Here is a 56,008-nt window from a genome sequence, read left to right as displayed (position 1 = left end):
TCCAGCATGTCGGCGCGAATCCCGGCGTACAGCGTCGCAAACAAACCTTTCTCACCCAGCCGCTTGGCCTTCACATAACCCCGTGAGCTGTATTCATGCAGCGCCCAATGGGGCATGCCGCACACGCCGCGACCGCTAGCCACCAATTGCATCATCATCACCGTCAGTTCCGACGTGCGGACCTGAGCCGGTTCGATATCGGCCGGTTCGAGGAAACGGGTAAAGATGTCCAGCCGATCACGCTCCACCGGGTAGGTGATCAGCGTTTCCGTGAGCAAATCTTCCGGAACGATGTAGGCCTTGCTCGCCAAACGGTGCTGATTGGCGACCGCGAGCATCGCTTCATAGGTGAACAACGGCACGTAGGTGATCCCGGCCAGTTCCAGCGGGTCAGAGGTCACCACCAAATCCAGATCGCCACGGGCGAGCGCAGGCAGCGGGGCGAAGGAGAACCCGGAGGCCAGGTCCAGTTCGACTTCCGGCCAGGCATCGCGGAACTGGTCGATGGTCGGCATCAGCCACTGAAAGCAACTGTGACACTCGATCGCCATGTGCAAACGCCCGGCGGTGCCACCGGCCAGCCGCGCGATATCGCGCTCGGCACCTCGCAGCAATGGCAGGGTGGCGTCGGCCAGTTGCAACAGGCGCAAACCGGCGCTGGTGAAGCGAACCGGTTTGGTCTTGCGCACGAACAGCGGCATGCCCATGCGCTCCTCCAGTTCCTTGAACTGGTGGGACAGGGCGGACTGCGTCAGGTGCAGGCGGTCGGCGGCATCGACCAGGCTGTCGGCTTCGCGCAAGGCGTGCAGGGTCTTCAGGTGACGGATTTCAAGCACCGGATGGCTCCATGAGAAAAACTTGTGATCAACACGAAAAGGTTGAGTTTGTCTCATGTTGGGTTGGCTGTCGACAATAGCGCCACGTTTTACGGCATCTAATTACAGGGAGAAGCTCACCATGGCTCTGGCACACACACTTGGTTTTCCACGCATCGGCGCGGACCGCGAACTGAAAAAAGCCCTCGAATCCTACTGGAAGGGTGATCTGGATCAGGACGCGCTGAAAAGCGTCGGCCGCCAATTGCGCGCCACCCACTGGCAATTGCAGAAAGACGCCGGCATCGACCTGCTGCCCGTGGGCGACTTCGCCTGGTACGACCAGGTCCTGACCCATTCCTTGACCTTCGGTGTGATCCCCGAGCGTTTCGACAGCGTCAAGGACTCGCGCGGCCTGCCGACCCTCGACACCCTGTTCGCCATGGCCCGTGGCGCCACGGCTGCTTGCTGCGGCGGCGAACACAGCCAAGCGCAATACGCCCAGGAACTGACCAAGTGGTTCGACACCAACTACCACTACCTGGTCCCGGAATTCAGCGCTGACCAGCAGTTCAAGTTGAGCTGGGAACAGCTGTTCGACGAAGTCGACGAAGCCAGGGCCCTCGGCCATAACGTCAAACCGGTGATCATCGGCCCACTGACTTACCTGTGGCTGGGCAAAGCCAAAGGCAACGATTTCGACAAACTCGACCTGCTGGAATGCCTGCTGCCGATCTACGGCGAAATCCTCGGTCGCCTCGCCGCCCAAGGCGTGGAGTGGGTGCAGATCGACGAACCGATCCTGACCCTCGACCTGCCTCAGGCCTGGAAAAACGCCTTCGAACGCGCCTATCACATCCTTCAATACTCGCCGCTGAAAAAACTGGTGGCGACCTACTTCAGTGGTCTGGAAGACAACCTCGGCCTGGCGGTCAGCCTGCCGGTGCAAGGCTTGCACATCGACGCCGTGCGCGCCCCGGATCAACTCGGCCAGGTGCTGGACCGTCTGCCGACCTACAAGATTCTCTCGGTGGGCCTGGTGAACGGACGCAACGTCTGGCGCTGCGAACTGGAGCAAGTGCTCGCTCAACTGCAACCGGCCCAGGAACGCTTTGGCGACAACCTGTGGGTCAGCAGTTCCTGCTCGTTGCTGCACAGCCCGGTGGACCTGGATCGCGAAGACAAACTCGACCCGGAACTGAAAAGCTGGCTGGCATTTGCCGTGCAGAAGTGCGGCGAAATCGCCGTGCTGCGCGATGCCCTGAACGACCCGCAATCTACCAAGGTGCAAGCCGCCCTCGCCGAGAGCCGTGCGATTCAGGCCAGTCGCGCCGAGTCACCGCGTATCCACAAAGCCGAGGTGCAGGCACGGATAAACGCCATCAGTGACAAGGACAGTCAACGTCACTCGCCGTTTGCCAAACGCATCGAGCAGCAACGTGCGCGATTGAAATTGCCGGCCTTCCCGACCACCACCATCGGCTCGTTCCCGCAGACCGGTTCGATCCGTCTGGCACGCCAGGCCTTCAAGCAAGGCAAGCTGTCGGCCAACGACTACATCGACGCCATGCACAGCGAAATCCGCCACGCCGTGCAAGTCCAGGAACGCCTGGGGCTGGACGTGCTGGTTCACGGTGAAGCCGAACGCAACGACATGGTCGAGTACTTCGCCGAGCAACTGGACGGCTATCTGTTCACCCGGTTCGGTTGGGTGCAGAGCTACGGTTCGCGCTGCGTGAAGCCGGCGATCATCTACGGTGACCTGAGCCGCCCGAACGCCATGACCGTCGACTGGATCACCTACGCCCAGAGCCTGACCGACAAGGTCATGAAAGGCATGCTCACCGGTCCCGTGACCATGCTGATGTGGTCGTTCCCGCGTGAAGACGTCTCGCGCAAAATTCAGGCGCAGCAACTGGCCTTGGCTTTGCGTGACGAAGTGGTGGACCTGGAAAGCGCCGGTATCAAGATCGTGCAGATAGACGAAGCCGCCTTCCGCGAAGGCTTGCCGCTACGCCGGGCGCAATGGCAGGAATACCTCGACTGGGCGGTGGAAGCTTTCCGCTTGAGCGCCTGCGGTGTGCGTGATGAAACCCAGATCCACACCCACATGTGCTACAGCGAATTCAACGACGTGATCCAGTCCATCGCGGCCATGGACGCCGATGTGATCACCATCGAAACCTCACGTTCGGACATGGAATTGCTGGAGGCTTTCGAAGCGTTCGACTACCCGAACGACATCGGCCCGGGCGTCTACGACATCCACTCGCCACGGGTGCCGGACACGGCCGAAATGGTCAAGTTGATGAGCAAAGCGGTGAAGCGTATTCCGGCCGAGCGGTTGTGGGTCAATCCGGATTGCGGGTTGAAGACCCGGGCGTGGCCGGAGACTGAGGCGGCGTTGGTGAATATGGTGGCGGCGGCGCGGCAATTGCGGAGTCAGTTGGCTTAAAGTCCTGCGGCGCTCATTCTGGTGCCTTCGCGAGCAGGCTCGCTCCCACATTGGATTTATGTCGATCAAAGATGTTGTGTACGACATCAATCCTGTGGGAGCGAGCCTGCTCGCGAAGAACGATAACGCGGTCCTGAAAATGACCGTTCAGCACTCTTCATCAAACTGTCACGTAACTGTGGCAGCGCGCTTGAACAAACTTCATCAGACTCGCGCTCTACTGGAGTTCTGCGTTTCGGTGTTTTTCATGCGTGCACGATATTTATCCACAGCGGTCTTTCTGGCCGCTTTTTTGTTCGGCTTCCCGTCTTTTGCGGCGTCTCGTTGTGATGTCAATGTTGCGACCCAGCATGTCGATCTGGCACAGGTGAGCCTCGCGTACCAGAGCATCGGCCGTGCGTCGGACCCTGCGTTGTTGCTGGTGATGGGCCTTGGCGGGCAGTTGATTCACTGGCCGGACGAGGTGGTGATTGCGCTGTGTGAGCAAGGCTTTCGGGTGATTCGTTATGACAATCGCGATGTCGGGCTCTCGACCTGGCGGCAAGCACCTGTCGACGCCAACCTGACGTTCGAAGTGCTGCGTTACAAACTCGGTTTGCCGGTATCGGCGCCGTACACCCTGACCGATATGGCAGACGATGCTTTTGACTTGATGGATGCGTTGCACGTCGAGCAATTCCACGTGTTGGGCGCGAGCATGGGCGGGATGATTGCCCAGCACATGGCGGCGATGGCGCCGCAACGGGTCGAGAGCCTGACCCTGATCATGACCAGTTCCGGGGCCGAAGGCTTGCCGGCGCCGAGTGCGGCGTTGGTACAACTGTTGTCGCGTCGTGGGGCGCCCAATCGCGAAGTGGCGCTGGAGCAGCAAGCCGATTTGCTGGCGGCGCTGGGCAGCCCGGCGGTGAGCGATGATCGGCAAGCGCTACTGCATCAGGCGGCGCAGTCCTATGACCGGGCGTTCAACCCCGAAGGCGTGAAGCGCCAGATCATGGCAATCCTCGCCGAGCGCAGTCGTGTGGCGCTGCTCAATCAACTGCGCGTTCCGACGCTGGTGGTCCACGGCACCGCTGATCCGCTATTGCCGGTGATGCACGGTGTACACCTGGCGGCGCATATCCGCGGCAGCCAGTTGACGCTGATTCCGGGATTGGCCCATCGTTTCCAGGAGGCGTTCAAGGCGCCGTTGCTGGCTGCGGTGTTGCCATACTTGCAGGCCCACCGCGAAGAGTCCTCGCATTGGGCGCAGATTGATCCGGTGTCCGACCACAACCTCCTGTAACCCGAGCCCGGGACGAGTCGGCAATCGTATGGCTAAATCAGCTTGTCATGGCCCGTCCCTTGCCATCCATCTCTACATAGACACGCGTCAAGAGTTGTTCTGATAAACGCCATCCAGCCGACGTAAGAACATATTTGTCGTGATAGTGCCCAAACCCTCGGAAATGTCGCTTGACCCCAAAGACATTAGGTCTCTCAGTCGGCCAAAAAATGTTGTCTTCCAAGGCCCAAACGCCGACGGCTTCATGATCGTTCAAGAGCGTTATCTCTGCTCCGTGCACATGATGTGCTGTCGCGGCTCCCTCCATAACGTTGCGGACCCATTCGATAATTGCATCCACACCAACCGGCATTGCGCGGTCCGTAACCTCTGGAGCCAGGATTTTCGCGTCAGGAGTGAATACACGGCGCCACTCTTCGAATTTCTTCTCATCGAGGGATCGGCAATAAAGTGGTCTCAGCTTCTTGATTTCTTCAATAGCCAATAGTTTTTTTACATTATCCATAGGTGCTCCGCTGTTGATGAGACCTCGTCTCTGAGTTGAAATCCTGCGGCGATACTTGATCCCCGTACGAAGAATCAGGACCAATGAGCTGACGCGCTAGTCATATCCCGTTTACTCATTACGTTCAATAGCATCGGGAGACCCTCTCAAAGAGTTCGAGCGGCACCCATCCGGCGATGTAATAGTTTTTGGTCTTGGCCAGGGCGGCGAGGATCAACACCACGGCCGCGCCCAGGGTTGCTTTGAGGATCAGGTCCATCAGTGGCTCAGCCCGTACTTCTTCACTTTGTCGAACAGCGTGGTCTTGGCCATGCCCAGTTCCAGGCTGGCCTGGGTCAGGTTGCCGCCACTGCGCTGCAAAGCGTCGCTCAGCAGGTTGCGTTCAAACGCTTCTACGGCTTCGGCGAAGGCCAGGCCTTGATTGCTGCCGCTGGTGCCGGACTTTTTGAAGGCCGGCAGGCCGAGGGCAAAGCGCTCGGCGACGTTGCGCAGTTCGCGTACGTTGCCCGGCCAGTCGTGGCTCATCAGGTTCGACAGGGTCTGGTTGTCCAGGTCCGGCACGGCGCGGTCGAAGCGCAGGGACGACTGCTGCAGGAAATGCTCAAACAATTGCAGGATGTCTTCACGGCGTTCGCGCAACGGCGGTAACTCGAGGGTCACCACGTTCAAGCGGTAATACAGGTCGCTGCGAAACTCGCCAGCCTTGCTCGACTGATCCAGATCGGACTTGGTCGCCGCGATCACCCGGCAATCCACCGCCACGCTCTGGTTCGAGCCGAGCCGTTCCAAGGTGCGTTCCTGCAATACCCGCAGCAGTTTGATTTGCAGCGGCAGCGGCATGCTTTCCACTTCGTCGAGGAACAGCGTGCCGCCATCGGCGTGTTCGATCTTGCCGATCCGCCGTTTGCCGGCGCCGGTGAAGGCGTTGGCTTCATGGCCGAAGATTTCGCTTTCGAACAGGTTTTCCGGCAGACCGCCGCAGTTCAGCGCGACGAACTGCTTGGTGTGCCGTCGACTGAAGTCGTGCAGGCAACGCGCAACCAGTTCTTTACCGGTGCCGGTCTCGCCTTCGATCAGCACGTTGGCCGACGTATCGGCCACGTTGGCGATCAATTCCCGCAGGTTCTGCATGGCGGGCGAGCGGCCGATGATCCGGCCTTCGAGGGAATCCCGCTCCGCCAGTTGCCGACGCAACGAAGAGACTTCCCGCGCGAGGCTGCGTTGCTCCAGCGCACGGCGCGCCACGTCGACCAGACGTTCAGGGGAGAAAGGTTTCTCCATGAAGTCGTAGGCGCCTTTCTGCATCGCGCCGACAGCCATGGAAATGTCGCCGTGACCGGTGATCAGCACCACCGGCAGGCTACGGTCGCGAGCCTTGAGGCGGGTCAGCAGTTCCAGGCCATCGATGCCCGGCAGGCGGATGTCGCTGATGACGATCCCGGCGAAGTTGTCGCCGACCCGCTCCAGGGCTTCTTCGGCGCTGCCGACGCCCACGCAGGGAATGTCTTCCAGGGTCAGCGCCTGTTGGCAACCGAGCAGCACATGGGGGTCGTCTTCGACGATCAGCACACTAAGGTCGTTGTTCATATTGGCTCGGCGTGAGTGGGGCTTACCAACGGTAAACTGAGGACGAAGGTGGTACCACCGCTGGCCGGGTGCTCGACACCCAAGTGCCCGCCAGTGGCGGCGGCCAGGCTGGCGGAAAGGGTCAGGCCCAGGCCGAGGCCCTGTTCGCCGGGTTTGGTGGTGAAGAACGGTTCGAATAGATGTTTACGTGCTTCGGCGTCAATGCCATGGCCGTTGTCGCGTACACGAAGGCGATATTTGCCATCGAACTCTTCGCCTTCGAGCCACAATTCCGGCAGCGGCTGTGCCTGCATGGCGTCGAGGGCGTTGCCGATCAGGTTGACCAGAATTTGCTCCAGACGGGTCTGGTCAATCTGCACCTGCAGATCGGCGAAGTCTCGGTGCAGTTGCAGATGCGCGCTTTCCACGCGACCACCGAGCAGTTGCAAGGCTGCATCCACTGCTTTGCCGAGGCTGGCCTGACCTTTGTCGTCGCCACGGCGAGCGAACGACCGCAGGCTGGCGGTGATCCGGCCCATGCGGTCGATCAGTTCGTTGATGGTCTTGAGGTTGGTACTGGCAACGTCCAGTTGACCGCGTTCCAGAAACCGCACGGTGTTGCCGGACAAGGTTCGCAGTGCCGCCAGTGGCTGGTTCAATTCGTGGGCGATGCTGGTGGACATCTGGCCGATGGCCGCGAGTTTACCCGCCTGCACCAGTTCATCCTGGGCGCGGCGTAGCGTCTCTTCGGCCAGACGCCGTTCTCGGATCTGGCCCTTGAGCCGTTCGTTGCTGGCGCGCAGATCAGTGGTGCGTTCGGTAATCCGACGCTCCAGTTGATTGTTGGCTTCCTGCAAGGCTTCCCGGGCGGCGAGGCGGGTGGCAATGACCTTGCGCCGCTCGTTCCAGGCGATCAGCAGGAACGCCACCAGGGCAAACGCCACCGCCACCAGAATCCCCTGACTGATCGCTTCGCGGCGCAAATCCTGCAACGGTGTCAGCAGGGTGAAATTCCATGGCGTGTCGCTCAGCGGGCGGGTTTGCGAGAGGTAGCTGATGTCCTCTTCATCGGATTCCACTTCGCTGTTGGCGGGGAAGGTCAGTTTTTCCTCGCCTTCGGCCAGTTTTTCCCGGGCCAGCGGTTGCAGTTCGTTCAGCGGGAACCAGTAGTACTGAAGGCTGCGAGCGAGTTTTTCTTTTGTTTCGTCGCTCAGCGGAACAACCGATTTCAGGCGCCGTGCCGGATCGCTGGAAAGAATGATGATGCCGTTTTCATCGCTGACGAAAGCTTCCAGCCGCGCGCGCTGCCAGCGTTCTTCCATGGCTTCGAGGCGGACCTTGACCACCGCGACGCCGATAATCTTGCCGTGTTCTTCCAGGCCATGGGCCAGGTAGTAACCGGGTTCGCCGCTGGTGCTGCCGATGCCATAGAAGCGCCCCGGCTGACCGCGAACGGCATTCTGGAAATAGGCGCGAAAGGACAGGTCTTCGCCCAGGTAACTGTCGACATCGCGCCAGTTACTGGTGGCCATGACACGGCCGGTGGTGTCCATCACATAGATAGCCCGACTGCGGCTGCGCCGGTTCAGGCCTTCGAGGTATTCATTGACCGTCTGCCGGTGCTCTGGCGCCGGGTCGGCCAACAGCTTTGAAACGCTGGATTCGAGTTCCAGCAGGCTGGGCAGGTAGGTGTACTTGCTGATCTCGCTCTCGACGGCGCGGGCGTGCAGTTCCAGCTGACGCTGGCCGTTCTCGCTGAGGCTGCGAATCCCGTAATGTTCACTGACCCAGAAGCCGAGGTAACCCAATCCGATCATCAGGGCGATGATCAGCGGCGGCAGGAACAGATGGCGAATCAGACGGGGTTTCACGGCGAGTGATGGCGGCGCGGCGCGATAGAGATTGGGGTCGCATTTCATCACAGATGCCTTGGGTCAACCACAACACTTACTTGTGAATCGCCGCCGGCCCCTTGTGGGAGCGAGCCTGCTCGCGAAAGCGGTGGGTCAGTCAATGTCGATGTTGACTGTTAAGCCGTCTTCGCGAGCAGGCTCGCTCCCACAGGGGTGGAAGCGGTGGCAGGACTTAGTGCTGCAGAATCTTGGCGAGGAAGTGCTGCGTGCGCTCGGCGCGGGCATTGATGTCGCCGAAGAACTCCTCTTTCTTGCAGTCTTCGATGATCTTGCCCTGGTCCATGAAGATCACCCGGTCCGCCACTTTACGGGCGAAGCCCATTTCGTGGGTCACGCACATCATGGTCATGCCCTCGTGAGCCAGTTGCACCATCACGTCGAGTACTTCGTTGACCATTTCAGGGTCCAGCGCCGAGGTCGGTTCGTCGAACAGCATGACGATCGGGTCCATCGCCAGCGCACGGGCAATTGCCACACGCTGTTGCTGACCACCAGAGAGTTGGCCCGGATGCTTATGCGCATGGGCAGACAGCCCGACGCGCTCAAGCAGTTGCAGGCCTTTCTTGGTGGCTTCTTCCTTGCTGCGGCCCAACACCTTGATCTGCGCGATGGTCAGGTTTTCGGTGATGGTCAGGTGCGGGAACAGTTCGAAATGCTGGAACACCATGCCAACGCGCGAACGCAGTTTTGGCAGGTCGGTCTTCGGGTTGGCGATGGACGTGCCATCGACCACCACGTCGCCTTTCTGGAACGGTTCCAGGGCATTGACGCATTTGATCAGGGTGGATTTGCCGGAACCGGACGGCCCGCACACCACAATCACTTCGCCTTTTTTGACCTCGGTGCTGCAGTCAGTCAGTACCTGGAAGTCGCCATACCACTTGTTGACATTCTTGATAGAGATCATACGGCAAACCTTTTTTGCAGACGCTTGACCAGCAGCGAGGCGGCAAAGCTGATTGTGAAGTACGTGAGACCTGCAAAGATCAGGAACTCGTTGGAGCGACCGATGATGTCGCCACTGGCACGCGAGGCATTGAGGAAGTCCACCAGGCCAACCGCGTAGACCAGCGAGGTGTCCTGAAACAGGATGATGCTCTGTTGCAGCAGCAGCGGGGTCATCTTGCGGAACGCTTGCGGCAGGATGATCAACCGCATCATCTGGCCATACGTCATGCCCAAGGCTTGGGCTGCACCCATCTGGCCCTTGGAGATCGACTGCACACCGGCCCGGACGATTTCGCAGAAGTACGCCGCTTCGAACATCATGAACGCCACGATGCACGAGGCAAACGCGCCGATCGGGGTGTCTTCGCCGGTGATCCAGCGCAGTACGAACGGCACCGCCAGGTAGAACCAAGTGATGACCAGCAGCAACGGAATCGAGCGGAAGTAGTTAACGTAGGCGCCGGCAATGTTCGACAGCAATTTGCTGTGGGACAGGCGCATCAGCGCCAGGATCGTGCCGAGGATGATCCCGCCGACAACGCCCAGCGCCATCAGTTGCAGGGTCATGACCATGCCGTTCCACAATCCCGGCAGGGACGGGATGATGCCCGAGAAGTCGAATTCCATCATTTACCCCCTACGGAGATCAGGCCCGGTACGGCCACTTTCTTCTCGACACCGCGCATCAGCAGCATCAGGCCCATGTTCAGCGTGAAGTAGATCAGTGTTGCCAGGGTGAAGGCTTCGAACAAATTGGCGGAGAACTCGGCGGTCTGTTTGGTCTGCGCGAGCAACTCCATCAGGCCGATCAGCGACGCAACCGAAGAGTTCTTGAACACGTTCAGGAATTCCGAGGTGAGCGGCGGAATGATGATCCGGTAAGCCTGGGGCAGCAGCACGTTCCAGTAGATTTGCGGCAGCTTGAAGCCCATGGCGCGAGCGGCGGATTCCTGGCCGCGAGGCAGCGCCTGGATGCCGGTGCGCACTTGTTCGCAAACGCGAGCAGCGGTAAACAGGCCAAGGCAGACGACAACGCTAAGGTAAGCCGAGGTGGTCGGGTTCAGGTCCTGCTTGTACCAGTCCTGCAGGTTCTGCGGCAGCAGATCGGGTACCAGGAAGTACCAGATGAACAGCTGAACCAGCAGCGGCACGTTACGGAAGAGTTCCACGTAGCAGGTCGCGATGCCCGATACGATGCGGTTCGGTACGGTGCGCATGACGCCCAGAATCGAGCCCAGCAGCAGGGCAATGATCCAGGCCACGACGGCGATGGCGATGGTCCAGCCCAAACCGGCGACGTACCAGTCGAGATACGTCTCGCTGCCCACGCCGGTGGACTTGAAGAACACGCCCCAGTCCCAGTTGTAATTCATTAGGGTCTCCCCTCAGATCGTTCGATGTACAAGTGCCCGCCTGGGGAAGCTCCGTTCCCGCCCGTTCCGAAGATCAGGCACACGCGAACGGCTCGACAGCCACCGGTTCGAGTGTTTCCAGAAATGCCAGCAGGGAGTGACTATCTCCTGGAAGGGCAGCGGCCCTCTCAGGAGATAAGGTTAGTCAGAAATCAGGACTTCTTGTCGTCAGCCGCTTTATCGGTCGGATTGGCGATCAGGGCCTTGAGCTCGTCGCTCATCGGGAACATCAGGTTCAGGCCTTTTGGCGGGATTGGCGCCATGAACCATTTTTCGTAGATCTTGTTGATCTCGCCCGACTTGTAGGTCGCGATGATCGCGTCATCCACGGCCTTCTTGAACGGTGCGTCGCCCTTGCGGACCATGCAGCCGTAGATTTCGTAGGACTGTGCAGTACCGGTCACGGACCAATCGGTTGGCTTCTTGGCCTTGGCCATTTCACCGGCCAGCAAGGCGTCGTCCATCATGAAAGCCACCGCGCGGCCGCTTTCCAGCATGTTGAAGGATTCGCCGTGGTCTTTGGCGGAGATGACGTTCATGCCCATCTGCTTGTCGGCGTTCATCGACTTGAGGATGCGCTCGGACGTGGTGCCGGCGGTGGTCACGACGTTCTTGCCTTTGAGGTCGGCGAAGTCTTTGTAAGGCGAATCTTTCTTGGCCAGCAGCTTGGTGCCGATTTCGAAGATGCCGACGGAGAAGTCAACTTGCTGCTGACGTTCGACGTTGTTGGTGGTGGAGCCGCACTCGACGTCCACGGTGCCGTTTTGCACCAGCGGGATACGGGTTTGCGAGGTCACCAGGTTGTATTTGACCTGGAGGTTGGGCATGTCCAGGTCTTTCTTGATGGCTTCAACGATTTTCAGCTGGATATCGTGGGAGTAGCCAACCGGTTTGCCGGAAGCGTCCGCGATATAGGAAAACGGAATGGAAGCGTCACGATGCCCGAGGGTGATAACGCCGGACTCTTTGATCTTCTTCAGGGTGCCGGTGAGTTCGGCGGCGAAAACTGGAGTGCTGATCAGAGCGGCAGCAATGGCTGCGCCCAGGAGATGGGGAACGATGCGCATCAAATTTTCCTCGACATTGTTTTTATATGGAGCCAGTTCATCGGCCCTTTTTTGTACTTCGAATGCTTGCCGGCTCCTGAAGGGTTGGCTCAGCGGGCATTCGCCCAAGAGTGTAGAGCATGACTCGTGCCAGGCCAGGCTGAATAGATCAACTTATTGATTTATAAGGGGATTAAATATTTATGGCGAGGTTTTTGATGCTGGAGAATCCGGTTAACCGAATCGACTGGCAGGTCGCGTTCGGAAAACCGAATGGTGTTTGCGGCCGCTAACGCCCTATTTGGCCAGATAAGAGCCAGTGATCGTGCCGTTCATACGAGAATCAGCTTTCCTGGCTTAGCGGTGTCTCATGCAGGTAGGTCCATTGGGCGTTGTGGTGATGCATGCCAATGATCGCCACCGAAACCCGTGAGCTTTCGCGCTGGCCGAGGCGATGGGTTTCCTTGTAGCGGATCGCCACGCTGTCGCCTTCCTGCCATACCGTCTGCAGGTCGCTGATGACGATCTCCAGGCCTGGCTTGGCGCCGACCGCACCCTTGAACATCTGTTCGACCATCGCCCGGCTTACGATGGCAGCCGAAGTGGTGACCATGGTGAAGTGCTCGGCAAATGCCGACATCAGCGGCTCGAAAGCGGCCTGCCCCTCACCATTTGAATCGGTGAACAGGGTGTGGATCAACGCGTGCACGTGATGAATGCTGTGGTGCGCCTGTTCAACTATTTTGTTGTGCATGACAGTCCTTTTGAGTGTTCAACTGACTCAGTTGAAAGAGTGGGAACAGGCCCACCAGCGCGGCGATGGCAAAGGTCACGTGGTAGGCCTGGGTGGTATCGAAATGCTTCAAGAGCAGGTTGAAAACCATCAGGAAGAGGGCAGCGCCGATGCTGAATGACATTTGTCGGTTGATGTTCCAGATGACACTGGCCTTGTGGGTGTCATTGCCCTCGAAGTCCATCAGGGACGTGGTTTGTGCTGTGTTGGCACCGATACCGCCGCCGATCCCCATCAAGCTGTAGGCGATGACAATCACCAGAAAGTCTGAGGGATCGTTCACCAGTAACAGGGTGGCGATGCCGGCGCTGTGCAAGAGCATGCCGAGGGCAAACAGCCGCTTCGCGCCCATCCGGTTATAGACCCGACCACAGATCAGCATCGCGATGAACGCGCCGATGGCGTAGAGGATCATGAACATCCCTGTCAGTCGGGCGCTGAAGTGCAGGGTGTTTTGCAGGAAGAAGATGCTCATCAAGTTGACCCCCGTGAACACACCGGGAATCGCGTAATAGATAAAGATGGAGGTGCTGAGTTTTTTGCTTTTGAGCAGGCTCAGTTCAATGATCGGTTTTTTGCAGGTGCGGTAGTGCAGCCCGTACAGCACGACGAAGGCGACACCGGACATGACGAAGAGGGCGGCCACCCATGCCGGAGCGTCGCCGCCATACAACGACATGCCCATCAGCAGGCTGCCGAGTGCCGCGCTGACCAGCAGCAAGCCCTTGATGTCGGGCCGGGGCAAACTCGTCGGCCGCGCTTCGTTGATCCAGAACCAGGACAGCAATGCCGCGATCAGCGAGAACGGGATGTTGCTGTAGAACACCCAGCGCCAGGAGCTGCTGTCGACGATGACACCGCCTATGGTTGGTGAAATGGCGGGCGCTATAAGGGCAACGGCCATGACTAATGTGGATATTTTCGCCCGCTGCTCGCCCTTGAACAGGTTGAACGTCAGCGCCTGGCCGACTGGAATCAAAAGGCCGCCGCCAATCCCCTGGACGAAGCGCCAGATCACCAGCTCGTTGAAACTGTTGGCCAGCCCGCACATCCACACGGAAGCGGTGAATACGATCATCGAGGCGGTGAGGATTTCCCGGCTGCCAAAACGACCGGCCAGCCAGGTGCTGACCGGGATGATCAGTGTCAGCCCCAGAATATAAGCGTTAGCCACCCAGGCAACGTCTGAAGTACTAACGTGCAGCGCCGTCGATATACTCGGTAATGCGACCGCCGACATAAAGATGTTAATGCAGTCTATAAAAAAGCCGATCAGGAATATTAGTGCAACTTTGTAGCGATAGGTCATGTTGTTTCCCCTTTACCGCAAAGCATAGGGTCGGTGGACTTGAACTGTCGATACGACTATCCTTGAAACAATGTTTGACGGGATTTAACAGTGAGTCATATTGCTATGCACACTCATCTTAATCGGGTCCAGACATTCCTGGCCGTGGTCGATTTTGGTTCTTACACCAAGGCTGCCAATTACCTGAGCATCAGCAAAGCCATGGCCAGCCTGCACGTCAAGGCGCTGGAGGACGTGCTGTCAGCGACGTTGTTGATTCGAAATACCCGAAATATATCCCTCACCGAAATCGGTCAGGACTTTTATGAAGAATTCAAAGGTATTGTCGCGGACATCGATAACGCCTTCGATAATGTATTAAAAGGGCATAATCGGGTGTCCGGCAAGTTACGCTTCAGTTCCACCAGTGAATACGGCGAGGCCTATATTCTTCCGTTGATACCGCAATTTATAGAGCGCTATCCGGAAATAAAGCTCTGTTATAACTTCAACTCGTCACTCAATGATCTGGTGGCGGAAAAGTTAGACCTGGTCATCCGTTTAGGCAACTTGGCGGACTCGGCTTTCAAGAGCCGTAAACTGGCGGATTATGAAATTGTCCTGGTGGCTACCGAGACGTTTCTTGCACGTCACCCGGTGCAGAATCCTCAGGACCTGAATTCGGTGCCGTGGATCGCCAACAGCAACCTGCAGGCACCGACCCAGTGGGCGTTGCGCCATCCGCAATTGGGGGCTGTCGAGATCAACGGGATCAATCAGTTTGAATCCAATTCTTCTACGGCCATCCGCTCCATGACATTGTCGTCGCTAGGCGTCTCGGTGCTGCCCGCCTGGGTGGTCAAGGACGACATCGCCAGCGAGCGGCTGATCCGGTTGTTGCCCGACTATTCGCTGCCCTCGCAGTCCGTCAACGTGGTGTTTCCCAACAGCCCGCATTTGCCCCACAAATCGAGGGCGTTCATTGATTTCCTGTTGCTGCATCTGGCGCAGTAAGCACCTACAAAAAAGCCCCTGAGTCGCGAGATTCAGGGGCTTTGCTTTAACCAGATTGCCGATCAGGCCGCTTCGATCTTGCTGCGGTTCTGCTCGACCTTGTTCAGGTAATCCTTGAGCTTTTCCTGTTCCGCCGGGGTGGTGAACAGCCCCAGCTTGCTGCGGCGCCACAAAATGTCGTGCGCGGTGGTTGCCCACTCTTCGCTGCACAGGTAATCGACTTCGCGGGTATAGAGACCGCCGCCGATGTGTTCGCCCATATCGCCGAGATTCTGCACGCCTTCCAGCATGCGCCAGGTGCGGCTGCCGTAGGTGGTGGCCCAGCGGCGGGCGATTTCGGTCGGCACCCAGTCGAATTTGTCACGGATCAAGGCGCACAAGGCTTGTGGGGTGGTCATGTCTTCGCCGCCCGGCAGGGTGGCTTTGGCGGTCCAGCTCGGTTTGATGTCCTTGAAGTACGGAGCCAGTTGCGCCAGCGCCGACTCGGCGAGTTTACGGTAGGTGGTCAGCTTGCCGCCGAACACCGACAACAGCGGCGCTTCTTCGCCAGTGCCCGACAACGCCAGGGTGTAGTCGCGAGTGACGGCCGACGGGTTGTCGGATTCGTCGTTACACAGTGGGCGAACGCCGGAATAGCTGTGCAGGATGTCGTCGCGGCTGATGCGTTTCTTGAAATGGGAGTTGACCACTTTCAACAGGTAATCAGTTTCGCCTTCAGTGATCGCAACGGCAGCCGGATCGCCGGTGTACTCGCGGTCGGTGGTGCCGATCAGGGTGAAGTGGTTCAGGTACGGAATGGTGAAAACGATGCGCTGATCTTCGTTTTGCAGAATGTGCGCGTGTTCGCCTTCGTACAGTTTCGGCACGATCAGGTGACTGCCCTGAATCAGGCGGATGCCGTACGGCGATTCCATCTTCAGGTCATCACGAATGAACTTGGCGACCCAAGGGCCAGCAGCGTTTACCAGTGCCTTGGCGCGGATCGAAAACAGACTGCCATCGGCGCGTTCCAGATGCAGGTGCCACATTCCCTTGGTGCGACGGGCGCTGACGCACCGGGTCTGGGTGTGAACATGGGCGCCTTTTTCGCGGGCGGCCATGGCGTTCAGCACCACCAGACGAGCATCGTCGACCCAGCAGTCGGAGTATTCGAAGCCTTTGGTGATTTCGCTTTTCAGCGGGCTGTCCGGGCCGAACTTCAAGCTTTTCGAGCCTTCGAGTTTTTCCCGTTTACCGAGGTGGTCATAAAGGAACAGGCCTGCGCGGATCATCCAGGCCGGACGCAGGTGTGGTCGGTGCGGCAGCACGAAGCGCATCTGCTTGACGATGTGCGGGGCCTTGGCCAGCAGCACTTCGCGTTCGGCCAAGGCTTCGCGCACCAGACGGAATTCGTAATGTTCAAGGTAGCGCAGGCCGCCGTGGATCAGCTTGCTGCTGGCCGACGAGGTGTGGCTGGCCAAGTCGTCCTTTTCACAAAGAAACACCGAAAGACCGCGACCGGCGGCATCCGCTGCGATCCCCACGCCATTGATCCCGCCACCGATGATGGCGATATCGTAGATCTCAGCGAGAGGGGGCGTAGGCAAGGTAGAAGTTGGCATTGGCTAGCCTCGGGCTTTTATGATTTTCGGTATTGGAATTCGAACATTAATGTTCATTTGCGAAAATGGTAGCCCATAAAGTCGCCCACAGCCAGTTAACTTCGATTGAAAATACTGATCGAAGGGCCATGAAAGGAAAATTTTCGAACATTGAAAGAATGAAAAGGGGAGATTTGTTGCGGCTTCTGTAGGAGCATGGCTTGCCCGCGATGGCGTACTCGAGGCCGCCATCGCCGGCAAGCCGTGCTCCTACAGGTTGTTTAACCACCTTCGGTGTTAAACAACCTCCAACCGAATCTTGTGCTGACTCAACAACTGCGCCAACGCCGGCACAGGTTGCTGATCGGTCACCAGGCAATCAATCAAGCTGATCGGCCCCAGACGAATCATGGCGTTGCGCCCGAATTTGCTGGAGTCAGCTGCGAGGATGACCTGTCGGGCATTGGCGATGATCGCCTGGGACACCCGAACTTCCTGATAGTCGAAGTCCAGCAGACTGCCGTCTTCATCGATACCGCTGATGCCGACCAGGGCGAAATCAACTTTGAACTGGTTAATGAAGTCGACACTGGCCTGACCGACCACGCCACCGTCGCGCCGCACATTGCCACCGGTCAGCAGAACGTCGAAGTCGTCCTTGGCGCTGAGCATCGAAGCCACATGCAGGTTGTTGGTGATGATCTTCAGGTGATTGTGATTGAGCAACGCCCGGGCGATGGATTCGGTGGTGGTGCCGATATTGATGAACAGCGAGGCGTGATCGGGGATTTGAGCCGCAATGGCTTCACCGATACGTTGCTTTTCATCGCGCATCTGATCGGCACGCATGGCGTAGGCGGTGTTTTCCACGCTGGAATCGTAGGCTGCGCCGCCGTGGTAGCGACGCAACAAATTAGCTTCCGCGAGCTGATTGATATCGCGGCGGATGGTTTGCGGTGTAACGACGAACAGCGTAGCCATTTCCTCGATGCTGACATAGCCGCGTTCGCGGACCAGTTCGAGGATTTGCTGCTGACGGGGAGGCAGATTCATGGGGCTTCCTTTGGGCTGCCGTGCAAAATTTGCCCATGATGACGCAGGAATCTGCTCCCTACCAGTTACATACCGATACGAGTACTCAGCTCGGCTTATTCAGCGCCTTCATGCGGTTCCCAATCGCGGGTGCGGCTTACTGCTTTTTTCCAGCCAGCGTAGAGTTTTTCCTTCGCGGTTTCGTCCAGGGTCGGTTCGAATTCGCGCTCGATCACAGCCTTGCCGCGCAACTCGTCCAGGCTGCCCCAGAAGCCACACGCCAGGCCGGCCAGGTACGCCGCGCCCAGTGCGGTGGTTTCGCGCATTTGCGGACGCTCGACCTGAGTGCCGAGGATGTCGGCCTGGAATTGCATCAGGAAGTTGTTCGCGACTGCGCCGCCGTCTACGCGCAGGGACTTGAGGCGTTCGCCGGAGTCCTGTTGCATGGCGTCGAGAACGTCGCGGGTCTGGTAGGCAATCGACTCCAGGGCTGCACGAATAATGTGATCCACGCGTACGCCGCGAGTCAGGCCGAACAATGCACCACGGGCATACGGGTCCCAGTACGGCGCGCCCAGACCGGTGAAGGCAGGCACCAGGTACACGCCGTTGCTGTCCTTGACCTTGTTGGCGAAGTATTCGGTGTCGTGGGCGTCGTTGATGATCTTCAGTTCGTCACGCAGCCACTGAACAGTCGAACCGCCGTTGAACACGGCGCCTTCCAGCGCGTAAGCCACTTCGCCGCGCGGGCCGCACGCGATGGTGGTGAGCATGCCGTGCTTGGACTTCACGGCTTTGTCGCCGGTGTTCATCAGCAGGAAGCAGCCGGTGCCATAGGTGTTTTTCGCCTGGCCTGGCTCGACGCACATCTGGCCGAACAGGGCTGCTTGCTGGTCGCCAGCGATACCGCCGATGGCGATGCCGCTTTTGGTGTGGCCGTAGATTTCCGACGAGGATTTAACTTCCGGCAGCATCTCGCGCGGAATATCCAGCACCTCCAGCATCTTCGCGTCCCACTCCAGGGTGTGGATGTTGAAGAGCATGGTGCGCGAGGCGTTGGTGTAGTCGGTGACGTGCACCTTGCCGCCGGTAAATTTCCAGATCAGCCAGCTGTCGATGGTGCCGAACAACAATTCGCCTTTGCGCGCACGTTCGCGGCTGCCTTCTACGTTGTCGAGGATCCACTTGAGCTTGGTGCCGGAGAAGTACGGGTCGGTCACCAGGCCGGTGGTGTCGCTGATGTATTGCTCGTGACCGTCGCGCTTGAGCTGCTGGCAGATCTCGGTGCTACGGCGACACTGCCAGACGATCGCGTTGTAGATCGGGCGGCCGGTAGTCTTGTCCCAGACCACGGTGGTTTCGCGCTGGTTGGTGATGCCGATGGCGGCGACCTGATCGTGATGCAGGCCGGCTTGAGCCAGGGCCTCGACCATCACGGCGCTTTGGGTGGCGAAGATTTCCATCGGGTCGTGTTCAACCCAGCCGGCTTGCGGGTAATGCTGTGCGAATTCGCGCTGGGCGGTGCAAACCACGTTCGCGTCGCGGTCGAAAATGATCGCGCGGGAGCTGGTCGTACCCTGATCGAGGGCAATGATGTAGTTCTTATTCTGAGTGTCGGTCATGTCGATTGCCTTGGACGAAAAAAGGGGGAGAGGTCCGGCGCGTGATCTGATGGGCAGGATCACACGCCAACGGTATCAAGAAGTTCTTGGTTTGCCGTCAATGGCCGGTGCTGCGTCCTTTGTAGCAGGTAGGGCGCTGGGCAGATGACGGGCAATCAGCCCGCGATACGCTGCAGCACCGAGGCAGGCGCCGACAATCGGTGCAAAAACCGGAATCAGGAAATACGGGATATCGCGCCCGCCGGTGAAGGAAATTTCACCCCAGCCAGCGAAGAAAGTCATTAGTTTAGGACCGAAGTCGCGCGCCGGGTTCATCGCAAAACCGGTCAGCGGACCCATCGAACTGCCAATCACGGCAATCAGCAAGCCGATCAGCAGCGGAGCCAGCGGACCCTTTGGCAAGCCATTGTTGTCGTCGGTCAGGGACATGATCACGCCCATCAGGATGGCAGTGATGATCACCTCAACCAAGAAGGCTTGTGCCGTGGTCAAGGCCGGGTTGGGGAAGGTGGAGAACACCGACGCCAATTCGAGGCTGGCCTGAGTGCCACGAACCATATGGTGAGTTTGTTCGTAATCGAAGAACAAATTGCTGTAAAGCGTGTAAACCAACAACGCTCCACAGAAGGCACCAGCGATCTGGGCAAGAATATAAAAAGGCAATTTGCGCTTTTCGAAATCAGCGAAAATGCTCAGGGCAATGCTGACGGCGGGATTGAGATGAGCCCCGGAAACGCCGGCGGTCAGGTAGATCGCCATGCTCACGCCGACTCCCCAGATGATGCTGATTTCCCAAAGGCCGAAGCTGGCACCCGCGACCTTGAGCGCGGCAACGCAGCCCGTACCAAAAAAGATCAGCAGCGCAGTGCCCAGGAATTCGGCCATGCATTGGCTTGAGAGCGACGGTTGTTGTAAAGCAGTTGTCATTGAAAACCTCATTTTTGTTGTTGTCTGGCGCTTTGCATCATGGTCAAAAGCGCGATTTTCACCGAGACAGGATCCCCATCCTGTTCTCGGCCTACTGCTGGGTGCTGCGATAGGAACATTCGTACAGTATTCAGATTCGAAAAAATATAGACAAGAAGCGCTGCTGTCAAAGGTCGAAAGTGAACCATCGGTCACAATTGAACTATTAGTCACGTGAATGACCGCATCGTTCACGCGGCAGGTCGAAGGTGGACGAACGGCATAAGGCGCCGCCAAGCCTTTGAAATAGTGCCGCAATAGAGCCTTTTACTGATCAATGACCTAGAATCCAGCGCAGTATTTTTCTACTGCCGCCCAGTCTGGAGCTGTCATGACCCCCGCATTGGATTTGTTGAAAAAAGTTCGTGCCGAACATCGCGTGCACAGTTACGAACATGATCCAAAGGCAGCGTCCTACGGGCTGGAGGCCGCTGAAAAGTTGGGATTGGACCCGACGCAGGTGTTCAAGACCCTGCTGGCGGCCAGTGAGAAAGGTGAATTGCTGGTGGCCGTGGTGCCGGTCGTCGGAAGTCTGGACTTGAAAGGCCTGGCGCATGCAGCGGGCGTGAAAAAAGTCGAAATGGCCGATCCTGCTGCTGCGCAACGATCCACCGGTTACCTGTTGGGTGGGATCAGCCCGCTGGGGCAGAAAAAGCGCTTGCGCACCTTTATAGATAATTCAGCGCAACCCTTCGCCAGCATTTTTGTCAGCGCGGGGCGACGTGGGCTGGAAGTCGAATTGGCACCCGCGGTGCTGGCCGAACATACCCAGGCGAAGTTCGCCGATATCGGCCGCGCCTGACGCGGACTATCAGCCCGGCGCTGTATGGTGGAAATTTACCGGCTCTGTCACTGGTGCCGGGTTTTCGGTAGCTTCATGCTCCGTGGCCTGACAAAGGGAGAAGGTTATGCAGCTTGAATTTCATCAGGTCGATGCGTTCAGTGATCGGCCGTTCAGTGGCAACCCGGCGATGGTTTATCGACTGGATGCGTGGCTTGACGATGAGTTGATGCAGAAAATCGCCGCCGAGCACAACCTCGCCGAAACTGCTTTCGTGGTGCGCGAAGGGCTGGGCTGGCACATCCGCTGGTTTACCCCGACCACCGAAGTGCCGTTGTGCGGTCATGCAACCCTCGCCAGCGCTTACGTTCTGTTTGAAATCTACAAAGAGCCGGTCGAGCGGCTGGACTTCGTTTGCAAGTCCGGCCGGCTCAGTGTGGGCCGTGAGGGTGAGCACTTTTGGCTGGATTTCCCGGCGCGCATTCCGTCGGAAGTGGGCGTGACCCTAGATGTCGAGCGCGCGCTGGGTGTGGAAGCGGTTGATGTGCTGGGGTCTAACGAGTTGTTCGTGGTGCTGGAATCCGAGCAGGCGGTGCTCGAATGTCAGCCGGACATGGCAGCGCTGGCGAAACTGCCGTGGCCGGGGGCAATTGTCACGGCCAGGGGCAGTCAGCATGATTTTGTGTCCCGCTACTTCGCACCGGCGATCGGCATCAACGAAGACCCGGTGACGGGTTCGACCCATTGCAGCCTGATTCCGTACTGGTCGAAACGCTTGGGCAAGTCGAGCCTGACGGCTTATCAGTGTTCGGCTCGAGGTGGGGAGTTGTTCTGTCGGCTGGAAGGGGATCGGGTGAAAATCGGCGGGAATGCGACGCTCGTTGCAAGCGGAACGCTAATGCTCGGTTGATGCTGATCTTTGTAGGAGCAAAGCTCGCTCGCGATGAACGATGACGCGGTGCATCAGCTAAACCGTGGCGATGCTATCGCGAGCAAGCTTTGCTCCTACAGAAACGGGGTGTCAGTGGGCGCTGCTGTAGCGGCGGACGCCGGACTCGATGACCGGAATCTGCGCCGCCGTACTGCCCGACGCCTGAAACAGCACCAAGTGTTCAGCCGCGACACGAATGCCAACCTCCGAACCCACCTGATGATCAGCATGGCTCGGGAAAATAGACTCCAGCTGCGCGCCGGTCGGCAACTGCAAGCGATACAAGGTGGACGCACCCTGGAAAGACTTGCCGACAATCCGCGCCTTCAACGTGCTGTCCGGTGCATAAACGATATCGTCCGGACGCAGCAACACATCCACCGCACCGCCAACCGGCCAGGTGTAGGCACGATTACCGCGTAACTCACCCAGTTCGGTCTGCACGGATTCGGGGCTGCTCAGCTGACCGCGAATGAAATAACCCTGGCCGATGAAACTGGCGACAAACGGCGTCAGCGGTTCGTGATACAGGTTGTAGGGCGTGTCCCACTGCTCCAGGCGACCTTCCTTGAAAACCCCCACATGGTCGCTCACCGCGAAGGCTTCTTCCTGATCGTGGGTCACCAGAATCGCGCTGGTGCCTCGGGCCTTGAGGATATCGCGCACCTCATGGCTGAGCTTGCGTCGCAGCTCGCCATCAAGGTTGGAAAAGGGCTCGTCGAGCAGCAGCAATTGCGGTTCCGGCGCCAACGCACGGGCCAGCGCGACGCGCTGCTGTTGACCACCGGACAGCTCATGCGGAAAGCGCTTGCCGAGGTTTTTCAGGTTGACCAGTTCCAGCAACTCTTCGGTGACGCGATCCTTTTGCGGATGCTTGCGGATCCCGAAGGCAATGTTCTCGGCCACGCTCAAATGCGGAAACAGCGCGTAATCCTGGAACACCATGCCGATCCGGCGTTTCTCCGGGGCAAGGGTGAAACCGGCGCGGGAGATCGTCTCGCCCGCCAACTGGATTTCACCTTCGTGTATCGGTTCGAAACCGGCAATAGCCCGCAGTGTGGTGGTTTTTCCGCAGCCCGAAGAGCCCAGCAGGCAACCGATGTCGCCGGCATTCAAATGCAGGTTGAGGTTCTGCACGACGCGCTGGTCTTGATAGCCGCAGGCGAGGTTACGCAGGTTCAGCAGTAATGGATGGCTCATGCGTGGTGATACGAAGGCGGGACGAGAAACTCGAGCAGGGCCTTTTGTGCGTGAAGACGGTTTTCGGCTTGATCCCACGCGACGGAGCGCTGGTCATCGAGCAGGTCGACGCTGATTTCCTCGCCACGGTGGGCCGGCAGGCAGTGCATGAACAGCACGTCCGGTGCGGCCAGGTCGAGCAAGGCGCGGTTGACCTGGAACGGCGCGAACAGCTTCAGGCGTTTGGCGGTTTCCTCTTCCTGGCCCATGGAGGTCCAGACGTCGGTGCTGACCAGGTGGGCGCCGCGTACGGCATCCTTCGGATCGCGGACGATGGTGACGCGATCGCCGGCTTTGGCCACGAATTCAGGGTTAGGCTCAAAACCTTCCGGGCAAGCGACGCGCAACTGGAAGTCGAACTGGATCGCCGCTTCTATATAGCTGTTGCACATGTTGTTGCCGTCGCCGATCCAGGCCACGGTTTTGCCCTGGATCGAGCCGCGGTGTTCGAGGAACGTCTGCATGTCGGCCAGCAACTGGCACGGATGCAGGTCATCGGACAGGCCGTTGATCACGGGCACGCGGGAGTTGGCGGCGAATTCGGTCAGGGTGCTGTGGGCGAAGGTACGGATCATCACGGCGTCGAGCATGCTCGACATGACGATCGCGCAGTCGCCGATCGGCTCGCCACGGCCCAGCTGGGTGTCGCGTGGCGACAGGAAAATCGCCTGGCCACCGAGCTGGATCATGCCGGCTTCGAACGAAATACGGGTGCGGGTCGACGATTTCTCGAAAATCATCCCGAGCACGCGGTTTTTCAGAGGCTCGAACAGTACGCCGCGGTTACGCAGGTCTTTGAGCTCAACGCCTCGACGGATCACGCTGACCAGCTCTTCGGGCGTGCAATCCATCAGGGAGAGAAAGTGCCTTGCGCTCATCATTGACTACCTTTTTGCAACAGACCGCAGATACTCAAAGCCTTGTTTAACTGAAAAACGGGCGAGACCTGCGGCGTAAGCCGCACGGGGCGACGAAATAGGGGGAGGCGCGATATTGACATTAAATGTCGCGTTTTTCCAATAGGCTACGGTGTTTAGGGGATTTCAGAGGGGCTACGGGATGACCGCAGTAGCGCTTTTGAAGCCTGTTTCCTGACAGCAGCCCGTCATTTGTACACTGGGGTCGCGGGGCATTGCAATCAAACGGGGCGGGGAAGGCGTAGCAACGGTCGGTTTCTGACCTGTCATTCGAAACATTTGTACTCAGGATTGAGAGATGTGTCTGATCTGAAACATTTGCTAATGCAAAGCGGCGGGTTATAACTAACGCACGAACGACGCAGGAAGCCTTCGGAATGGAATCGAAAGAACGACAGTTAATGGAGTTACTCGGCCTCACGGCTCGCTCTCTGACCCACCTCACCGCGTCCATGACCTCGATGTCTTTCGAGTTGATGCGCAGTGAAGACGAAGTGACCAGGGCCGCCGGTCGGCGGATGATCGACCGCATGGCAACCATCAGCACCGGGCTCGACGAGCACTGGCGGCTGATCGGCGAACTCACCGGTGTTCATCTCGCGCAAGAGCAGATCGAAACCATTCAGGAGATCCAGTTGCAGGCGCCGCCGAGACTGCCGCCGAACTGATCCCCAACGGTCATCGGCTGGCCTGATGGCCGCCGATTCACAAGACGAACGTCGCTGGCGCAGCAGTGGATCAGGCGCCATAGTTTTGTTCCCGCGGCCGATATTGCCCGCCCAGAACAAGACAGAGACTGGCCATGACCAAGACTCTCCATCACCGTGCGTGCCACCTGTGTGAAGCCATCTGCGGCCTGACCATCGAAACCACCGAGGTCGAAGGCGCGGTGCAGATCACTTCGATCAAGGGTGACGCTCAGGATACATTCAGCCGCGGGCACATCTGCCCCAAGGCCGTCGCCCTGCAAGATATTCAGAATGATCCGGATCGTTTGCGTCAGCCGATGTTACGTGTCGGCAGTGAATGGCAACCCATCCAGTGGGAAGACGCCTTCAACCTTGTAGCCGAACGTCTGGCGGCGATTCAGGAGCGTCACGGACAGAACGCGGTGGCGGTCTATCAAGGCAATCCCAGCGTGCACAACTATGGGCTGATGACCCACAGCAATTACTTTCTTGGCCTGTTGAAAACCCGCAACCGGTTTTCCGCGACCTCAGTCGACCAGTTGCCCCATCACCTGACCAGCCATTTGATGTACGGCCACGGTTTGTTGTTGCCGATCCCGGACATCGATCACACCGATTTCATGCTGATCCTCGGCGGCAATCCGCTGGCCTCCAACGGCAGCATCATGACCGTGCCGGATGTGGAGAAGCGCTTGAAGGCCATTCAGGCCCGCGGCGGCAAAGTGGTGGTGGTCGATCCGCGCCGTAGCGAAACGGCGGCGATTGCCGATCAGCATCTGTTTGTGCGCCCCGGTGGCGATGCGGCGTTGTTGTTCGGGCTGCTCAACACTTTGTTCGCTGAAGGCCTGACCCGCGACAGTCATTTGCCGGTGGACGGTCTGGATGAGGTGCGGGAAGCGGTCGCGAATTTCACCGCCGAGGCCATGAGCCCGCTGTGCGCAGTGCCCGCCGAACAGATCCGCCAACTGGCGCGGGACTTTGCGGCGGCGCCGACAGCGGTCTGTTACGGCCGCATGGGTGTCTCGACCCAGGCGTTCGGCACCTTGTGTCATTGGGTTGTGCAATTGATCAACCTGGTCACCGGTAATCTCGATCGCGTGGGAGGTGCGTTGTGCACCGAACCGGCGGTGGACCTGGTGGCGTCCACCTCGGGCGGGCATTTCAATCTGTGGCAGAGCCGGGTCTCCGGGCGTCCTGAATACGGTGGAGAACTGCCGGTGTCGGCGCTGGCCGAAGAGATGCTCACCGAAGGGGAAGGGCAGGTCCGCGCGCTGATTACCGTGGCGGGTAATCCGGTGCTGTCGACGCCCAATGGCCGGCAATTGGAGCAGGCTCTGGACGGTTTGGAGTTCATGGTCAGCATCGACCTGTACATCAATGAAACCACGCGTTATGCCGACCTGATTCTGCCGTCCACCTCGGCCCTGGAAAACGATCATTACGACACGACTTTCAATATGTTTGCGGTACGCAACGTCAGTCGGTTCAACCGCGCGATCCTGGCCAAGCCCGAAGGTGCGTTGCATGACTGGGAGATTTTCGTAGGGCTGGCCAAGGCGTTTGCTGCGAAGACTGGCAAGGAACTGAAACCGACGATCCCGCCAGCGCAGATGATCGATCATGGTTTGCGAATGGGCCTGTATGGCGACGCTTCGGAGCACAAGCTATCGCTGGCGACGTTGTTTGATCACCCTCACGGTGTCGATCTTGGGGCATTGAAATCCAATCTGGCTCCACGTCTGAAAACGGCTGATCAGCGAGTCCAGGCAGCGCCTGCCGCGATCCTTGCGGACCTCGTGCGCTTTGCAGCATTGAAAGCGCCGGCCTTTGATGAGTTGCTGATGATTGGTCGCCGTCATGTGCGCAGCAACAACTCGTGGATGCACAACTATCACCGCCTGGTGAAGGGCAAGCCGCGCCATCAATTGCTGATGCACCCGGATGATCTGGCCAGTCGTGGGCTCAACGACGGGCAGCGCGTGCGGGTCAGTTCGCGGGTCGGTGAAATCGAAGTTGAAGTGCTCGGCAGTCTGGATATGATGAAAGGCGTGGTCAGCCTTCCGCACGGTTGGGGCCATGCGCGGCCGGGTGTGCAGATGACTATCGCCAGTGGTCAGCCGGGCTCCAGCGCCAATGACTTGACCGACGAGTGTCAGCTCGATGAGTTGTCGGGCAATGCGGCGTTGAACGGTGTGCCAGTGACCGTGGCGGCGGCTTGATCAAGTCTGTCGGGGAGACCGAGCAGGGTGCTCGGGTTTCCGTTACAATGCGCCACCGTGCCGACCCCTGAGTCGGAAAGTTCAGCCGAGGTGCTCCATGGATATCATCGAAACGATTAAAGAGCAGATTGCTAACAACACCATTCTGCTTTACATGAAAGGCTCGCCGAATGCCCCGCAGTGTGGCTTCTCCGCGAAAGCCGCGCAGGCCGTGATGGCGTGTGGTGAAAAATTTGCTTACGTGGACATCCTGCAGAACCCGGAAATCCGCGCCAACCTGCCAAAATACGCCAACTGGCCAACCTTCCCGCAACTGTGGGTTGGCGGTGAGCTGGTCGGCGGTAGCGACATCATGACCGAGATGGCTGCAGACGGTTCGCTGCAAACCACCATCAAGGCTGCTGTCGAAGCTGCTGCCAACAAGACCGAAGCCTGATCCGCTCTTTGTAGGAGCCGAGCTTGCTCGCGATGCGGGCGCCGCGGTTTATCAAGAACACCGCGTCATCGTTCATCGCTGGCAAGCCATGCTCCTACAAGAGCCGGCATAAAAAAGCCCCGCCTCTTTAAAAGAGCGCGGGGCTTTTTATTGTCTCGAGTTTAGCGGGCGCTAACTTACTCTTCGCCCATCTGCGATTGCAGATAGTTCTCAAGACCGACTTTATCGATCAGGCCCAGTTGGGTTTCCAGCCAGTCGATATGTTCTTCTTCGGATTCAAGAATATCTTCAAGCAGTTCACGGCTACCAAAGTCGCCAACGGTCTCGCAATGAGCGATAGCCACTTTGAGATCCGCATGACCGGTGCGTTCGATACGCAGGTCGCACTCAAGCATTTCCTGAGTGTGTTCGCCGATCTGCAGCTTGCCCAGGTCCTGGACGTTCGGCAGGCCTTCAAGGAACAGGATGCGCTTGATCAGCTTGTCCGCGTGCTTCATCTCGTCGATGGATTCGTGGTATTCGTGCTTGCCGAGCTTGTTCAGGCCCCAATCTTCGTACATGCGTGCATGCAGGAAGTATTGATTGATCGCGACCAGTTCATTGGCAAGGATCTTGTTGAGATGCTGGATGACTGTAACGTCGCCTTTCATGATGGGGTCCTGCCCTAAGTAGCTGTCTATAAGGCAGAGTTTGAGCCGCGTAATTAAGAGTGTCAAACCTAAGTTATTGAAACTTAAGTGAAAATTAATCGGAATAAGAATGTTTGTGTTCCGCGTCTAGAGCGTAAGCGATTGATTTTCAGACATAAAAAAACCGGACATCAAGTCCGGTTCTTTGAATTAGGTTATTTACGCGGCAGTAAATTCTACAGGGTAGGGAATCGCGGCCTGGGCCGATTGCAATTTGGTCAGGGTTTCGCGGACCACTTCCTTGGCAAGGCAGGCACATTTGCCGCATTGGCTGGCTACGCCGGTGGCCTGACGGACTTCCTTATAGCTGCAGCAACCTTCATAGATCGCTTCGCGGATTTGACCGTCGGTGACGCCAGTGCAGAGGCAAACATACATAAGTGAAAACCGTCGCTGGTTGTGACTCAATTGCGATGGATCTTAATGTTAACGAGAATGATTGTCAAAGTGGTTTCTGAAAGCTTTGATCGAGGCTGACGAACGGTTTCTTCTCGGCTTCGATCACGAGGAAAAGCTGTCGACTGCATTTCCCCTGACAAAAAAACCGTTAAGGACAGGGCAAAAACGCAGTGTATGATGGCCGGTCCTTATGAAGCGGGTTCGTGTCACAGGGCTGTCGCCTGAAGGTGGCAGGCTGGCGCAAACCCGGAACTTCACGTTTTTACACCAGGAGATATCCAATGAGCGTACTCGTAGGCAAACAAGCCCCAGACTTCACCGTACCGGCCGTACTCGGCAATGGCGAAATCGTAGACAGCTTCACCCTGTCGTCGGCCATCAAAGGCAAATACGGCCTGGTGTTCTTCTACCCACTGGACTTCACCTTCGTTTGCCCGTCCGAGCTGATCGCTCTGGACAACCGCATGTCTGACTTCAAGGCACGCAACGTTGAAGTGATCGCCGTTTCGATCGACTCGCACTTCACCCACAACGCCTGGCGCAACACCCCGGTCAACAATGGTGGTATCGGCGAAGTTCGCTACACCATGGCTGCCGACCTGAAGCACGAAATCGCCAAGGCTTACGACGTTGAATCCGAAGGCGGCGTGGCTTTCCGTGGCGCGTTCCTGATCGACGACAAAGGCGTTGTCCGTTCGCAGATCATCAACGACCTGCCGCTGGGCCGTAACATTGAAGAGCTGATCCGTCTGGTCGACGCTCTGCAATTCCACGAAGAGCACGGCGAAGTTTGCCCTGCCAACTGGAAAAAAGGCGACAAAGGCATGACTGCTTCGACCGAAGGCGTCGCGGCTTACCTGACCGAAAACGCTGCTGCGCTGTAAGGCACGTTTGAGGCATAAAAAAACCGGCCATTGAGGCCGGTTTTTTTATGGGCGGGATAAACCCTGCGACAGATCAGTCGTTGTAGTCTTCCCAGCCGCCCATTTGTTTCCAGCGATTGACGATGCCGCAGAACAGCTCGGCCGTCTTCTCGGTGTCGTAGCGAGCCGAGTGGGCCTCACGACCGTCGAAGTCGATGTCGGCTGCCGAACAGGCCTTGGCCAGTACGGTTTGGCCGTAAGCCAGACCGGCCAGGGTCGCGGTATCGAAGCTCGAGAACGGATGAAACGGGTTGCGCTTCATGTCCAGGCGTGCGACAGCGGCGTTGAGGAAACCCAGATCGAAGCTGCTGTTGTGCCCGACCAGAATCGCCCGTTTGCAACCATTGGCTTTCAGAGCCTTGCGGATGCCGCGGAAGATGTCGGTCAGCGCGGCTTCTTCACTCACTGCCATGCGCAGCGGGTGATCAAGTTTGATCCCGGTAAATTCCAGAGCGGCCGCTTCGATGTTCGCGCCTTCAAAAGGCTCTACGCGAAAGAAGTAGGTGTGGTCAGGGTACACAAACCCTTTTTCGTCCATGCCAATGGTGGTTGCGGCAATTTCCAGCAAGGCGTCAGTGGCAGAGTTGAAACCACCGGTTTCAACGTCGACAACGACTGGCAGGTATCCACGGAAGCGCTCAGCCATCGGGTGGCGCGAACCACCTCCGCCGCCTTGACCGTCCTGTTCGTCGTCGAAATGGTCTTCACTCACGCGTGTTCCTCCAGCAGGCGCCAGCGCAGTTTTTCACCGGCGCGCAGCGGGATTACGGTCAGCTCGCCAAATGGCAGGCTGGTTGGGGCGGTCCACTCTTCGCGGACCAGGGTGATGCGATCGGTGTTCACCGGCAGGCCGTAGAAACGAGGGCCGTTCAGGCTGGCGAAGGCTTCGAGCTTGTCCAGCGCGTTGCGCTGTTCGAAGGCTTCGGCATACATCTCGATCGCTGCATAAGCGGTGTAGCAACCGGCACAGCCGCAAGCGGCTTCTTTGGCGTGCTGGGCATGGGGCGCCGAGTCGGTGCCGAGGAAGAACTTGTCGCTGCCGCTGGTGGCGGCGTCGAGCAGGGCTTCCTGATGGGTGTTGCGCTTGAGGATCGGCAGGCAATAGAAGTGCGGCCGAATCCCGCCCACCAGCATGTGGTTGCGGTTGTACAGCAGGTGATGCGCGGTGATGGTCGCGCCAACATTGGCCGAAGCCTCGTTGACGAACTGCACGGCGTCGGCGGTAGTGATGTGTTCGAACACCACTTTGAGGCTCGGGAAGCGCTCGACCACACGACGCATGTGCTCATCGATAAAGAATTTTTCGCGATCGAACACGTCGACATCGCCACGGGTGACTTCACCGTGAACCAGCAAGGGCATCCCGACTTCGGCCATGGCCTCAAGTGCAGGGAAAATCTTGTCGATGCTGGTGACACCAGAGTCCGAGTTGGTGGTCGCGCCGGCCGGGTACAGCTTGGCGGCGTGAATGAAGCCGCTGGCCGTGGCCTCGCGAATTTCTTCGGGCTGGGTGCGGTCGGTCAGGTACAGCACCATCAACGGTTCGAAGCGGCTGCCAGCCGGGCGTGCAGCGAGAATCCGCTGGCGATAGCCGTCGGCTTCAGCGGTGTTACGCACCGGAGGTACCAGGTTGGGCATGATGATGGCGCGACCAAAGGTGCGCGCGACATCCGCGACTGTATTGGGCAACACAGCACCATCGCGAAGATGAATATGCCAGTCGTCGGGACGCAGCAGGGTCAGGCGGTCGGACATGAGGGGATTCCAGGCGGGTCAAACTGAGGGGAATGCTACCGGAAAAGACTCTTCCAGGCACTCGCTATCAAGTTTTGCTGGAAGCTTCCGATATCCAACAGGTATGCCGTAAACATCTGTGTGTCGGTCTTTTTGTTGTAGAAGCCAGTGGAGCCTCCCGTGCGCCAGCGTTATTTAGCCTTGCTCAGCGTGTTTGCCAGCCTTCCTGCGATGGCGCTCACTTTCCAGACCCGTCTGGAGAGCATCGAGTGGACGGTCGAAGGAGACAAGTTCGAGTGCCGCCTGACGCAGCCGATCACCGATTTCGGTTCGGGCGAGTTCGTGCGCCGCGCTGGCGAGCAAGCGACGTTTCGCCTGAAGGCCTATAACTCGATGATCGGCGGCGGTTCGGCGACCTTGCTGGCGGCCGCAGCGCCCTGGCAGCCGGGGCGTGGCGACATCAACCTCGGTTCTGTGCGAATCGGCAGCGGTAATGTGTTGTTCAACAGTTCGCAAGTTCAGGCCGGCCGCTTGATCAGTGGCCTGATAGATGGTCGCAGTACGGTCGTACGGCATTACTCGGGCGATGGTCGGGTGTCGGAAGTGCGTCTGTTGCCAGTCAAGTTCAGCCAGGCATTTAACGACTATCAGGGCTGCGTGGCGAAGCTGCTGCCGAAGAATTTCGAGCAGGTCAAGCAATCGCAGATCGGCTTCCCCGGCGAAAGCATCGATCTCGACGCGCAGGCCAAGGCGCAATTGCAAGTGATGCTGGAGTTCATGAAGGCCGACCCGACGGTCAACCACATCGAACTGGATGGCCACTCCGACAACAGCGGCAATCGTCTGACCAATCGTGACCTGTCGCGGCGTCGGGCCCTGGCCGTCATGGAGTTCTTCAAAGCCAACGGCGTTCAGGAATCGCAGATCACCCTGCGCTTTCACGGCGAGCGTTATCCATTGGCGCCCAATACCAACTCCTCCAACCGGGCGAAGAACCGTCGGGTCAATGTGCACCTGGCGCGTGTTGCGCCTGTCGAAAAGCCGGCCTCTCAGGCCACTGCATCGGCGAGCGCCGCGTCGACCTCCTGAACCCGCTGTTATCGTCGCTCACTCGACATAATCTGTCGCTTCGTCGTCATAAGCTGTCGCGCCTCTGTAAATTATCCTGCATGACCGGTAGACTTGACGGCTTTCCGTAGAACCCCGTGGAGTGATGGCATGGCGGACGTAAACAAGGTCGTTCTGGCGTATTCCGGCGGCCTGGACACTTCGGTGATCCTCAAGTGGCTGCAGGATACTTATAACTGTGAAGTCGTGACCTTCACCGCTGACCTGGGTCAGGGCGAAGAGGTCGAACCTGCACGCGCCAAGGCACAGGCCATGGGCGTGAAAGAGATCTACATCGACGACTTGCGCGAAGAATTCGTGCGCGATTTCGTTTTTCCGATGTTCCGCGCCAACACCGTTTACGAAGGCGAGTACCTGCTGGGTACTTCCATCGCTCGTCCGTTGATCGCCAAGCGCTTGATCGAAATCGCCAACGAAACCGGCGCTGACGCCATTTCCCACGGCGCCACCGGCAAGGGCAACGACCAGGTTCGTTTCGAACTGGGCGCCTACGCCTTGAAGCCAGGCGTGAAAGTGATTGCTCCGTGGCGCGAATGGGACCTGCTCTCCCGTGAAAAGCTGATGGATTATGCTGAAAAGCACAACATCCCGATCGAGCGTCACGGCAAGAAAAAATCCCCGTACTCGATGGATGCCAACCTGCTGCACATCTCCTATGAAGGCGGCGTGCTGGAAGACACCTGGACCGAGCACGAAGAAGACATGTGGAAATGGACCGTCTCCCCGGAGAAGGCTCCTGACAAAGCGCAATACCTGGAACTGACCTACCGCAACGGCGACATCGTCGCACTGGACGGCGTCGAAATGACCCCGGCCACCGTGCTGGCGACCCTGAACCGTATCGGTGGCGAACACGGTATCGGCCGTCTCGACATCGTCGAGAACCGTTACGTGGGCATGAAGTCCCGCGGCTGCTACGAAACCCCTGGCGGCACTATCATGCTGCGCGCTCACCGTGCGATCGAATCGATCACCCTGGACCGCGAAGTGGCTCACCTCAAGGATGAGCTGATGCCTAAATATGCGAGCTTGATCTACACCGGTTACTGGTGGAGCCCTGAGCGTCTGATGTTGCAGCAGATGATCGACGCGTCCCAGGCTCACGTGAACGGCGTTGTGCGCCTGAAGCTGTACAAGGGCAATGTGATCGTCACCGGTCGCAAGTCCGACGAATCGTTGTTCGATGCCAACATCGCGACCTTCGAAGAAGATGGCGGCGCCTACAACCAGGCCGACGCGGCGGGCTTCATCAAGCTCAACGCGTTGCGCATGCGTATTGCGGCGAACAAGGGCCGGAAGCTTTTCTGAGACTGTTGAAGCCTTAGTGGAACGAGAGTTGTGGCCTTGTCGGTGACAAGGCCACACATCTGAATAGGGGGAGTTTTCCTGCCGGACATCGTGTTATCAGCGTTCTTTTTGTTTCTGTAATACCTTCCTTCTGTTTCCTCTCTCTGAATGCTCTTCAAGCGCTACCGGCTGCGTGTCAGGTAAAAAGAGTGATCAAGAATCGTCAGACCGCGTGAACTCAAATTGTAAGCAATGCAAAGCGTTGGGCCGTTGCGATTCTTTGCCTGTTTTGAATGCTTGCTTGCGCTTTCCTTCAGTAGTGCCTCCGAATCGGTACAGGTGAGAAATACGATCACTTGTGCAGGGCTTCCCTGTGGGTGCCGGTTTTTTTCAATCCAGGCACCGAATTCCATTTTCTTGTTTAGCCACCGCGCATCGACGATGTGCAGGTTTTTTAGCTGCTCGGCCAGGCAAACGTGCTGTAGAGCCGAGAGGCTCGTCTGAATACCGATCTGGACGGGAGGGTCCTTCAGGTTATCGGGCCGCTGACCGCGTTCAACGTTGTCCATCACTTTTATAAAATGCTTTCCCTTGCCGAAATCGGACGGCGCGTACAGCGATCGATAGTTGAAGTTGAGTGTGGCGAAGAAAAGAAAAAGCAAATAAAAAGGGAAACTGATCAGGAACCAGATATAGAACTCCCGCTCCTTATTGTCGAGAAAGGGCAGTGAGACGGCGGCCGATGTTTCAGATATAGCGGCAAATATTGCAATAACTGTCATGGGGTTGATAATTTTTTTCTTTGATTTGATCATGTTTTTTACTCATTGGAATATTGTATTTTCTCGGTTGATTAATGTTTTTGATTTTGATTTTAATAACTAGGTGTTCAGTATTTGTATGGGGTAGTACTCCTTTCAAGTCGCAGGATTGATAGTAACGGTATTGCGCGTGCGGCGGGTACCACTGTTGTTGGGTTTCAGGCGGCGTTGGGTTGGGTTTGTTGTGGAAGTGTTGCCTGGTGTGATTTTTTTATTACATCCTTTATATACAATGTTTGTGGTGTGGGGTTTAAAGTAGTAAATATCAGTTACTTTAAGGGTAGCTCAATAGTCGGTATTCGTTGGATCTCTTGCGGTAAACCCTGTTATTTGGTTTTCTGGTTGTAAACAGAAACAAAAAAACCGCGGATCATCGAAATGTTTTCAGGTTGATAAGTTTTTACCACCTCGGTATTTTTTGGGGATTTTGTAAGACTATTCTTTAATGTCTGTAGGGAATGTCTCTCGGTGTGGGTGGCCGAGGGGGGCGGCATGCCACGGGTGAAACGACTAGGCTATCGTGCGGGCTCTAAAAATTCGAACAGCGAAAATTGGACTTGCCCATGAATAAAGTGCTGATCGTGGATGATCACCCCGTCATTCGTCTTGCGGTACGTATGCTAATGGAGCGTCACGGCTACGAAGTTATTGCAGAGACAGATAATGGCGTGGATGCGTTGCAACTTGCCCGTGAGCATATGCCGGATATTGTCATCCTGGATATTGGAATACCGAAACTTGATGGGTTGGAAGTCATTGCGCGTCTGACATCGACAGCGATGCCCATGAAAGTGCTGATATTAACTTCCCAGGCGCCTGGGCATTTTTCCATGCGTTGCATGCAATCCGGTGCCGCAGGGTATGTCTGCAAACAACAGGATCTCACTGAGTTGCTCAGTGCAATAAAGGCAGTATTGTCGGGCTACAGTTACTTTCCGAATCAAGCCTTGCATACCGTACGTTCCAGTTTGGGGAACGCCAGTGAAGCCGATATGGTGGATCGACTGTCGGGACGGGAGATGATGGTCTTGCAACAATTGGCCCGAGGCAAGACCAACAAGGAGATCGCCGATGGAATGTTCCTCAGCAATAAAACCGTTAGTACTTACAAGACTCGTCTGTTGCTGAAGCTCAATGCCCGCTCCCTGGTCGACCTGATCGAACTGGCTCAACGCAATGGTCTGGTGTGACTGCCTCAGCGTTTGACGAGGCGCGATGAACGGGGGGTATCAAGGGTCGGCACTTAGTAAAAAGCCTCCGTTTCGGGAGGCTTTTAGGTGTCATAGGTCAAAATCGTAATCGGCCAATTGCTTTTGCAGTCGGCGCTCCTCCAGCAGATTGTCGATGGTGCGGCGTTTGCTCAGGTTGGTCTTCGCCACTTCAACCACCGGTTCAGCATCATCAGCCTCAACAGGGGTGAAGTCGTCTTCTACGTCCAATTGCTCTTTGCCAGTGCTCATAGTGTTACTCCAGGCTAAGGCTGCCTTTGGCGCTCCTTATATCGATAAACTCCCGGCGGGTAAAAAAGATTTTTTCAATCGATAAATCAAAAAACCTAATAGCGCCTCAATCGTCCGAGGTCTTTTGCTTGTATTCGCACAAGTCTTCGATCCGGCAACTGCCACAGCGAGGCTTGCGGGCCAGGCAAACGTAGCGTCCGTGGAGGATCAGCCAGTGATGGGAGTCGAGCAGATATTCCTTCGGCACGAACTTCATCAGTTTTTGCTCGACCTCGACCACATTTTTGCCTGGAGCTATACCGGTGCGGTTGCTGACCCGAAAAATATGCGTATCCACGGCCATGGTCAGCTGACGGAATGCGGTATTGAGTACCACGTTGGCAGTCTTGCGGCCGACGCCGGGTAGCGCTTCCAGTTCTTCACGGGTTTGCGGCACTTCGCCTCCATGACGTTCCACCAGCAAGCGACAGGTCTCGATCACGTTTTTCGCTTTGCTGTTGAACAGGCCGATGGTCTTGATGTATTCCGACAGTCCCTCGACACCCAAGGCATAAATCGCCGCCGGTGTATTGGCCACCGGGTAGAGCTTGGCGGTGGCCTTGTTGACGCCGACATCGGTCGACTGGGCCGAGAGAATCACGGATATCAGCAATTCGAACGGCGAGGTGTAGGCCAGTTCGGTCTTCGGTTCCGGGTTGTCTTCGTGAAATCGGCGAAAAATTTCCAGACGTTTTGCGGCATTCATGGGCAGTGCGTTTCCTCGAAGGCGGTCAGTGTGAGGGCGTCGAGCGGGTCCAGGCCTGACGTGCGGCGATCAGCAGTCCCAGCAGAATGAACCCGCCAGGGACCAGGGTGGCCAGGCGCAAGCCACCGTCGGCAGTCAGTACCCAGCCTTGCCAGTCCGTTTGTGCAGTGCCCGCCAGCCATGGCAGGTGGCTGCCGAGTGTCCCGCTGCCGATCAGTTCGCGCAGCAAGCCAAGGCCCGCCATCAACGCGCCGAACAGGCCACACAGGCGCAGGCGATCACGCCAGGCGCTCTGGAAAAAACCGGTGTGTTCCAGCACAACGCATTGCAAGGCAATCAATCCTACATAAAACCCTACATGTTGGTGCCATTGCAGCGACCAGACTTGCGCGGCGAGTTCCGCGCAGCTGGTCAGCGTGGCCGCCAGCAGGACGCTGGCAAGCAGATGTGTCGCAGGGATAAGCCGGGATCGCAAGGCGCCCATGCTCACCCCAAAAGCACTGATCACCACGATGAACATCAGCCACAAGCCCACAGCGGTCACTAATGAATCCGTGGCACCGATCAGCGGTGCAAGCATCAGCGAATTCTGCAGCGTCGATGACTTATTCATGTGCGCTGCTCCCGATCAACGTTTGCTGATGTTCGTCGAAGTAGCGCAACGCGTCATGGATGGCGTTGATGACCGCTCTCGATGTAATGGTCGCCCCCGCCATTTGATCGAATTGCCCCTGATCCTTTTTCAAGGCCCAGCCTTTGTCGGCAGATTCGGTTCGGGATTTTCCGGTAAAAACCTGAAGCCAGGCATTGGGCCAGTCGGCGAGTCGACCGCCCAGCCCCGGAGTTTCCGATTGCCTGAGCGTTTTGACGCCCAGCACCTTGCCGCTCGCGCCGATGGCGATCAGCAATTCAATGGAACCCTCGTAACCCATGGTTTGGCTGCGCAGCAACACGGCGCTGGGTTGGCCCGTCTTGGTCGCCACGTAGCCACCCAGCAGCGTGCTGTTGGCCAATCCAGTATTTTCGAGGGCGAGCGGCTGTTCCAGCGGCTGATTGTCGTAGCTGTCAGCAGGGAGCAGGTCCAGCAGGTTACGACTGTCGATCAGGCGCTGTTCGGCCGCAATGCGCGGCGCGCTGGTGTGCTGCACGAGGTAAGTCGCGCCAATCCCCAGGCCTGCCAGCAACACCAGGGTCACAACGCTCGACGCTCGGCTCATGGCGCACCCCGTTCCAGTCTGGAGGCGGCAAACCGCTCCAGCGCCGGCACACAGAGGTTCATCAACAGCACGGCAAAGGCGACGCCGTCAGGATATCCACCCCAGGTACGAATCAAGTACGTCAGCAGCCCGACGCCCGCGCCGAACAGCAGTCGCGCGCTGGGGCTTTTTGCGCCGGACACCGGTTCCGTGACGATGAAGAATGCACCCAGCATGCTCGCGCCAGTGAGCAGATGAAACAGCGGCGAACCATGGGAGTCGGATCCCGAGCCGTTCCAGCACAGCAGGCTGATGATGAACAGGCTGGCGAGCATGCCGACCGGCGCATGCCAGCTGAACACCCGTCGTTGCAGCAGAAACGCGCCGCCCGCCAGAAAGGCCAGATTGACCCACTCCATGCCTCTGCCGCCGAAATGACCGAACGCCGGGTTAGCGGCAAACAGTTCGTCCATGGTCAGGCTTTTGTTGATCCGCAGGCTGTCCAGCGCCGTCGCCTGGACCCAGGCATCTGGCGTCTGACCGAGGCTGAAGCCGAACACGTGCTGCAAGCCGCCGATCAGGTCCAGCCCGTGGGATGACGGCCAGTGGGTCATCTGTTGGGGAAAGGTCACCAGCACCAGGGCGATGCCCAGCATTGCCGGGTTGAACGGGTTCTTGCCAACGCCGCCATACAGGTGTTTACCGAACACCATCGCGAACGCCGCGGCACAGACCGTCAGCCACCACGGGCAATAAGGCGGCAAGGCCAGCGCCAACAGCGTCGCGCTGACCAGCGCGCTGCCGTCACTAAAGGTCGGCTTGAGTGCAAGCTTACGCAAGCGCAACACCGTCGCTTCAACGGCCAGTGCGGTAACACCCGCCAGAATCAGATTGATCAACACGCCCCAGCCATACAGCCAGAAAAACACCAGCATCCCCGGCACGGTGGCCAGCAAGACCAGCTTCATGGCCTGCTGAAGGCGCTCATCGACCGGCTCAAGGAGCGGCATAGGCATCTACCTGACGCTCGGCTTCATCTACCGCGAGTTCCAGGGCCTCGATCTGCTCAGCCGACGCTTCACTGGCTTGGGCTTTCTTGAGCTCGGCGCGGCGCATGGCCAGCTGGATCTTTGCCCGATTCAGCTGCGCATTTTTCGCCGGCACGACAGGCGTCGGGGCTGGCGGTGCAGTACTTTCCAGGTTCGCCAACGCCTGTTCGGCAACCTCGAATTGCTGCTGCAGGACGATCAGTTGCGACTGCTGTTCGAAGGTCGGTGGATGCCCGAACGCCTTGAGTGACTTGTTCAGTTGCGCCCTACTCATCGCCAGATCGATCTTGGCCTTTTTCAGCGCGGCATCCGCATTCGCTGCCTTCTGTGCGCGGACTCGCTCGAGAGCGGCCTGAACCGGATCGAGCGTCGCTACCTCGCTGTGCTGGACAGCGCGCTGGGCTCGGGCCTGACGTTCGGCGATTTTCTGTTCCTCTTCACGACGCAGGCGAGCGTTGCGCTGTTCAAATCGGCGTCGTGCGTGATTGCGCTTGGCCGCCCGAGCGCGTTGTTCCTCAAGGCTGAACGCCAGGCCGCCGACAATCGGCAGCACCGTGGCCAGCGGCATTGGCCGCATTTCGATGCAGTCCACCGGGCACGGCGCTACGCACAGGTCGCACCCGGTGCATTCATCGACGATCACCGTGTGCATCAATTTCGCCGCGCCAACAATGGCATCCACCGGGCAGGCCTGGATGCACTTGGTGCAACCAATACACTCCGCTTCACGAATGTAGGCGATCTGCGCCGGGGCCGAACCGCGACTGACGTCCAGTTCCAGCACCGGCACTTTCAACAACTCGGCAAGGGCGGCGATGGTCTCGCTGCCGCCCGGCGGACATTTGTTGATCGGTTCGCCGCTGGCAATGCCTTCGGCGTACGGTTTGCATCCGGGGTGGCCGCACTTGCCGCATTGGGTCTGTGGCAAGAGGGCGTCGATGCGTTGAATCAGACTCATGTTTTAATCAGTCCGCTGAATCCGAGAAAGGCCACTGCAATCAGCCCGGCGCCGATCAGGTCGATCGGCAAGCCGCGGAAGGGCAGGGGGATATCATTTTCGATTGTGCGTAAGCGCAAGTCGCTGAACAGGCTCAGTACCAGCCAGAAACCCAGCCCGGCGCCCAGGCTCAGGGCCATGGCGTGGAAGAAGCCTTTATCATCCTGAGCGTTGAGCAGCGTCAGGCCGAGTACGCCAGCATTGCCCAGCAGCAGGGGCCAGAGGCCATCGAACGCAAGCTTTGGAAGAAACCGGGAAAGCACTTTCAGCAGCGGGCCAATCAGCAGAACGCTCAACGGCAGGAACACGAAAAGGCGCAGCGATGTCAGCTCCAGCGGGACCAGCAACCAACGGTAGGTCGAGTAGCCCACCGTGCCGACGATCAGCATCAAACACGTCGTCGCAAGGCCCAGCGCGTGGACTTGCCGGTGTTCGTTGCCCAGCAGCGGATCAACGCCCAGCGGCCAGTGCAACACGAGGTTGTTGATCAGGGCAGTGCTGATAAGTGTAAGAACAATTTCGGTCATGATCGTGCCGGCAAGAACGGGGCTTTTTAACGGAGCGGTCTAAAAAGCTTAGGCATTATCCGGCAAGGACGGAGGGTGGGCCAGACATGAAAATCCCACAGTCGCGCCAGGCACGACTGTGGGATCGGTTTACCGCAGAGCCTTACTTGATGCGCTGACCTGGCTTGGCGCCGCTGTCAGGGCTGAGCAGGTAGATTTCTTCACCGCCAGGGCCGGCCGCCATCACCATGCCTTCGGAGATGCCGAACTTCATTTTTCGTGGCTTGAGGTTGGCGATCATCATGGTCAGGCGACCATTGAGCTTGGACGGATCCGGATAAGCGCTCTTGATTCCGGAGAACACGTTGCGTTGCTCGTCACCGATGTCCAGGGTCAGGCGCAACAGTTTGTCGGCACCTTCCACGTGTTCGGCCTTGAGAATCAGGGCGACGCGCAGGTCGACAGCGGCAAAGGCATCGAACTCGATTTCCGGCGACAGCGGATCCTTGGCCAGTTCGCCATTACCGGCTGGCGCAGTTTCACCGGTGTCGGTCTGGCTGGCGGTCAGGTCTTCTTTCGAGGCGTCGCTCATGGCTTGCACTTTTACCGGGTCGATACGGGTCATCAACGGTTTGAACTCGTTCAGCTGATGGTTGCTGAGCAAGGTGGCGTGGTCATTCCAGGTCAGCGGCGCGACGTTCAGGAACGCCTCGGCATCGGCGGCCAGCAGCGGCAGCACCGGCTTGAGGAAAATCACCAACTGGCGGAACAGGTTGACGCCCAGGGCGCAGATGGCCTGGACTTCGTCTTGCTTGCCTTCCTGTTTGTTCAGCGACCACGGCGCTTTGTCGGCGATCCAGGCGTTGGCACGGTCGGCCAGACCCATGATTTCGCGCATGGCACGGGCGAAGTCGCGAGCCTCGTAGGCCTCGGCGATGCTCGGCGCTGCGGCCAGGAACGCGTCGGTCAGTTCTGGTGCGGCATTACCCGCCACCAGCACACCGGCGTTGCCTTTGTGGATGAAACCGGCGCAACGGCTGGCGATGTTGACGACTTTGCCGACCAGGTCGGAGTTGACCTTTTGCACGAAGTCTTCGAGGTTCAGGTCGAGGTCATCGACGCCACGGCTCAGCTTCGCCGCGTAGTAGTAGCGAAGGTATTCCGGCGACAGGTGGTCCAGATAAGTCCGGGCCTTGATGAAGGTGCCGCGTGATTTGGACATTTTCTGACCGTTGACGGTCAGGTAGCCGTGCACGTTGATGCCGGTCGGTTTACGGAAACCGGCGCCTTCGAGCATGGCTGGCCAGAACAGGGCGTGGAAGTTGACGATGTCCTTGCCGATGAAATGGTACAGCTCGGCGGTGGAGTCCTTGCCCCAGAACGCGTCGAAATCAAGTGCAGGCGTGCGGTCGCAGAGGTTCTTGAAGCTGGCCATGTAGCCGATCGGCGCGTCCAGCCAGACGTAGAAGTATTTGCCTGGCTCGTCCGGGATTTCGAAACCGAAGTACGGCGCATCGCGGGAGATGTCCCACTGTTGCAGCCCGGCGTCCAGCCATTCGGCGATCTTGTTCGCCACGGCCTCTTGCAGGGTGCCGCTGCGGGTCCAGGCTTGCAGCATTTCCTGGAAGTCCGGCAGCTTGAAGAAGAAGTGCTGGGAATCCTTGAGTACCGGAGTGGCACCGGAGATCGCCGACTTCGGATCCTTCAGATCGGTCGGCGCGTAGGTCGCACCACATTTTTCGCAATTGTCGCCGTACTGGTCTTCGGTGCCGCATTTCGGGCAAGTGCCCTTGATGAAGCGGTCGGCCAGGAACATTTTCTTTTCCGGGTCGAAGTACTGAGTGATCGAACGCTGGGCGATGTGCCCGGCATCGCGCAGCTTCAGGTAGATCTGGCTCGACAGCTCACGGTTTTCTTCGGCGTGAGTGGAGTGGAAATTGTCGAAGTCCACCAGGAACTCGGCAAAGTCGGCGCTATGTTCAGCCTGGACGTTGGCGATCAGTTGTTCCGGGGTGATGCCTTCCTTTTCCGCGCGCAGCATGATGGCCGAACCGTGGGCGTCGTCGGCGCAGACATAAATGCATTGATTGCCGCGGTGCTTCTGGAAGCGCACCCACATATCGGTCTGGATATATTCCAGCATGTGGCCAAGATGGATCGAACCATTGGCATAGGGCAGGGCGCTGGTGACGAGGATCTTGCGTGGCTCGGACATGGGGCTCGGCTACTTGATGAAACGGAGGTCGGCCACTATAAAGCGCCGGCGCATATTTTTCACCCCCGTGACCTGAAGGCTTGTTGTTGCAAAAGAGCTTTTTGTGGCGAGGGGATTTATCTGTGGTGAGGGGATTTATCCCCGTTCGACTGCGCAGCAGTCGTATAACTGTCACGCTCTGTTCCGGATGGATCGTGATAGCAACGTTTCTGGGGCGGCTTCGCCACCCAACGGGGATAAATCCCCTCGCCACAGGGATGTGTTTGCCACAAATAATCGTGGGGCATGCCGTCTATGATTTAGAACGGTTAGGATACCCGCCTGATTTTCCAGTCTTGCTATCGGAGTTGCCCATGAGCGCCGTCAATCGCGCAGCGGTGGAAGCCGTCCTTCGCCAATACACCGACCCTTACCTGAACCAGGACCCGGTCAGCGCCGGGTGCGTGCGCGGCATCGACATTCAGGGTGATCGCGTCAGCGTCCAGCTGGAGCTGGGTTACGCTGCCGGCCTGTTCAAGAGTGGCTGGGCGCAGTTGCTGCAAATGGCCATTGAAGGGCTGGACGGCGTGACCATCGCCCGTGTCGAGATCACCAGTGTCATTGCCGCGCACAAGGCTCAAGCGCAGATCCCGGGGCTGGCCAACGTCAAGAACGTGGTGGCCGTGGCGTCCGGCAAGGGCGGTGTGGGCAAATCAACCACCGCTGCCAACCTGGCCCTGGCCCTGGCCCGCGAAGGCGCCAAGGTCGGGATCCTCGACGCGGATATTTACGGACCGAGCCAGGGCATCATGTTCGGCATCCCCGAAGGCACCCGACCCAAGGTCAAGGATCAGAAGTGGTTTATTCCGATCGAGTCCCACGGTGTCGAAGTCATGTCCATGGCGTTCCTGACCGACGACAACACGCCCATGGTCTGGCGCGGGCCGATGGTTTCCGGCGCCTTGTTGCAATTGGTCACTCAAACCGCCTGGGGCGACCTGGATTACCTGGTGATCGACATGCCGCCAGGCACCGGCGACATCCAGCTGACCCTGGCGCAAAAAGTCCCGGTGGCCGGCGCGGTGATCGTTACCACGCCGCAAGATCTGGCATTGCTGGACGCACGCAAGGGCGTGGAGATGTTCCGCAAGGTCAACATTCCGGTGCTGGGCGTGGTGGAAAACATGGCCGTGCACATCTGCTCCAACTGCGGACATGCCGAGCATCTGTTCGGTGAGGGCGGTGGTGTGAAGCTGGCCAGCCAGTACGGCGTCGAGCTGCTGGCGTCGTTGCCGCTGGCGATGGCCATCCGCGAACAGGCCGACGGCGGCAAGCCAACGGTGATCGCCGAGCCTGACAGCCCGATTGCAATGGTTTACCAGGAACTGGCCCGCCATGTCGGCGCGCGGATCGTGTTGCAGGAAGCGGTATCGCCCGCGATGCCTAATATCACCATCAGCGACGATTGATTCACTGAAGAAATGCATCCTCTGTGGGAGTGAGCTGTGGCGAGGGGATTTATCTCCGTTGGACTGCGAAGCAGGCCCAAATTTTTGGGGTGGCTGTGCCACCCAACGGGGATAAATCCCCTCGCCACAGCCGCTCCCACATATGTTTTGTGCAGGCCCTAAATCCGCAACCCGCCATCCAATTCCATAATCCGACCGTTGTAGTAGTCGTTTTCGAAAATGTAGGCCGCTGAATGAGCGATCTCTTCAGGCGTGCCCATGCGCTTGAGTGGAATCGCAGACGTTATCTTCTCCAGCGCCTCAGGCTTCATGCTCAGCGTCATTTCGGTTTCGATAAAGCCCGGTGCAATGGCTGCCACACGAATACCGTAGCGTGCCAATTCCTTGGCCCAGGTCACGGTCGCCGCGGCGACACCGGCCTTGGCGGCGGAGTAGTTGGTCTGGCCGGCGTTGCCAGCGCGGGAGATCGACGAGATATTAATGATCGCGCCGCTGTTGTTCAGCTCAATCATTTTGGCCGCGACTTCACGGGTGCACAGGAATACGCCGGTGAGGTTGACGTCGATGACCGACTGCCACTGGGCCAGGCTCATCTTGGTCATCTCGCCGTCCTTGACCTTGATCAGCAAGCCATCGCGCAGGATCCCGGCGTTGTTGATCAGGCCATGGATCGCACCGAAGTCTTCGGCCACCTGGGCGACCATGTGCGTCACTTGCTCTTCATTGGCGACATTGCACAGATAAGCGCGAGCCTCGACGCCTTTAGCCGTGCAGGCGGCGACGGTGTCGTCGAGCTTTTCCTGGTTCAGGTCCACCAGCGCCAGCTTCGCCCCTTTACCGGCGAAATACTCGGCCATGGAGCGTCCTAAACCCTGGCAACCGCCCGTGATAATGATTACTTTGTCAGTGATTTCCATTCGCATGCCCCAAGAGCAGATCAGAGGAGTGGTTTCCTTTTAGAGAGTAGCCTCTCGATCTGCACCTGATGCGGCCTGGCTGCACATGAGAACTGCCCCGATGGCAACTGGAATTTATCCCCAGGTGCCTGTCCGTTTTTTCGACGGATTCTATATAAGGAGTCATAAATTGAGCGTTGAAGCCGCCAAGAATGCCCGAGAATTGCTTCTCAAGGAATACCGTGGAGTGCTCTCGACACACTCCAAGGCAATGCCCGGTTTCCCGTTTGGCTCCGTGGTTCCGTACTGTCTGGACGAACAGGGTTGGCCGCTGATCCTTATCAGCCGCATAGCCCAGCACACGCATAACCTGCAGAAGGATCCAAAATGCTCACTGTTTGTGGGTGAGCGCGGGGCTGAAGATGTGCAAGCCGTTGGTCGCCTGACCTACCTCGCCGAAGCGGAAAAGCTCGAGGACGAGGCCGCCATCGAAGCGGCAGCTGAGCGTTACTACCGCTATTTCCCGGATTCACAGAGCTACCACAAGGCCCACGATTTCGATTTCTGGGTGCTCAAACCGGTACGTCACCGTTACATCGGCGGCTTCGGTGCGATTCACTGGGTCGATCAGTTAACGCTGGCCAACCCGTTTGCCAGAAAAGCCGAAGCGAGCATGGTCGAGCACATGAATGCCGATCACGCCAAAGCCATCGCCCACTACGTCGAACTGGCGGGCCTGCCGAAAACCGAGCCGGCGCAATTGGCGGGTATCGACACCGAAGGCATGCACCTGCGCATCGGGCAGGGGCTCTATTGGTTGCCGTTTCAAGCACCGTGTAATACGCCGACACAAGTACGCGAAGCCTTGGTTTTCCTGGCTCACGCCGAACATTGGCCGAAAAATGAAGTGGCCGACGCTTGAATTCACGAAACGGCGACGTCATCTAGGGAAGACTGGCAAGGCATTCTTGCGTTGAGGAACCATTTGATGCGCCCTTTTTTATTGCTCTTTGTACTGTTCCCGGTGTTGGAGCTGTTCGTATTCGTCAAGGTCAGCGGGGCGATCGGGTTTTTCCCGGCCCTGCTGCTGGTCATTCTCGGCTCGATGCTCGGCGTGTTCGTGCTGCGTATCGCTGGTCTGGCAACCGCATTGCGTGCTCGTGAAAGCCTGAATCGCGGCGAGCTGCCGGCCCAGACCATGCTCGAAGGCTTGATGCTGGCACTGGCGGGTGGTCTGTTGATCCTGCCGGGCTTCGTCACCGACGTGCTGGGTCTGATCATGTTGCTGCCGATCTCTCGTCGACTGTTGGCCAATAAAATGCGCCTGCGTGCCGAAGAGGCGGCAATCCGTCAGCGTGCATTCGCCGACGACCTTCAGCCACGTGGTGGCCCTTCTCCGCGCGAACCGCTGGGCCGTGAGCCGAACGTGATCGAAGGCGAATTCGAACACCGCGATACCAAGTAATCCGCCACATTGGCACGGCACCTTCGGGTGCCGTGTTCGTTTGTGGGGCAGCAACCTGAAAAAATTTGCTTCCTCGCCCTTGTAATAAGCTTATGCGCCCTTATGTAACGGTCACCGCAAGGTTTCTGGTGATTACGCCAGACAGACTTCCGCGGTTCGCTCGACGAACCGCACCCGGCACCGCCGGATTTGTTAAACCCGCCGGGAATACACCGGCCGATGAAAACCACAATTAGGAGAGATCGACAATGAAGCTTCGTCCTCTGCATGACCGCGTCGTCATCCGTCGCAGCGAAGAAGAAAAGAAAACCGCTGGCGGTATCGTCCTGCCAGGTTCGGCTGCTGAAAAAGCCAACAGCGGCGAGATCCTCGCTGTCGGTACCGGCCGCGTGCTGGACAACGGTGAAGTGCGCGCACTGGCCGTTAAAGTGGGTGACAAGGTTGTGTTCGGCCCGTACTCCGGCAGCAACACCGTGAAAGTCGACGGCGAAGACCTGTTGGTAATGGCTGAGAACGAGATTCTCGCTGTTATCGAAGGCTGATTCCCCGCTCATTTTCCCGCTACTACAAAGTATTTAAGGAATATCGATCATGGCTGCTAAAGAAGTTAAATTCGGCGATTCCGCCCGTAAGAAAATGCTCGCCGGTGTCAACGTCCTGGCTGACGCAGTAAAAGCGACCCTGGGCCCTAAAGGCCGTAACGTGATCATCGAGAAGAGCTTCGGCGCTCCGACCATCACCAAGGACGGCGTGTCCGTTGCCAAAGAAATCGAGCTGAAAGATCGCTTCGAAAACATGGGCGCGCAGCTGGTCAAAGACGTTGCCTCCCGTGCCAACGATGACGCAGGCGACGGCACCACCACCGCTACCGTTCTGGCTCAATCGATCGTCAACGAAGGCCTGAAAGCCGTCGCTGCCGGCATGAACCCGATGGACCTGAAGCGCGGTATCGACAAAGCGACCATCGCTATCGTCAAAGAGCTGAAAGCCCTGTCCAAGCCTTGCGCTGACACCAAGGCCATCGCTCAGGTCGGCACCATCTCGGCCAACTCCGACAGCTCCATCGGCGACATCATTGCCGAAGCCATGGAAAAAGTCGGTAAAGAAGGCGTGATCACCGTTGAAGAAGGCTCGGGCCTGGAAAACGAACTGTCGGTTGTTGAAGGCATGCAGTTCGACCGTGGCTACCTGTCCCCGTACTTCGTCAACAAGCCAGAGACCATGACTGCCGAGCTGGACGGTCCGCTGATCCTGCTGGTCGACAAAAAGATCTCGAACATCCGCGAAATGCTGCCAGTACTGGAAGCCGTTGCCAAAGCCGGCCGTCCACTGCTGATCGTGGCCGAAGACGTTGAAGGCGAAGCCCTGGCGACTCTGGTTGTGAACAACATGCGTGGCATCGTTAAAGTCGCAGCCGTCAAGGCTCCAGGCTTCGGCGACCGTCGCAAGGCCATGCTGCAGGACATCGCTGTTCTGACTGGCGGTACCGTTATCTCCGAAGAGATCGGTCTGAGCCTGGAAAGCACTACCCTGGAACACTTGGGTAATGCCAAGCGCGTGATCCTGTCCAAAGAAAACACCACCGTGATCGACGGTGCAGGCGTTGAGGCTGACATCCAGGCTCGCGTTCTGCAGATCCGTCAGCAAGTGGCTGACACTTCGTCCGACTACGACCGTGAAAAACTGCAAGAGCGTCTGGCCAAACTGTCCGGCGGCGTTGCAGTGATCAAGGTTGGCGCTGGTTCCGAAGTTGAAATGAAAGAGAAGAAAGCCCGCGTTGAAGACGCCCTGCACGCTACCCGTGCAGCCGTTGAAGAAGGCGTGGTACCTGGCGGCGGCGTGGCACTGGTTCGCGCTCTGCAGGCAATCTCCGAGCTGAAAGGCGACAACGATGACCAGAACGTTGGCATCCAGTTGCTGCGTCGCGCTGTTGAAGCGCCACTGCGCCAGATCGTTGCCAACTCCGGCGACGAGCCAAGCGTAGTGGTCGACAAGGTCAAGCAGGGTTCGGGTAACTACGGTTACAACGCTGCTACCGGCGAATACGGCGACATGATCGAAATGGGTATCCTGGACCCGGCTAAAGTGACTCGTTCGGCTCTGCAAGCGGCTTCGTCGATTGCCAGCCTGATGATCACCACCGAAGCCATGATCGCCGAGATCAAGGAAGACGGTCCAGCTGGCGGCGGTATGCCAGACATGGGCGGTATGGGCGGCATGGGCGGCATGATGTAAGCCAGCCTTACCCCTTACGAAAAAACCCCGCCTGCGATAAGCAGGCGGGGTTTTTTATTGCCTGGGAATTGAAGTTATCTCGATCCATTGTGGGAGCGAGCCGGCTCACGATGAGGCCATTACAGTCAACACTGTTGTTGAATGTCAGTCCGCCATCGCGAGCAGGCTCGCTCCCACATCTGTGTTCAGGCACCGATCGGTTCTGCCACTGTCGCGCGATCTGCCTTGGAAGCCGGCCGATAAAGGATGTAGTAATACGCCCCCAGACAAATCAGCCAGCAGAAAATCGCCGTCCACACGTTGTGCGAAAAGAAGTGCGCGCCCTGCATCATCCGGCTGATGGAAAACACCGTGCCCAACGCGAAAGCGAACACAAACGCCTTGCGCGCCAGACGCGGACGACGGTCACGCAGGACAAAGAACAGCGCAAACAGTGTGAAACCCGTCGCCGCATGACCGCCGGGCCAGCAACGGCCGGGTTTATCGGTGTGCGGGCGAGGGCTGAGCAGTTCGCTATAGGTTTCGTGACCGCCGAATTGCTCCAGGCTCCACGGGCATTGAACGGCCGTCACCGCTTTGACTGGCGTGACAAAGGAGGTCGCCAGCGCCAGAGACAGCACCAGGCAGCCCAGTTCCCGTTTGATCGGTTTGAGTCTGTCCATGAAAAAGGAGGCGATGAAACCGAAGATGGCCAACACCGAAAAGGCGATGACCACCTGCTTGGCACGGTCATGCAGGATCTCTTCAAGGAAGTAACTGTGCCGGCCGATGAAATCCCCCGCGACCGGGTCATAGAACAGCTTGGCAAGGTCCATGTCCAGGGACGTCAGTTCGAGCAGCACCAGAACGATCGCCGCGATGGCGGGAACCCCCAGGCACACCCAGAAATTCAGCGGACGGGAGGCGGGGCGGACAGCAGTCGAAACCATGGCAGTTCCTTGGTCGGTGAAATGTTCTGAAACGCAGCCGCGCGGAGTTTGAGCCTGATCCTGTCGTCGGCGTGTGAATCGATAGTGAAAAAGTCGTTAAAGCCATCCCGGTTTTTTGGGGTGGATTTACAACTGCACACAGTCCTAGCCCTCAGCCACACTTGGCCTTAAGCTGCGCGGGCCGAGACGGCCGTTACTGTGTACGCAGGAGATACCCATGCGAATTCTATTGGTTGAAGACAACCGCGATATCCTGGCCAATCTGGCCGATTACCTGGGGCTCAAAGGTTATACCGTGGATTGCGCGCAGGACGGTTTGTCAGGCTTGCACCTGGCGGCCACCGAGCATTACGACCTGATCGTGCTCGACATCATGTTGCCGGGCATCGACGGTTACACCCTGTGCAAACGTCTGCGCGAAGACGCGCGCCGCGACACGCCGGTGATCATGCTCACCGCTCGCGATCAATTGGACGACCGGCTGCAAGGCTTCAAATCCGGCGCCGATGACTACCTGATCAAACCCTTTGCGCTGTCTGAATTGGCGGCGCGCATCGAGGCGGTCATGCGTCGCGCCCAGGGTGGCGGGCGCCGCACCCTGCAGGTCGGCGATCTGATTTACGACCTCGATACCCTGGAAGTCACCCGCGAAGGGCGACTGCTGAAGCTCAACCCGGTGGGCCTGAAATTGCTGGCCGTACTGATGCAGAAAAGTCCGCACGTACTGCGTCGCGAAATTCTCGAAGAGGCGCTGTGGGGTGATGACTGCCCGGACAGCGACAGCCTGCGCAGCCACGTCCATCAATTGCGCCAGGTGATCGACAAGCCGTTCGCCAAACCGTTGCTGCAAACCGTGCACGGTGTGGGTTATCGCTTGGCCGAGGGCCGAGATGGAGTTTAAACAGAGCCTTGCTCAACGGATCATCATCGCCTTTGCGCTGATGAGCGCATTGGTGGCAGGGGCCTTCGCCATGGGCATTGTGGCGACTGTGCACCTGGTCGAAGAAAAACTGATTTCGGCAGGTCTGGGCGGCGATTTGCAACGTCTGTTACTGATGGACAGCGTATCGGACTGGAGCCACCGTCCCGAGCCGGACCAGCTGTTCTATTTCAGCGGCGGGCCGGGGGACTTCGACCTTCCCAAAGACCTGCGGCACCTGGCCCCGGGTTTTCACGAAGTGTTTCGCGAACAGCTGTCGTATCACGCGATGGTCGAAGTCGTCGACGGTCGGCATTATGTGCTGTTGCAGGATCAGAGCGATTTCGAAGAGCGTGAACGGGTGCTGTTTGCCGTGGTGCTGGTGGGCTTCGTCCTGAGCCTGGCGTTGGCGGTGTTTCTTGGCTGGGTACTGGCGCGCAAAGTGATGGCGCCCGTGGTGCGGCTGGCCCGTCAGGTCCGTCACCGTGATCAGTTATTAGGTCTGGCGCCACCGCTGGCGCCGGACTACGCCGCTGATGAGGTGGGCGAGTTGGCCGTGGCCTTCGACGCCACCCTCGGGCGCTTGCGCCAGGCGTTGACCCGCGAACGGCTGTTCACCAGTGACGTCAGCCACGAGCTGCGCACGCCATTGATGGTGCTCGCCAGTTCCTGCGAACTGCTGCTGGAAAACCCCGGCATCGATCAGCGTGGACGTGCACAGGTCCAGCGAATCGCCCGTGCTTGTGAGGAGATGCGCGAGCTGGTGCAAACCTTCCTGATGTTGGCCCGCACACAACGTGAAGACGCCAGCATGTCACCCCAGCAGACCCTGAGCCAGGTCGCCGATGGACTGCTCAACTTGTGGCGCGAGCCGATCGAGGCCAAGGGGCTGGCGCTGATCTTTGAACCGGGCAATCCGGCCAACAGGTGCTACAACGCAACGCTTCTGCATGCAGTCATGGGCAACCTGCTGCGTAACGCGCTGCATTACACCGAGCGCGGGTTCATCCGCCTGACCCTGACGGCCACGGGTTTCATGGTCGAGGACAGTGGCGTGGGCATTCCCGAGGAAAAGCGCGAGGCGATGTTCGAGCCGTTCGTGCGGGGTAACGAGAAGCGCGGTGAGGGCTTGGGGCTTGGGCTGTCACTGGTGCAGCGGATCTGTGAGAACCAGGGTTGGAACGTCAGCCTGACGAACATGGAGCCCCATGGTTGTCGTTTTGAGGTGGAGCTGTATCCGTCGGATATGAATTGATCGGCCTATTGCCGCACCGCAGCCCGGAGCCGTTGTTAGCGCCCTGCAAAACCTCGTAATAATTGGGGGTTTTACATGACGTTTTTTTCACAAAGGAATGACCTGTCGCTGACACGGCGCTACCTATCGTGGGAGCTATCAGCAGCTCAGGAGACCTTGGTGATGGCTGGCCCGATCAAACTTGATTTTTCCGAAAAATACGATGATCAACATGCTCAACGATACCTGCGCAAGCATAAGGATGGCCTAGGCCGCCGCCTGTCTCACTGGCGTGAAGAGCAACTGGCGCGCAAGGCGCTGGCACTGGGCGGTGGGCCGGGGCTGATCCTCGATTTGCCCTGTGGTGCGGGACGTTTCTGGCCATTGCTGGCGGAAAAAACCAATCGTGCGATCATTGGCGCCGACAACTCCGAATCCATGCTGAAGATTGCCATGCAGGCGCAACCTGCCGAGGTGGTGAAACGGGTACAACCCTTGCACACTTCTGCATTCGACATCGCTTTACCTGATAACGCCGTCGACAGCATTTTCTGCATGCGTTTGCTCCATCACATCGGTGAGGCCGAGCATCGACTGACTATTTTGCGTGAGTTCGAGCGCGTCACGCGTGATAGCGTGATCCTTTCTCTGTGGGTGGACGGCAATTTCAAGGCGTGGAAACGCAAGCGCCTCGAGAGAAATCGTGAGCAGGAAGGTTACCAAAATCGATTTGTGTTACCGGCTGCTACGGTTGAAAAGGAATTTGAGCAGGCGGGTTTTCGTATCCAGGAACAACTGGACTTTTTACCGCTCTATGCGATGTGGCGGGTCTACGTATTACGCAAGAGGTAACAAAATGGCAGTGCAATGTGCAGCAGAAACGGACGTCGCTCCTCAGGACCGCTTCGACTATTTCTGGAATCAGCGCGGTGAATGGGTAGAAGAACCCAACGTCCGTCGCGGTGGAGAAAGCGGCGTGCAGCGCGTCGTGAGCAGCAATGGACAGTTGCTTTACGTTAAACGTCAAACCGGACATATGCATCGCAGCTTGCTGCACCCGTTCGGTCGGCCGACGGTGTTGCGCGAGCGCGATGCACTCGTTGGCTTGAACCTGCTCGGCGTTTGCGTTCCGGAAATCGTTTTCTGCGGTGCACAGCGCGATCCGGTGCATAAATGGCGCGCATTGCTGGTGACCAAATCGCTGGACGGCTTCGAGGAAATCGAACACTGGTACGCTGGCGGCGGTCGCGAGCATCACGGTGAGGCGGTGCATGAGCGAGTGTTGAAGGAACTGGCCGAGAACCTGGCCCGAATGCACAAGAGCCGCTGGCAGCATAGCTGCCTCTACATCAAGCACGTATTTGTGCGCGTTACCGGCGAAGGCGAGGCAGCCAAAGTTGAAGTGGCCTTGATCGATCTGGAGAAGTGTCGGCAACGTTTGACCGCCCGGCAAGCGGCTACTCATGACATGAAGCAACTGCGTCGCCACTCGTCGTTCAGCACGACGGATTGGCAAAAACTCGTCTATTTTTATGAGACGGCGTTTGGCAGCGCTATCAAGGGTTTATAGCAATGAAACTCGAAATTGCACGAGGTGTATTTTTAATAGGAGCCTTGGCAGTTGCTTCATTGGCGGTGGCGGCATGGGAGCAGCCCCGCCCGCAGGTCCTCAGTTCAGTGAGCGGCGACGCGCATTGTCCATTGCCACGAGTTGCCAAGGCATCCGTGGCATCCCGCCCCGATCATGATTTGTTGCTGTTCATGTTCGGACTTTCTCAAGGACTGAGGCCGCAAAGTTGAACAGATTGAAGCCCAAATAAAAGGCCTCGCTAATGCGAGGCCTTTTTTATTCCCGCCTTTCAGCAACGACATCGACCAAATGTGGGAGCGAGCCTGCTCGCGATTGCGGTGTGTCAGTCAACATCAAGGCTGAATGACACACCGCTATCGCGAGCAGGCTCGCTCCCACAGGGTTGTACTGCGTTGCCCTAGGGTTTATCGGGTTTAGCCAGCAACGTGTAAACACACGGCAGCACAAACAACGTAAACAACGTCCCGATCGACATCCCTGTGGCGATCACCATGCCAATGTCGAACCGGCTGACGGCGCCCGCCCCGGTGGCGATGATCAACGGCACCATGCCGAACACCATCGCAGCGGTGGTCATCAACACCGGACGCAGACGAATGGCCGCCGCTTCCTCCACGGCTTCGCGCGGCGTCAGGCCTTTGTCCTTGCGTAACTGGTTGGCAAATTCGACGATCAGGATTCCGTGTTTGCTGATCAGTCCGATCAACGTCACCAGGCCGACCTGGGTGTAGATGTTCATGCTCGACCAGCCCAGGAACAGCGGAATCAACGCGCCACAGATCGACAAAGGCACGGTCACCAGAATCACCAGCGGATCGCGGAAGCTTTCGAACTGGGCCGCCAGTACCAGGAAAATGATCGCCAGCGCCAGGGCGAACGTGACCCACAGCGCACTGCCTTCCTGGACGTATTGCCGGGATGCGCCAGCGTAGTCGAAGGCGTAACCCACCGGCACCTCTTCCCCAGCGATCTGGCGAACGGTGTCGATGGCTTCCCCCATGCTGACCAGCGGCACCCCGGACAGGATGGCCGAGTTGAGTTGCTGGAACTGGTTCAACTGGCGTGGACGCGCCCGGTCGGTCACGGTGATCAGGGTCGACAGGGCCAGCAGTTGGCCTTGGGTGTTCTTGACGTAATAATTGTTCAGCCAGTCGGGGTTATCCCGGAAGGGCCGTTCGACCTGCGCGATGACTTTGTAGCTGCGACCTTCAATGGTGAAACGGTTGATCTCCGCCTCACCCAGCAATGTCGCGAGCGTCCCGCCCAGGTCCTGCATGGAAACACCCATCTGTGCGGCCTTGGCGCGATCGATATCCACCACTACTTCAGGTTTGTCGAACGCCAGGTCAACGTCGACAAAGGCGAATTTGCCGGATTCCATTGCGCGCTTTTTCACCCGGTCGGTCACTTGCAGCAGCGACTCGTAATCGTTGGCGGAATTGATGACGAACTGAAACGGCAGCCCCTCGCCGGTGCCCGGCAGGGAAGGCAGGTTGAAGCCGAAGATCTGCAAGCCGGAAATGCTCTCCAGTTTGGCCTGCACCTCGGGCAAGATCTGCATCTGAGTGCGGCTGCGTTCGTTCCACGGTTTGAGCAGGAAGCCGCCGATGCCCGATTGCACGCCGTTGAAACCATTGATCTGGAACGACGAGTAGTACTCGGGAAACGTCTTGAAGATCGTGACGAACTCGTCAGTGTAGGCGCTCAAATAGTCGAGGTTAGCCGGTTGCGGGGCGTTGGCCATCATGAAAATGATGCCCTGGTCCTCGTCCGGTGCCAGTTCCGACTTGGTGAACTTGAGTAGCACCGGAATCAGGCACAGCACGATCACCGCGAACACCAGCACCACCGGCCGGGTGTTGAGGGTGCCGTGGAGCATGCTTTGGTAACGGCGCTTGAGGCCTTCGAAAATCAGGTCCAGGCGATGGGCCAGGCCGCTGGGATTTTCGTCGTGACGCAGCAGGAAGGCGCACATCATTGGCGACAGGGTCAGGGCAACGATGCCCGAGATCACCACCGCGCCAGCCAGGGTCAGGGCGAACTCCTTGAACAGCGCCCCCGTGAGCCCCGTCAGGAAGCCGATCGGCGCATAGACCGCCGCCAGCGTGATAGTCATCGAGACCACCGGCATGGCGATTTCCCGGGCGCCTTCGATGGCCGCATCCAGCGGCGTCTTGCCTTCTTCGATATGCCGGTGGATGTTTTCCACCACCACAATGGCGTCGTCCACCACCAGGCCGATGGCCAACACCATTGCCAGCAACGTCAACAAATTGATCGAGTAGCCCATCATCTGCATGAAGAACATCACGCCGATCATTGACAGCGGGATGGTGACTACCGGGATCACCACCGAACGCAGCGCGCCGAGGAACAGGAATACCACCACGATCACGATCAGCACCGCTTCGAACAGGGTTTTCACCACTTCGTCGATCGAGGCCTGGATGAACAGCGTCGCGTCGTAGGCGATTTCGCCTTTGAGGTTCGGCGGCAGCTGGGCTTCCAGCTCGGGCATGATCTTGCGCACTTCCTTGATCACGTCCAGCGGGTTGGCGCCGGGCGTGGCCTTGATGCCGATGTACACCGAGGGGGTGCCGCCGAAGGAGCTGATCGAGTCGTAGTTTTCCGCACCCATTTCAACCCGCGCCACATCGCTGAGCAGCACACGACTGTCGCCCTCGACCTTGAGC

At 58.2% G+C, this 56,008-nt stretch carries 54 protein-coding genes and 1 pseudogene (2 of these 55 cut by a window edge); 22 read left to right on the top strand and 33 right to left on the bottom strand.

What is annotated here, in order from left to right; translation table 11 throughout:
* On the bottom strand, positions 1–836 hold the 5' portion of the coding sequence (metR, locus tag ACYZUA_RS25990) for a transcriptional regulator MetR (RefSeq protein WP_008155262.1). The gene continues 82 nt to the left of window position 1, outside the view; 836 of the gene's 918 nt are visible here — the first part of the coding sequence; it begins with the start codon at positions 834–836; its stop codon lies beyond the left edge, outside the window.
* Between the two features lie 121 nt (positions 837–957).
* Here metR and metE point away from each other — a divergent pair, with 121 nt between their 5' ends.
* Positions 958–3,270, top strand: a complete 2,313-nt coding sequence (gene metE / locus ACYZUA_RS25985) for a 5-methyltetrahydropteroyltriglutamate--homocysteine S-methyltransferase (RefSeq protein WP_461961149.1) — start codon at positions 958–960, stop codon at positions 3,268–3,270.
* 247 nt (positions 3,271–3,517) lie between these two features.
* Positions 3,518–4,552, top strand: a complete 1,035-nt coding sequence (locus tag ACYZUA_RS25980; RefSeq protein WP_461961148.1) for an alpha/beta fold hydrolase — start codon at positions 3,518–3,520, stop codon at positions 4,550–4,552.
* A 37-nt stretch (positions 4,553–4,589) separates the two neighbouring features.
* Here the strand turns inward: ACYZUA_RS25980 and ACYZUA_RS25975 are convergent, their stop codons facing one another.
* The 10 genes and pseudogenes from ACYZUA_RS25975 to ACYZUA_RS25930 form a co-directional block, all read right to left on the bottom strand.
* On the bottom strand, positions 4,590–5,057 hold the full coding sequence (locus ACYZUA_RS25975; RefSeq protein WP_461961147.1) for a nuclear transport factor 2 family protein: 468 nt from the start codon (positions 5,055–5,057) through the stop codon (positions 4,590–4,592).
* Between the two features lie 157 nt (positions 5,058–5,214).
* Positions 5,215–5,316 (bottom strand): annotated as a pseudogene (locus ACYZUA_RS25970) (GlpM family protein); the annotation flags it as partial.
* Positions 5,316–6,596: a two-component response regulator AauR gene (gene aauR / locus ACYZUA_RS25965; RefSeq protein WP_461964123.1), complete on the bottom strand. Its 1,281-nt coding sequence runs from the start codon at positions 6,594–6,596 to the stop codon at positions 5,316–5,318. The pseudogene ACYZUA_RS25970 and the gene aauR, both read right to left, overlap by 1 nt.
* Positions 6,597–6,640: 44 nt before the next feature.
* Positions 6,641–8,542 carry a two-component sensor histidine kinase AauS gene (gene aauS, locus ACYZUA_RS25960; protein ID WP_461961146.1) on the bottom strand — a complete coding sequence of 634 codons (1,902 nt, stop codon included), beginning with the start codon at positions 8,540–8,542 and terminating at the stop codon, positions 6,641–6,643.
* Positions 8,543–8,708: 166 nt separating this feature from the next.
* Positions 8,709–9,443, bottom strand: coding sequence for an amino acid ABC transporter ATP-binding protein (locus ACYZUA_RS25955; RefSeq protein ID WP_415773444.1), 735 nt, complete (start codon positions 9,441–9,443; stop codon positions 8,709–8,711).
* Positions 9,440–10,111 carry an amino acid ABC transporter permease gene (locus ACYZUA_RS25950; RefSeq protein ID WP_033053683.1) on the bottom strand — a complete coding sequence of 224 codons (672 nt, stop codon included), beginning with the start codon at positions 10,109–10,111 and terminating at the stop codon, positions 9,440–9,442. Before ACYZUA_RS25950 ends, ACYZUA_RS25955 begins: the two co-directional genes overlap by 4 nt.
* A complete protein-coding gene (locus tag ACYZUA_RS25945) occupies positions 10,111–10,857 on the bottom strand; it encodes an amino acid ABC transporter permease (protein ID WP_461961145.1) in 747 nt (248 codons plus the stop codon). The genes ACYZUA_RS25950 and ACYZUA_RS25945 overlap by 1 nt, the downstream gene beginning before the upstream one ends.
* Positions 10,858–11,048: 191 nt before the next feature.
* Entirely contained in the window at positions 11,049–11,963 is a 915-nt protein-coding gene (locus tag ACYZUA_RS25940; protein ID WP_461961144.1) for a glutamate/aspartate ABC transporter substrate-binding protein, read from the bottom strand.
* Positions 11,964–12,285: 322 nt separating this feature from the next.
* Positions 12,286–12,696 carry a DUF4440 domain-containing protein gene (locus ACYZUA_RS25935; RefSeq protein ID WP_461961143.1) on the bottom strand — a complete coding sequence of 137 codons (411 nt, stop codon included), beginning with the start codon at positions 12,694–12,696 and terminating at the stop codon, positions 12,286–12,288.
* Positions 12,677–14,044 (bottom strand): MFS transporter, encoded by a 1,368-nt coding sequence (locus tag ACYZUA_RS25930; RefSeq protein ID WP_461961142.1) that lies wholly within the window; start codon positions 14,042–14,044, stop codon positions 12,677–12,679. Before ACYZUA_RS25930 ends, ACYZUA_RS25935 begins: the two co-directional genes overlap by 20 nt.
* 105 nt (positions 14,045–14,149) lie before the next feature.
* Between ACYZUA_RS25930 and ACYZUA_RS25925 the strand changes: the two genes are divergently transcribed.
* Entirely contained in the window at positions 14,150–15,037 is an 888-nt protein-coding gene (locus tag ACYZUA_RS25925) for a LysR family transcriptional regulator (RefSeq protein ID WP_309675813.1), read from the top strand.
* 62 nt (positions 15,038–15,099) lie between these two features.
* On the opposite strand, the gene glpD is transcribed toward ACYZUA_RS25925, so the two are convergent.
* The 4 genes from glpD to ACYZUA_RS25905 form a co-directional block, all read right to left on the bottom strand.
* A complete protein-coding gene (gene glpD, locus ACYZUA_RS25920; protein ID WP_461961141.1) occupies positions 15,100–16,638 on the bottom strand; it encodes a glycerol-3-phosphate dehydrogenase in 1,539 nt (512 codons plus the stop codon).
* A gap of 276 nt (positions 16,639–16,914) precedes the next feature.
* A complete protein-coding gene (locus tag ACYZUA_RS25915) occupies positions 16,915–17,670 on the bottom strand; it encodes a DeoR/GlpR family transcriptional regulator (RefSeq protein ID WP_007916700.1) in 756 nt (251 codons plus the stop codon).
* Positions 17,671–17,765: 95 nt separating this feature from the next.
* Positions 17,766–19,271 (bottom strand): glycerol kinase GlpK, encoded by a 1,506-nt coding sequence (gene glpK, locus ACYZUA_RS25910; protein ID WP_033057460.1) that lies wholly within the window; start codon positions 19,269–19,271, stop codon positions 17,766–17,768.
* 75 nt (positions 19,272–19,346) lie between these two features.
* Entirely contained in the window at positions 19,347–20,198 is an 852-nt protein-coding gene (locus ACYZUA_RS25905) for an MIP/aquaporin family protein (protein ID WP_461964121.1), read from the bottom strand.
* A 370-nt stretch (positions 20,199–20,568) separates the two neighbouring features.
* Between ACYZUA_RS25905 and ybaK the strand changes: the two genes are divergently transcribed.
* Positions 20,569–21,039 carry a Cys-tRNA(Pro) deacylase gene (gene ybaK, locus ACYZUA_RS25900; RefSeq protein WP_461961140.1) on the top strand — a complete coding sequence of 157 codons (471 nt, stop codon included), beginning with the start codon at positions 20,569–20,571 and terminating at the stop codon, positions 21,037–21,039.
* Positions 21,040–21,145: 106 nt separating this feature from the next.
* On the top strand, positions 21,146–21,928 hold the full coding sequence (locus ACYZUA_RS25895; protein WP_461961139.1) for a PhzF family phenazine biosynthesis protein: 783 nt from the start codon (positions 21,146–21,148) through the stop codon (positions 21,926–21,928).
* A gap of 111 nt (positions 21,929–22,039) precedes the next feature.
* Here ACYZUA_RS25895 and ACYZUA_RS25890 read toward each other — a convergent pair whose 3' ends face one another.
* Positions 22,040–23,149, bottom strand: a complete 1,110-nt coding sequence (locus ACYZUA_RS25890; RefSeq protein ID WP_461961138.1) for an ABC transporter ATP-binding protein — start codon at positions 23,147–23,149, stop codon at positions 22,040–22,042.
* Entirely contained in the window at positions 23,146–24,066 is a 921-nt protein-coding gene (gene argF / locus ACYZUA_RS25885) for an ornithine carbamoyltransferase (RefSeq protein ID WP_347804501.1), read from the bottom strand. Before argF ends, ACYZUA_RS25890 begins: the two co-directional genes overlap by 4 nt.
* 416 nt (positions 24,067–24,482) lie before the next feature.
* Between argF and ACYZUA_RS25880 the strand changes: the two genes are divergently transcribed.
* From ACYZUA_RS25880 to grxD, 3 genes are all read left to right on the top strand, one after another.
* The gene (locus ACYZUA_RS25880; RefSeq protein WP_461961137.1) at positions 24,483–24,773 is read left to right on the top strand and encodes a hypothetical protein; all 291 of its coding nucleotides are present in this window, start codon (positions 24,483–24,485) and stop codon (positions 24,771–24,773) included.
* Between the two features lie 134 nt (positions 24,774–24,907).
* Positions 24,908–27,013, top strand: coding sequence for a molybdopterin oxidoreductase family protein (locus ACYZUA_RS25875; RefSeq protein ID WP_461961136.1), 2,106 nt, complete (start codon positions 24,908–24,910; stop codon positions 27,011–27,013).
* 97 nt (positions 27,014–27,110) lie between these two features.
* Positions 27,111–27,449, top strand: coding sequence for a Grx4 family monothiol glutaredoxin (gene grxD / locus ACYZUA_RS25870; protein WP_461961135.1), 339 nt, complete (start codon positions 27,111–27,113; stop codon positions 27,447–27,449).
* Positions 27,450–27,625: 176 nt separating this feature from the next.
* Here grxD and bfr read toward each other — a convergent pair whose 3' ends face one another.
* Positions 27,626–28,099, bottom strand: coding sequence for a bacterioferritin (bfr, locus tag ACYZUA_RS25865; RefSeq protein ID WP_008155586.1), 474 nt, complete (start codon positions 28,097–28,099; stop codon positions 27,626–27,628).
* Between the two features lie 198 nt (positions 28,100–28,297).
* A complete protein-coding gene (locus tag ACYZUA_RS25860; protein ID WP_008155585.1) occupies positions 28,298–28,516 on the bottom strand; it encodes a bacterioferritin-associated ferredoxin in 219 nt (72 codons plus the stop codon).
* A 302-nt stretch (positions 28,517–28,818) separates the two neighbouring features.
* Here ACYZUA_RS25860 and ACYZUA_RS25855 point away from each other — a divergent pair, with 302 nt between their 5' ends.
* Positions 28,819–29,421 carry a peroxiredoxin gene (locus ACYZUA_RS25855; protein ID WP_064679479.1) on the top strand — a complete coding sequence of 201 codons (603 nt, stop codon included), beginning with the start codon at positions 28,819–28,821 and terminating at the stop codon, positions 29,419–29,421.
* A 73-nt stretch (positions 29,422–29,494) separates the two neighbouring features.
* On the opposite strand, the gene rnt is transcribed toward ACYZUA_RS25855, so the two are convergent.
* Together rnt and pyrC are read right to left on the bottom strand one after the other, a co-directional pair.
* Positions 29,495–30,172 carry a ribonuclease T gene (gene rnt, locus ACYZUA_RS25850; protein ID WP_046047091.1) on the bottom strand — a complete coding sequence of 226 codons (678 nt, stop codon included), beginning with the start codon at positions 30,170–30,172 and terminating at the stop codon, positions 29,495–29,497.
* Complete coding sequence (pyrC, locus tag ACYZUA_RS25845; protein WP_461961134.1) at positions 30,169–31,215, bottom strand: dihydroorotase; 1,047 nt, start codon at positions 31,213–31,215, stop codon at positions 30,169–30,171. Before pyrC ends, rnt begins: the two co-directional genes overlap by 4 nt.
* 159 nt (positions 31,216–31,374) lie before the next feature.
* On the opposite strand from pyrC, the gene ACYZUA_RS25840 reads away from it, so the two are divergent.
* Both ACYZUA_RS25840 and ACYZUA_RS25835 read left to right on the top strand, forming a co-directional pair.
* Positions 31,375–32,283: a flagellar protein MotY gene (locus ACYZUA_RS25840; protein ID WP_461961133.1), complete on the top strand. Its 909-nt coding sequence runs from the start codon at positions 31,375–31,377 to the stop codon at positions 32,281–32,283.
* A gap of 129 nt (positions 32,284–32,412) precedes the next feature.
* Positions 32,413–33,630 carry an argininosuccinate synthase gene (locus ACYZUA_RS25835; protein ID WP_007898502.1) on the top strand — a complete coding sequence of 406 codons (1,218 nt, stop codon included), beginning with the start codon at positions 32,413–32,415 and terminating at the stop codon, positions 33,628–33,630.
* Positions 33,631–33,791: 161 nt separating this feature from the next.
* On the opposite strand, the gene ACYZUA_RS25830 is transcribed toward ACYZUA_RS25835, so the two are convergent.
* Entirely contained in the window at positions 33,792–34,424 is a 633-nt protein-coding gene (locus ACYZUA_RS25830; RefSeq protein ID WP_461961132.1) for a hypothetical protein, read from the bottom strand.
* Positions 34,425–34,993: 569 nt separating this feature from the next.
* Here ACYZUA_RS25830 and ACYZUA_RS25825 point away from each other — a divergent pair.
* Entirely contained in the window at positions 34,994–35,620 is a 627-nt protein-coding gene (locus ACYZUA_RS25825) for a response regulator transcription factor (protein WP_008155570.1), read from the top strand.
* A gap of 90 nt (positions 35,621–35,710) precedes the next feature.
* On the opposite strand, the gene ACYZUA_RS25820 is transcribed toward ACYZUA_RS25825, so the two are convergent.
* The 8 genes from ACYZUA_RS25820 to metG form a co-directional block, all read right to left on the bottom strand.
* Positions 35,711–35,890 (bottom strand): PA3496 family putative envelope integrity protein, encoded by a 180-nt coding sequence (locus tag ACYZUA_RS25820; RefSeq protein WP_007898493.1) that lies wholly within the window; start codon positions 35,888–35,890, stop codon positions 35,711–35,713.
* Between the two features lie 106 nt (positions 35,891–35,996).
* Positions 35,997–36,635, bottom strand: a complete 639-nt coding sequence (gene nth, locus ACYZUA_RS25815) for an endonuclease III (RefSeq protein ID WP_461961131.1) — start codon at positions 36,633–36,635, stop codon at positions 35,997–35,999.
* Between the two features lie 25 nt (positions 36,636–36,660).
* On the bottom strand, positions 36,661–37,248 hold the full coding sequence (locus ACYZUA_RS25810; protein WP_461961130.1) for an Rnf-Nqr domain containing protein: 588 nt from the start codon (positions 37,246–37,248) through the stop codon (positions 36,661–36,663).
* Entirely contained in the window at positions 37,241–37,852 is a 612-nt protein-coding gene (locus tag ACYZUA_RS25805) for an RnfABCDGE type electron transport complex subunit G (RefSeq protein WP_461961129.1), read from the bottom strand. Before ACYZUA_RS25805 ends, ACYZUA_RS25810 begins: the two co-directional genes overlap by 8 nt.
* Positions 37,849–38,841, bottom strand: a complete 993-nt coding sequence (locus ACYZUA_RS25800; protein ID WP_461961128.1) for an RnfABCDGE type electron transport complex subunit D — start codon at positions 38,839–38,841, stop codon at positions 37,849–37,851. Before ACYZUA_RS25800 ends, ACYZUA_RS25805 begins: the two co-directional genes overlap by 4 nt.
* Entirely contained in the window at positions 38,828–39,838 is a 1,011-nt protein-coding gene (gene rsxB, locus ACYZUA_RS25795) for an electron transport complex subunit RsxB (RefSeq protein WP_461961127.1), read from the bottom strand. The genes ACYZUA_RS25800 and rsxB overlap by 14 nt, the downstream gene beginning before the upstream one ends.
* Positions 39,835–40,404, bottom strand: coding sequence for an electron transport complex protein RnfA (locus ACYZUA_RS25790; RefSeq protein ID WP_461961126.1), 570 nt, complete (start codon positions 40,402–40,404; stop codon positions 39,835–39,837). The genes rsxB and ACYZUA_RS25790 overlap by 4 nt, the downstream gene beginning before the upstream one ends.
* 142 nt (positions 40,405–40,546) lie before the next feature.
* Entirely contained in the window at positions 40,547–42,598 is a 2,052-nt protein-coding gene (gene metG, locus ACYZUA_RS25785) for a methionine--tRNA ligase (protein ID WP_461961125.1), read from the bottom strand.
* Positions 42,599–42,951: 353 nt separating this feature from the next.
* On the opposite strand from metG, the gene apbC reads away from it, so the two are divergent.
* A complete protein-coding gene (gene apbC, locus ACYZUA_RS25780) occupies positions 42,952–44,046 on the top strand; it encodes an iron-sulfur cluster carrier protein ApbC (protein WP_415773467.1) in 1,095 nt (364 codons plus the stop codon).
* A gap of 158 nt (positions 44,047–44,204) precedes the next feature.
* Here the strand turns inward: apbC and ACYZUA_RS25775 are convergent, their stop codons facing one another.
* A complete protein-coding gene (locus ACYZUA_RS25775) occupies positions 44,205–44,963 on the bottom strand; it encodes an SDR family oxidoreductase (protein WP_461961124.1) in 759 nt (252 codons plus the stop codon).
* Positions 44,964–45,132: 169 nt separating this feature from the next.
* Between ACYZUA_RS25775 and ACYZUA_RS25770 the strand changes: the two genes are divergently transcribed.
* The 4 genes from ACYZUA_RS25770 to groL all read left to right on the top strand — a co-directional run bounded on the left by ACYZUA_RS25770 (position 45,133) and on the right by groL (position 48,642).
* Complete coding sequence (locus ACYZUA_RS25770) at positions 45,133–45,864, top strand: HugZ family pyridoxamine 5'-phosphate oxidase (protein WP_461961123.1); 732 nt, start codon at positions 45,133–45,135, stop codon at positions 45,862–45,864.
* 66 nt (positions 45,865–45,930) lie between these two features.
* A complete protein-coding gene (locus ACYZUA_RS25765; protein ID WP_461961122.1) occupies positions 45,931–46,407 on the top strand; it encodes an FxsA family protein in 477 nt (158 codons plus the stop codon).
* Positions 46,408–46,655: 248 nt separating this feature from the next.
* Positions 46,656–46,949 (top strand): co-chaperone GroES, encoded by a 294-nt coding sequence (locus ACYZUA_RS25760; RefSeq protein ID WP_019827816.1) that lies wholly within the window; start codon positions 46,656–46,658, stop codon positions 46,947–46,949.
* Positions 46,950–46,998: 49 nt separating this feature from the next.
* Positions 46,999–48,642 (top strand): chaperonin GroEL, encoded by a 1,644-nt coding sequence (groL, locus tag ACYZUA_RS25755; RefSeq protein WP_008155543.1) that lies wholly within the window; start codon positions 46,999–47,001, stop codon positions 48,640–48,642.
* A 185-nt stretch (positions 48,643–48,827) separates the two neighbouring features.
* Here groL and ACYZUA_RS25750 read toward each other — a convergent pair whose 3' ends face one another.
* Positions 48,828–49,571 carry a phosphatase PAP2 family protein gene (locus ACYZUA_RS25750; RefSeq protein ID WP_461961121.1) on the bottom strand — a complete coding sequence of 248 codons (744 nt, stop codon included), beginning with the start codon at positions 49,569–49,571 and terminating at the stop codon, positions 48,828–48,830.
* A gap of 217 nt (positions 49,572–49,788) precedes the next feature.
* Here ACYZUA_RS25750 and colR point away from each other — a divergent pair, with 217 nt between their 5' ends.
* From colR to ACYZUA_RS25725, 5 genes are all read left to right on the top strand, one after another.
* Positions 49,789–50,472, top strand: a complete 684-nt coding sequence (colR, locus tag ACYZUA_RS25745) for a two-component system response regulator ColR (RefSeq protein ID WP_095132512.1) — start codon at positions 49,789–49,791, stop codon at positions 50,470–50,472.
* A complete protein-coding gene (locus ACYZUA_RS25740) occupies positions 50,462–51,745 on the top strand; it encodes a sensor histidine kinase (RefSeq protein ID WP_461961120.1) in 1,284 nt (427 codons plus the stop codon). The genes colR and ACYZUA_RS25740 overlap by 11 nt, the downstream gene beginning before the upstream one ends.
* A 162-nt stretch (positions 51,746–51,907) precedes the next feature.
* Positions 51,908–52,576 (top strand): class I SAM-dependent methyltransferase, encoded by a 669-nt coding sequence (locus tag ACYZUA_RS25735; RefSeq protein WP_461961119.1) that lies wholly within the window; start codon positions 51,908–51,910, stop codon positions 52,574–52,576.
* A 4-nt stretch (positions 52,577–52,580) separates the two neighbouring features.
* On the top strand, positions 52,581–53,294 hold the full coding sequence (locus tag ACYZUA_RS25730; protein ID WP_461961118.1) for a lipopolysaccharide kinase InaA family protein: 714 nt from the start codon (positions 52,581–52,583) through the stop codon (positions 53,292–53,294).
* A gap of 2 nt (positions 53,295–53,296) precedes the next feature.
* Positions 53,297–53,524 (top strand): hypothetical protein, encoded by a 228-nt coding sequence (locus ACYZUA_RS25725; RefSeq protein ID WP_082555825.1) that lies wholly within the window; start codon positions 53,297–53,299, stop codon positions 53,522–53,524.
* Between the two features lie 188 nt (positions 53,525–53,712).
* On the opposite strand, the gene ACYZUA_RS25720 is transcribed toward ACYZUA_RS25725, so the two are convergent.
* A protein-coding gene (locus ACYZUA_RS25720) for a multidrug efflux RND transporter permease subunit (RefSeq protein WP_461961117.1) crosses the window boundary here: on the bottom strand, positions 53,713–56,008 show its 3' portion. 731 nt of this gene lie beyond the right edge of the window; 2,296 of the gene's 3,027 nt are visible here — the last part of the coding sequence; the start codon falls outside the window, past its right edge — the gene reads right to left on this strand; its stop codon occupies positions 53,713–53,715.

The sequence above is a fragment of the Pseudomonas sp. LS2P72 genome (assembly GCF_054897865.1).
The sequence above is the reverse complement of the archived record's forward strand: the minus strand, read 5'-3'. Positions and strand labels throughout refer to the sequence as shown.

Excerpts from the sequence above, each read along its gene's own strand:
- metE (WP_461961149.1), top strand. The coding sequence starts at position 958 with ATGGCTCTGGCACACACACTTGGTTTTCCACGCATCGGCGCGGACCGC.
- ACYZUA_RS25980 (WP_461961148.1), top strand. The coding sequence starts at position 3,518 with ATGCGTGCACGATATTTATCCACAGCGGTCTTTCTGGCCGCTTTTTTG.
- ACYZUA_RS25975 (WP_461961147.1), bottom strand. The coding sequence starts at position 5,057 with ATGGATAATGTAAAAAAACTATTGGCTATTGAAGAAATCAAGAAGCTG.
- aauS (WP_461961146.1), bottom strand. The coding sequence starts at position 8,542 with ATGAAATGCGACCCCAATCTCTATCGCGCCGCGCCGCCATCACTCGCC.
- ACYZUA_RS25955 (WP_415773444.1), bottom strand. The coding sequence starts at position 9,443 with ATGATCTCTATCAAGAATGTCAACAAGTGGTATGGCGACTTCCAGGTA.
- ACYZUA_RS25950 (WP_033053683.1), bottom strand. The coding sequence starts at position 10,111 with ATGGAATTCGACTTCTCGGGCATCATCCCGTCCCTGCCGGGATTGTGG.
- ACYZUA_RS25945 (WP_461961145.1), bottom strand. The coding sequence starts at position 10,857 with ATGAATTACAACTGGGACTGGGGCGTGTTCTTCAAGTCCACCGGCGTG.
- ACYZUA_RS25940 (WP_461961144.1), bottom strand. The coding sequence starts at position 11,963 with ATGCGCATCGTTCCCCATCTCCTGGGCGCAGCCATTGCTGCCGCTCTG.
- ACYZUA_RS25935 (WP_461961143.1), bottom strand. The coding sequence starts at position 12,696 with ATGCACAACAAAATAGTTGAACAGGCGCACCACAGCATTCATCACGTG.
- ACYZUA_RS25930 (WP_461961142.1), bottom strand. The coding sequence starts at position 14,044 with ATGACCTATCGCTACAAAGTTGCACTAATATTCCTGATCGGCTTTTTT.
- ACYZUA_RS25925 (WP_309675813.1), top strand. The coding sequence starts at position 14,150 with ATGCACACTCATCTTAATCGGGTCCAGACATTCCTGGCCGTGGTCGAT.
- glpD (WP_461961141.1), bottom strand. The coding sequence starts at position 16,638 with ATGCCAACTTCTACCTTGCCTACGCCCCCTCTCGCTGAGATCTACGAT.
- ACYZUA_RS25915 (WP_007916700.1), bottom strand. The coding sequence starts at position 17,670 with ATGAATCTGCCTCCCCGTCAGCAGCAAATCCTCGAACTGGTCCGCGAA.
- glpK (WP_033057460.1), bottom strand. The coding sequence starts at position 19,271 with ATGACCGACACTCAGAATAAGAACTACATCATTGCCCTCGATCAGGGT.
- ACYZUA_RS25905 (WP_461964121.1), bottom strand. The coding sequence starts at position 20,198 with ATGACAACTGCTTTACAACAACCGTCGCTCTCAAGCCAATGCATGGCC.
- ybaK (WP_461961140.1), top strand. The coding sequence starts at position 20,569 with ATGACCCCCGCATTGGATTTGTTGAAAAAAGTTCGTGCCGAACATCGC.
- ACYZUA_RS25895 (WP_461961139.1), top strand. The coding sequence starts at position 21,146 with ATGCAGCTTGAATTTCATCAGGTCGATGCGTTCAGTGATCGGCCGTTC.
- ACYZUA_RS25890 (WP_461961138.1), bottom strand. The coding sequence starts at position 23,149 with ATGAGCCATCCATTACTGCTGAACCTGCGTAACCTCGCCTGCGGCTAT.
- argF (WP_347804501.1), bottom strand. The coding sequence starts at position 24,066 with ATGAGCGCAAGGCACTTTCTCTCCCTGATGGATTGCACGCCCGAAGAG.
- ACYZUA_RS25880 (WP_461961137.1), top strand. The coding sequence starts at position 24,483 with ATGGAATCGAAAGAACGACAGTTAATGGAGTTACTCGGCCTCACGGCT.
- ACYZUA_RS25875 (WP_461961136.1), top strand. The coding sequence starts at position 24,908 with ATGACCAAGACTCTCCATCACCGTGCGTGCCACCTGTGTGAAGCCATC.
- grxD (WP_461961135.1), top strand. The coding sequence starts at position 27,111 with ATGGATATCATCGAAACGATTAAAGAGCAGATTGCTAACAACACCATT.
- bfr (WP_008155586.1), bottom strand. The coding sequence starts at position 28,099 with ATGAAAGGCGACGTTACAGTCATCCAGCATCTCAACAAGATCCTTGCC.
- ACYZUA_RS25860 (WP_008155585.1), bottom strand. The coding sequence starts at position 28,516 with ATGTATGTTTGCCTCTGCACTGGCGTCACCGACGGTCAAATCCGCGAA.
- ACYZUA_RS25855 (WP_064679479.1), top strand. The coding sequence starts at position 28,819 with ATGAGCGTACTCGTAGGCAAACAAGCCCCAGACTTCACCGTACCGGCC.
- pyrC (WP_461961134.1), bottom strand. The coding sequence starts at position 31,215 with ATGTCCGACCGCCTGACCCTGCTGCGTCCCGACGACTGGCATATTCAT.
- ACYZUA_RS25835 (WP_007898502.1), top strand. The coding sequence starts at position 32,413 with ATGGCGGACGTAAACAAGGTCGTTCTGGCGTATTCCGGCGGCCTGGAC.
- ACYZUA_RS25830 (WP_461961132.1), bottom strand. The coding sequence starts at position 34,424 with ATGATCAAATCAAAGAAAAAAATTATCAACCCCATGACAGTTATTGCA.
- ACYZUA_RS25825 (WP_008155570.1), top strand. The coding sequence starts at position 34,994 with ATGAATAAAGTGCTGATCGTGGATGATCACCCCGTCATTCGTCTTGCG.
- ACYZUA_RS25820 (WP_007898493.1), bottom strand. The coding sequence starts at position 35,890 with ATGAGCACTGGCAAAGAGCAATTGGACGTAGAAGACGACTTCACCCCT.
- nth (WP_461961131.1), bottom strand. The coding sequence starts at position 36,635 with ATGAATGCCGCAAAACGTCTGGAAATTTTTCGCCGATTTCACGAAGAC.
- ACYZUA_RS25810 (WP_461961130.1), bottom strand. The coding sequence starts at position 37,248 with ATGAATAAGTCATCGACGCTGCAGAATTCGCTGATGCTTGCACCGCTG.
- ACYZUA_RS25805 (WP_461961129.1), bottom strand. The coding sequence starts at position 37,852 with ATGAGCCGAGCGTCGAGCGTTGTGACCCTGGTGTTGCTGGCAGGCCTG.
- ACYZUA_RS25800 (WP_461961128.1), bottom strand. The coding sequence starts at position 38,841 with ATGCCGCTCCTTGAGCCGGTCGATGAGCGCCTTCAGCAGGCCATGAAG.
- rsxB (WP_461961127.1), bottom strand. The coding sequence starts at position 39,838 with ATGAGTCTGATTCAACGCATCGACGCCCTCTTGCCACAGACCCAATGC.
- ACYZUA_RS25790 (WP_461961126.1), bottom strand. The coding sequence starts at position 40,404 with ATGACCGAAATTGTTCTTACACTTATCAGCACTGCCCTGATCAACAAC.
- metG (WP_461961125.1), bottom strand. The coding sequence starts at position 42,598 with ATGTCCGAGCCACGCAAGATCCTCGTCACCAGCGCCCTGCCCTATGCC.
- apbC (WP_415773467.1), top strand. The coding sequence starts at position 42,952 with ATGAGCGCCGTCAATCGCGCAGCGGTGGAAGCCGTCCTTCGCCAATAC.
- ACYZUA_RS25775 (WP_461961124.1), bottom strand. The coding sequence starts at position 44,963 with ATGGAAATCACTGACAAAGTAATCATTATCACGGGCGGTTGCCAGGGT.
- ACYZUA_RS25765 (WP_461961122.1), top strand. The coding sequence starts at position 45,931 with ATGCGCCCTTTTTTATTGCTCTTTGTACTGTTCCCGGTGTTGGAGCTG.
- ACYZUA_RS25760 (WP_019827816.1), top strand. The coding sequence starts at position 46,656 with ATGAAGCTTCGTCCTCTGCATGACCGCGTCGTCATCCGTCGCAGCGAA.
- groL (WP_008155543.1), top strand. The coding sequence starts at position 46,999 with ATGGCTGCTAAAGAAGTTAAATTCGGCGATTCCGCCCGTAAGAAAATG.
- ACYZUA_RS25750 (WP_461961121.1), bottom strand. The coding sequence starts at position 49,571 with ATGGTTTCGACTGCTGTCCGCCCCGCCTCCCGTCCGCTGAATTTCTGG.
- colR (WP_095132512.1), top strand. The coding sequence starts at position 49,789 with ATGCGAATTCTATTGGTTGAAGACAACCGCGATATCCTGGCCAATCTG.
- ACYZUA_RS25740 (WP_461961120.1), top strand. The coding sequence starts at position 50,462 with ATGGAGTTTAAACAGAGCCTTGCTCAACGGATCATCATCGCCTTTGCG.
- ACYZUA_RS25735 (WP_461961119.1), top strand. The coding sequence starts at position 51,908 with ATGGCTGGCCCGATCAAACTTGATTTTTCCGAAAAATACGATGATCAA.
- ACYZUA_RS25730 (WP_461961118.1), top strand. The coding sequence starts at position 52,581 with ATGGCAGTGCAATGTGCAGCAGAAACGGACGTCGCTCCTCAGGACCGC.
- ACYZUA_RS25725 (WP_082555825.1), top strand. The coding sequence starts at position 53,297 with ATGAAACTCGAAATTGCACGAGGTGTATTTTTAATAGGAGCCTTGGCA.